This window comes from Glycomyces sp. NPDC048151 (assembly GCF_043202775.1).
Lineage (GTDB): Bacteria > Actinomycetota > Actinomycetes > Mycobacteriales > Micromonosporaceae > Glycomyces.
In genome coordinates this window covers 56,838-114,508 of the sequence record NZ_JBIDBB010000010.1, presented here as the reverse complement: position 1 = coordinate 114,508, position 57,671 = coordinate 56,838, and the positions used below count along the sequence as shown (strand labels likewise).

General features: G+C 69.1%; 48 protein-coding genes and 1 pseudogene (2 of these 49 cut by a window edge). 35 read left to right on the top strand and 14 right to left on the bottom strand.

All coding sequences use genetic code 11. The features are described from left to right. Positions 1 to 1,311: the 5' portion of a menaquinone biosynthesis decarboxylase gene (locus ACGGCP_RS23310; RefSeq protein ID WP_392969841.1), read on the bottom strand. 150 nt of this gene lie to the left of the window's left edge; the window shows 1,311 of its 1,461 coding nt (coding positions 1-1,311); its start codon is at positions 1,309 to 1,311; its stop codon lies beyond the left edge, outside the window. 297 nt (positions 1,312 to 1,608) lie between these two features. Here ACGGCP_RS23310 and ACGGCP_RS23305 point away from each other — a divergent pair, with 297 nt between their 5' ends. Together ACGGCP_RS23305 and ACGGCP_RS23300 are read left to right on the top strand one after the other, a co-directional pair. Beyond that, positions 1,609 to 3,198, top strand: a complete 1,590-nt coding sequence (locus ACGGCP_RS23305; RefSeq protein ID WP_392969838.1) for an MFS transporter — start codon at positions 1,609 to 1,611, stop codon at positions 3,196 to 3,198. 14 nt (positions 3,199 to 3,212) lie between these two features. Then, on the top strand, positions 3,213 to 3,902 hold the full coding sequence (locus ACGGCP_RS23300) for a TetR/AcrR family transcriptional regulator (protein WP_392969836.1): 690 nt from the start codon (positions 3,213 to 3,215) through the stop codon (positions 3,900 to 3,902). A 182-nt stretch (positions 3,903 to 4,084) separates the two neighbouring features. Here ACGGCP_RS23300 and ACGGCP_RS23295 read toward each other — a convergent pair whose 3' ends face one another. From ACGGCP_RS23295 to ACGGCP_RS23285, 3 genes are all read right to left on the bottom strand, one after another. Beyond that, positions 4,085 to 5,857, bottom strand: a complete 1,773-nt coding sequence (locus ACGGCP_RS23295; RefSeq protein ID WP_392969835.1) for a glycoside hydrolase family 6 protein — start codon at positions 5,855 to 5,857, stop codon at positions 4,085 to 4,087. Between the two features lie 510 nt (positions 5,858 to 6,367). Then, positions 6,368 to 7,777 carry a glycoside hydrolase family 6 protein gene (locus tag ACGGCP_RS23290; protein ID WP_392969833.1) on the bottom strand — a complete coding sequence of 470 codons (1,410 nt, stop codon included), beginning with the start codon at positions 7,775 to 7,777 and terminating at the stop codon, positions 6,368 to 6,370. 440 nt (positions 7,778 to 8,217) lie between these two features. Continuing rightward, a complete protein-coding gene (locus tag ACGGCP_RS23285; protein ID WP_392969831.1) occupies positions 8,218 to 8,481 on the bottom strand; it encodes a BldC family transcriptional regulator in 264 nt (87 codons plus the stop codon). A 226-nt stretch (positions 8,482 to 8,707) separates the two neighbouring features. Between ACGGCP_RS23285 and ACGGCP_RS23280 the strand changes: the two genes are divergently transcribed. The 5 genes from ACGGCP_RS23280 (at position 8,708) to ACGGCP_RS23260 (ending at position 17,426) form a co-directional block, all read left to right on the top strand. Continuing rightward, positions 8,708 to 9,169, top strand: coding sequence for an Lrp/AsnC family transcriptional regulator (locus ACGGCP_RS23280; RefSeq protein ID WP_392969829.1), 462 nt, complete (start codon positions 8,708 to 8,710; stop codon positions 9,167 to 9,169). Further along, a complete protein-coding gene (locus ACGGCP_RS23275) occupies positions 9,169 to 10,239 on the top strand; it encodes a PLP-dependent cysteine synthase family protein (protein WP_392969827.1) in 1,071 nt (356 codons plus the stop codon). The genes ACGGCP_RS23280 and ACGGCP_RS23275 overlap by 1 nt, the downstream gene beginning before the upstream one ends. A gap of 177 nt (positions 10,240 to 10,416) precedes the next feature. Beyond that, positions 10,417 to 11,676, top strand: coding sequence for an RICIN domain-containing protein (locus tag ACGGCP_RS23270; RefSeq protein WP_392969825.1), 1,260 nt, complete (start codon positions 10,417 to 10,419; stop codon positions 11,674 to 11,676). Positions 11,677 to 11,900: 224 nt separating this feature from the next. Then, a complete protein-coding gene (locus ACGGCP_RS23265; protein WP_392969823.1) occupies positions 11,901 to 15,635 on the top strand; it encodes a cellulose binding domain-containing protein in 3,735 nt (1,244 codons plus the stop codon). Between the two features lie 195 nt (positions 15,636 to 15,830). Then, complete coding sequence (locus ACGGCP_RS23260) at positions 15,831 to 17,426, top strand: LPXTG cell wall anchor domain-containing protein (RefSeq protein ID WP_392969821.1); 1,596 nt, start codon at positions 15,831 to 15,833, stop codon at positions 17,424 to 17,426. Positions 17,427 to 17,468: 42 nt separating this feature from the next. On the opposite strand, the gene ACGGCP_RS23255 is transcribed toward ACGGCP_RS23260, so the two are convergent. The 3 genes from ACGGCP_RS23255 to ACGGCP_RS23245 form a co-directional block, all read right to left on the bottom strand. Next, positions 17,469 to 18,392 carry a YihY/virulence factor BrkB family protein gene (locus ACGGCP_RS23255; protein ID WP_392969818.1) on the bottom strand — a complete coding sequence of 308 codons (924 nt, stop codon included), beginning with the start codon at positions 18,390 to 18,392 and terminating at the stop codon, positions 17,469 to 17,471. Between the two features lie 45 nt (positions 18,393 to 18,437). Continuing rightward, positions 18,438 to 18,896 carry an RrF2 family transcriptional regulator gene (locus tag ACGGCP_RS23250; protein ID WP_392969815.1) on the bottom strand — a complete coding sequence of 153 codons (459 nt, stop codon included), beginning with the start codon at positions 18,894 to 18,896 and terminating at the stop codon, positions 18,438 to 18,440. Positions 18,897 to 18,990: 94 nt separating this feature from the next. After that, positions 18,991 to 19,659: a FadR/GntR family transcriptional regulator gene (locus ACGGCP_RS23245; RefSeq protein WP_392969812.1), complete on the bottom strand. Its 669-nt coding sequence runs from the start codon at positions 19,657 to 19,659 to the stop codon at positions 18,991 to 18,993. A 250-nt stretch (positions 19,660 to 19,909) separates the two neighbouring features. Between ACGGCP_RS23245 and ACGGCP_RS23240 the strand changes: the two genes are divergently transcribed. The 9 genes from ACGGCP_RS23240 (at position 19,910) to ACGGCP_RS23200 (ending at position 28,830) form a co-directional block, all read left to right on the top strand. Beyond that, positions 19,910 to 21,175: an MFS transporter gene (locus ACGGCP_RS23240; protein ID WP_392969809.1), complete on the top strand. Its 1,266-nt coding sequence runs from the start codon at positions 19,910 to 19,912 to the stop codon at positions 21,173 to 21,175. A gap of 114 nt (positions 21,176 to 21,289) precedes the next feature. Beyond that, positions 21,290 to 23,242, top strand: coding sequence for an acetoacetate--CoA ligase (locus tag ACGGCP_RS23235; RefSeq protein WP_392969806.1), 1,953 nt, complete (start codon positions 21,290 to 21,292; stop codon positions 23,240 to 23,242). A gap of 234 nt (positions 23,243 to 23,476) precedes the next feature. Further along, positions 23,477 to 24,145 carry a TrmH family RNA methyltransferase gene (locus tag ACGGCP_RS23230; protein WP_392969803.1) on the top strand — a complete coding sequence of 223 codons (669 nt, stop codon included), beginning with the start codon at positions 23,477 to 23,479 and terminating at the stop codon, positions 24,143 to 24,145. A 458-nt stretch (positions 24,146 to 24,603) separates the two neighbouring features. Beyond that, positions 24,604 to 24,768: a hypothetical protein gene (locus ACGGCP_RS23225; RefSeq protein ID WP_230601565.1), complete on the top strand. Its 165-nt coding sequence runs from the start codon at positions 24,604 to 24,606 to the stop codon at positions 24,766 to 24,768. Between the two features lie 13 nt (positions 24,769 to 24,781). Next, positions 24,782 to 25,621 carry a PH domain-containing protein gene (locus ACGGCP_RS23220; protein WP_392969800.1) on the top strand — a complete coding sequence of 280 codons (840 nt, stop codon included), beginning with the start codon at positions 24,782 to 24,784 and terminating at the stop codon, positions 25,619 to 25,621. Between the two features lie 236 nt (positions 25,622 to 25,857). Beyond that, positions 25,858 to 26,403: a SigE family RNA polymerase sigma factor gene (locus ACGGCP_RS23215; RefSeq protein WP_392969797.1), complete on the top strand. Its 546-nt coding sequence runs from the start codon at positions 25,858 to 25,860 to the stop codon at positions 26,401 to 26,403. Continuing rightward, a complete protein-coding gene (locus ACGGCP_RS23210) occupies positions 26,400 to 27,578 on the top strand; it encodes a hypothetical protein (RefSeq protein ID WP_392969794.1) in 1,179 nt (392 codons plus the stop codon). The genes ACGGCP_RS23215 and ACGGCP_RS23210 overlap by 4 nt, the downstream gene beginning before the upstream one ends. Before the next feature lie 53 nt (positions 27,579 to 27,631). Then, positions 27,632 to 28,255: a MarC family protein gene (locus ACGGCP_RS23205; protein ID WP_392969792.1), complete on the top strand. Its 624-nt coding sequence runs from the start codon at positions 27,632 to 27,634 to the stop codon at positions 28,253 to 28,255. Between the two features lie 23 nt (positions 28,256 to 28,278). Beyond that, positions 28,279 to 28,830, top strand: coding sequence for a hypothetical protein (locus ACGGCP_RS23200; RefSeq protein ID WP_392969789.1), 552 nt, complete (start codon positions 28,279 to 28,281; stop codon positions 28,828 to 28,830). A 62-nt stretch (positions 28,831 to 28,892) separates the two neighbouring features. Here ACGGCP_RS23200 and ACGGCP_RS23195 read toward each other — a convergent pair whose 3' ends face one another. Continuing rightward, complete coding sequence (locus ACGGCP_RS23195; protein ID WP_392969786.1) at positions 28,893 to 29,120, bottom strand: hypothetical protein; 228 nt, start codon at positions 29,118 to 29,120, stop codon at positions 28,893 to 28,895. Positions 29,121 to 29,351: 231 nt separating this feature from the next. Further along, positions 29,352 to 31,004 carry a DEAD/DEAH box helicase gene (locus ACGGCP_RS23190; RefSeq protein ID WP_392969783.1) on the bottom strand — a complete coding sequence of 551 codons (1,653 nt, stop codon included), beginning with the start codon at positions 31,002 to 31,004 and terminating at the stop codon, positions 29,352 to 29,354. A 463-nt stretch (positions 31,005 to 31,467) separates the two neighbouring features. Here ACGGCP_RS23190 and ACGGCP_RS23185 point away from each other — a divergent pair, with 463 nt between their 5' ends. The 5 genes from ACGGCP_RS23185 to hpf all read left to right on the top strand — a co-directional run bounded on the left by ACGGCP_RS23185 (position 31,468) and on the right by hpf (position 36,716). Next, positions 31,468 to 32,160: a ferritin-like fold-containing protein gene (locus tag ACGGCP_RS23185; protein WP_392969780.1), complete on the top strand. Its 693-nt coding sequence runs from the start codon at positions 31,468 to 31,470 to the stop codon at positions 32,158 to 32,160. Between the two features lie 162 nt (positions 32,161 to 32,322). Further along, the gene (locus ACGGCP_RS23180) at positions 32,323 to 33,615 is read left to right on the top strand and encodes a hypothetical protein (protein WP_392969777.1); all 1,293 of its coding nucleotides are present in this window, start codon (positions 32,323 to 32,325) and stop codon (positions 33,613 to 33,615) included. Continuing rightward, entirely contained in the window at positions 33,615 to 34,985 is a 1,371-nt protein-coding gene (locus ACGGCP_RS23175; protein ID WP_392969774.1) for an ABC transporter permease, read from the top strand. Before ACGGCP_RS23180 ends, ACGGCP_RS23175 begins: the two co-directional genes overlap by 1 nt. A 16-nt stretch (positions 34,986 to 35,001) precedes the next feature. After that, positions 35,002 to 35,643, top strand: a complete 642-nt coding sequence (locus ACGGCP_RS23170) for a ComF family protein (RefSeq protein ID WP_392969771.1) — start codon at positions 35,002 to 35,004, stop codon at positions 35,641 to 35,643. 410 nt (positions 35,644 to 36,053) lie between these two features. Then, positions 36,054 to 36,716, top strand: a complete 663-nt coding sequence (gene hpf, locus ACGGCP_RS23165) for a ribosome hibernation-promoting factor, HPF/YfiA family (RefSeq protein ID WP_392969768.1) — start codon at positions 36,054 to 36,056, stop codon at positions 36,714 to 36,716. 147 nt (positions 36,717 to 36,863) lie between these two features. On the opposite strand, the gene ACGGCP_RS23160 is transcribed toward hpf, so the two are convergent. The 3 genes from ACGGCP_RS23160 to ACGGCP_RS23150 form a co-directional block, all read right to left on the bottom strand. Beyond that, the gene (locus ACGGCP_RS23160) at positions 36,864 to 38,012 is read right to left on the bottom strand and encodes an Ig-like domain-containing protein (RefSeq protein WP_392970143.1); all 1,149 of its coding nucleotides are present in this window, start codon (positions 38,010 to 38,012) and stop codon (positions 36,864 to 36,866) included. 84 nt (positions 38,013 to 38,096) lie between these two features. Further along, positions 38,097 to 39,068: a GNAT family N-acetyltransferase gene (locus ACGGCP_RS23155; protein WP_392969766.1), complete on the bottom strand. Its 972-nt coding sequence runs from the start codon at positions 39,066 to 39,068 to the stop codon at positions 38,097 to 38,099. A gap of 80 nt (positions 39,069 to 39,148) precedes the next feature. Beyond that, the gene (locus ACGGCP_RS23150; RefSeq protein ID WP_392969763.1) at positions 39,149 to 40,270 is read right to left on the bottom strand and encodes a GNAT family N-acetyltransferase; all 1,122 of its coding nucleotides are present in this window, start codon (positions 40,268 to 40,270) and stop codon (positions 39,149 to 39,151) included. 114 nt (positions 40,271 to 40,384) lie between these two features. Here ACGGCP_RS23150 and secA point away from each other — a divergent pair, with 114 nt between their 5' ends. Both secA and ACGGCP_RS23140 read left to right on the top strand, forming a co-directional pair. Beyond that, on the top strand, positions 40,385 to 43,282 hold the full coding sequence (gene secA / locus ACGGCP_RS23145) for a preprotein translocase subunit SecA (RefSeq protein WP_392969761.1): 2,898 nt from the start codon (positions 40,385 to 40,387) through the stop codon (positions 43,280 to 43,282). 4 nt (positions 43,283 to 43,286) lie between these two features. Next, positions 43,287 to 43,667: pseudogene (locus tag ACGGCP_RS23140) on the top strand (DUF6912 family protein); the annotation flags it as partial. Between the two features lie 47 nt (positions 43,668 to 43,714). Here the strand turns inward: ACGGCP_RS23140 and ACGGCP_RS23135 are convergent. Further along, positions 43,715 to 44,632, bottom strand: a complete 918-nt coding sequence (locus ACGGCP_RS23135) for a hypothetical protein (RefSeq protein ID WP_392969758.1) — start codon at positions 44,630 to 44,632, stop codon at positions 43,715 to 43,717. Between the two features lie 180 nt (positions 44,633 to 44,812). On the opposite strand from ACGGCP_RS23135, the gene pruA reads away from it, so the two are divergent. The 8 genes from pruA to ACGGCP_RS23095 all read left to right on the top strand — a co-directional run bounded on the left by pruA (position 44,813) and on the right by ACGGCP_RS23095 (position 54,115). Next, entirely contained in the window at positions 44,813 to 46,438 is a 1,626-nt protein-coding gene (gene pruA / locus ACGGCP_RS23130) for an L-glutamate gamma-semialdehyde dehydrogenase (RefSeq protein ID WP_392969754.1), read from the top strand. 56 nt (positions 46,439 to 46,494) lie between these two features. Continuing rightward, positions 46,495 to 46,791, top strand: coding sequence for a DUF397 domain-containing protein (locus ACGGCP_RS23125; protein WP_392969752.1), 297 nt, complete (start codon positions 46,495 to 46,497; stop codon positions 46,789 to 46,791). A 327-nt stretch (positions 46,792 to 47,118) separates the two neighbouring features. Next, on the top strand, positions 47,119 to 48,660 hold the full coding sequence (locus ACGGCP_RS23120; protein WP_392969749.1) for a S8 family serine peptidase: 1,542 nt from the start codon (positions 47,119 to 47,121) through the stop codon (positions 48,658 to 48,660). A gap of 9 nt (positions 48,661 to 48,669) precedes the next feature. After that, positions 48,670 to 49,287, top strand: a complete 618-nt coding sequence (locus ACGGCP_RS23115; protein ID WP_392969746.1) for an RNA polymerase sigma factor — start codon at positions 48,670 to 48,672, stop codon at positions 49,285 to 49,287. Then, positions 49,271 to 49,807, top strand: coding sequence for a carboxypeptidase regulatory-like domain-containing protein (locus ACGGCP_RS23110; protein ID WP_392969743.1), 537 nt, complete (start codon positions 49,271 to 49,273; stop codon positions 49,805 to 49,807). The genes ACGGCP_RS23115 and ACGGCP_RS23110 overlap by 17 nt, the downstream gene beginning before the upstream one ends. Before the next feature lie 10 nt (positions 49,808 to 49,817). Next, positions 49,818 to 52,331 carry a CHAT domain-containing protein gene (locus ACGGCP_RS23105; RefSeq protein WP_392969740.1) on the top strand — a complete coding sequence of 838 codons (2,514 nt, stop codon included), beginning with the start codon at positions 49,818 to 49,820 and terminating at the stop codon, positions 52,329 to 52,331. 35 nt (positions 52,332 to 52,366) lie between these two features. Next, positions 52,367 to 53,635: an MFS transporter gene (locus ACGGCP_RS23100; protein ID WP_392969737.1), complete on the top strand. Its 1,269-nt coding sequence runs from the start codon at positions 52,367 to 52,369 to the stop codon at positions 53,633 to 53,635. Between the two features lie 51 nt (positions 53,636 to 53,686). Then, positions 53,687 to 54,115, top strand: coding sequence for a protein phosphatase (locus ACGGCP_RS23095; protein ID WP_392969734.1), 429 nt, complete (start codon positions 53,687 to 53,689; stop codon positions 54,113 to 54,115). Between the two features lie 183 nt (positions 54,116 to 54,298). Here ACGGCP_RS23095 and ACGGCP_RS23090 read toward each other — a convergent pair whose 3' ends face one another. Beyond that, the gene (locus ACGGCP_RS23090) at positions 54,299 to 54,757 is read right to left on the bottom strand and encodes a helix-turn-helix domain-containing protein (RefSeq protein ID WP_392969731.1); all 459 of its coding nucleotides are present in this window, start codon (positions 54,755 to 54,757) and stop codon (positions 54,299 to 54,301) included. 190 nt (positions 54,758 to 54,947) lie between these two features. Here ACGGCP_RS23090 and ACGGCP_RS23085 point away from each other — a divergent pair, with 190 nt between their 5' ends. The 4 genes in view from ACGGCP_RS23085 to ACGGCP_RS23070 are tightly spaced (each overlapping or abutting the next) and all read left to right on the top strand, a layout consistent with a single transcriptional unit that may run on beyond the window. After that, a complete protein-coding gene (locus tag ACGGCP_RS23085) occupies positions 54,948 to 55,658 on the top strand; it encodes a DUF4129 domain-containing protein (RefSeq protein WP_392969728.1) in 711 nt (236 codons plus the stop codon). Further along, the gene (locus ACGGCP_RS23080) at positions 55,655 to 56,164 is read left to right on the top strand and encodes a hypothetical protein (RefSeq protein ID WP_392969725.1); all 510 of its coding nucleotides are present in this window, start codon (positions 55,655 to 55,657) and stop codon (positions 56,162 to 56,164) included. Before ACGGCP_RS23085 ends, ACGGCP_RS23080 begins: the two co-directional genes overlap by 4 nt. Then, a complete protein-coding gene (locus ACGGCP_RS23075) occupies positions 56,164 to 57,159 on the top strand; it encodes an AAA family ATPase (RefSeq protein ID WP_392969722.1) in 996 nt (331 codons plus the stop codon). The genes ACGGCP_RS23080 and ACGGCP_RS23075 overlap by 1 nt, the downstream gene beginning before the upstream one ends. Further along, positions 57,156 to 57,671, top strand: partial view of a DUF58 domain-containing protein gene (locus ACGGCP_RS23070; protein WP_392969719.1) — the 5' end (the start) only. The gene runs 843 nt beyond the window's last position; 516 of the gene's 1,359 nt are visible here — the first part of the coding sequence; it begins with the start codon at positions 57,156 to 57,158; its stop codon lies off the right edge, out of view. The genes ACGGCP_RS23075 and ACGGCP_RS23070 overlap by 4 nt, the downstream gene beginning before the upstream one ends.

The following is a 57,671-nucleotide window of genomic DNA, read 5'->3' as shown; positions in this document are numbered from 1 at the left end:
GTAGGAGGCGTGGTCGAGGTGGTCGACCGGGCCCTCGGTGAGGAGCAGGTCCCGGGAGTAGTCGACGTTGCCGAGGGCGCGCCAGGCGACCTCGCGGTAGTCGTGCACGTCGCAGTCGGCGTCGACGACGACGATGAGCTTGGTCAGGCTCATCATCTGCAGGCCCCAGATGGCGCTCATCACCTTCTGCGCCTGCTTCGGGAACTTCTTGTCGATCGAGACGATCACGCAGTTGTGGAAGACCCCGGCCGCGGGCATGTCGTAGTCCACGATCTCGGGGATCATGATCTTCACCAGCGGCAGGAACGTCCGCTCGGTCGCCTTGCCGAGCCCGTGGTCCTCCTGGGGCGGAGCCGAGGTGATGATCGTGTGGTAGATCGGGTTCTGGCGCATGGTCATCGCCTCGATGTGCATGACCGGGAACGGCTCCACGGGCGTGTAGAACCCGGTGTGGTCGCCGAACGGCCCCTCGTCCACGCGCTCGCCGGGCTCGGCCCAGCCTTCGAGGACGATCTGCGAGTTCGCCGGGACCTGGAGCGGGACGGTCAGGCAGTCGACCATCTCGACGCGTTCGCCGCGCAGGAACCCCGCGAACAGGTATTCGTCGATGTCCGGGGGGAGCGGGGCGGTCGCGGCGTAGGCCATGACCGGGTCCGGGCCGATCGCGATCGCGACGGGCAGCCGCTCGCCGCGCTTCTCGGCCTCGGCGTAGTGCGAGGTCGAGTTCTTGTGGATCTGCCAGTGCAGGCCGATCGAGCGCTCGGTGTGCTGTTGGAGCCGGTAGAGGCCGACGTTGCGCTTGCCGGTCTCGGGGTGCTTGGTGTGGGTGAGCCCGAAGTTGTGGAAGACCCCGCCGTCGCCGGGCCAGACCTGGAGGCCCGGGAGGATGTTCAGGTCGACGTCGTCGCCGGTGAAGACCACTTCCTGGCACGGGGCTTTGCGGATCTTCTTGGGCGGCACGGATTTGAGCTGCATGAGCTTGCCGAGGCCGTCGCGGATGCCGGCCCAGCCGACGGGCAGCTCGGGCTTGGCGAGCTCGCCGATGCGCTCGCCGATCTCGTTCAGCGACTTCACGCCCAGGGCCTTGGCCATGCGCGCCTCGGTGCCGAAGAGGTTGATCGCGACGGGGATGGTGCTCCCGGAGGGGTTCTCGAAGAGCAGCGCGGGGCCGTCCTCGCGGATCACCCGCTGGGTGACCTCGGAGATCTCCAGGTGCGGGTCGACCTCGGCTCTGATGCGCTTGAGGTCGCCGTCCGCTTCGAGGGCGGCGAGGAACGCCTGTAGGTCTTCGTACGGGAACTTGGGTGCCACGGAGTTCATTCAACCACCCGCCCGCGGTCACATTCCCGGGCTCTACTTCGTCGTAGTGGTGCGAACCGCTTGCGGAACCGCCGTCTGTGAGCTACATTACGATACGGTACCGTATCGTTTCGTATAGGCGTAGGCTCGAGCCAACACCACGATAGGCCCGGGGTACGACACCCCCCGCCGATCGGACTTCCGCGCCCCGGGCCGGCACACCGCCCGCCGCGCGACCGCCGCGGTCGGCGCCGCGGCCCGCACAGACACATGCACTCCCAACTCGCACTGCACAGAAACGGAAACCCTGTGAGCGACACCCGTTCCGAACCGACCCCCGAGGTCGAGGACAAGGGCCACCCCCGCCGGTGGGCCATCCTCGGCGTCCTGGTCATCAGCCTCATCGTCGTCGTCCTCGACAACACCGTCCTGAACGTCGCCATGAAGACCCTCGCCGACCCGAAGGACGGCGTCGGCGCCAGCCAGTCCGACCTGGCCTGGATGATCAACTCCTACACGCTCGTCTTCGCGGGCCTCCTGTTCGCCTTCGGCATCTTCGGCGACCGCTTCGGCCGCAAGAAGATGCTCATCGGCGGCCTCGTCGTCTTCGGCGCCGCCTCGCTGCTCTCGGCCTACGCCGAGACGCCCGACCAGCTCATCTGGTACCGCGCCCTCATGGGCTTCGGCGCCGCCATGATGATGCCCTCCACCCTCTCCATGCTCCGGAACCTGTTCCCCGCCAAGGAGTTCCCCAAGGCCCTCGGCATCTGGACCGGCGCGGTCGGCATCGGCGGGGCCATCGGCCCGATCGTCGGCGGCGCGCTCCTCGAGCAGTTCTGGTGGGGCTCGGTCTTCCTCATCAACGTCCCGATCGTCGTCTTCGGCATCGTCGCGCTCATGATCATGGCCCCCGAGTCCAAGGGCCGCCAGGCCAAGCCCGACCTCGTCGGCATGTTCCTGTCCGTCATCGGCCTCGTCAGCCTCACCTACGGCATCATCGAAGCCGGCGACACCGGCTCCTGGGCAGGCATCGAAGTGTGGGGCACCGTCGCCTTCGGCGTCCTCGTCCTCATCGCCTTCGTCCTGTGGGAGAAGCGCATCCCGCACGCCTCCCTCGACATGAAGTTCTTCAAAAACCCGCGCTTCTCGGCCTCCTCGGCCATCATCGTGCTCACCTTCTTCGGCATGATGGGCCTGTTCTTCTTCATGACGTTCTACATCCAGATCGTCCGCGGCTACTCGCCGCTGGAGACCGGCCTGCTGTTCCTGCCCATGGGCGCCGCGATGCTCATCTTCGCGCCCATGTCGAACGCGATGGTGCAGCGCTTCGGCGCCAAGATCGTCGGCTCCGTCGCGATGCTCCTGGTCATCGCCAACTTCGCGATCTCCGCGTTCGTCCTCGACCTCGACAGCTCCGTGTGGCTGCTCATCGCCCAGTTCGCGATCACCGGCATCGGCATGTCGAACCTCATGCCCCCGGCCATGAACACGCTCATGCAGAACGTGCCCAAGGAGCAGGCCGGGGTCGGCTCGGCCCTCGCCAACACGCTCCGGCAGGTCGGCGGCGCCCTCGGCGTCGCGGTCCTCGGCACCGTCATGGCCCAGGCCTACCGCTCCGAGATCTCCGACGCCGCCCCCCAACTGGACGACCAGGCCCGCGAATCCATCGCGACCACCTACGGCGCGGTCGAGACCGGCCAGGTCCCGGCGCAGAACGCCCCGCAGGTCCTGGACGCGGCCAACGTCTCGTTCCTGGACGCCCTGCACACCACCGCACTCAGCGCGATCGGCGTCGCCCTCGTCGGCCTCATCGTCATCGCGGTCTTCTTCCCCGGGAAGCAGCGCCGCGAGACCGGGACCCCCGAACGGGCCGCCGAGCCCGCCCTGGTCGAGGCCTAGGGGAGAATCAGGCCATGCCTCCCGAGCTCAGCGAGACGCCGACCATCCCGGACCATGCCGCCGAAGCCGACGCCCGCGCCGGCCGAGGCGCCGACGACGGCGCTGCGGCGCCGGCCCCCGCCAAGGGCCGGCCCCGCAGCGAGGCGGTCAGCCACGCGATCCTGGAGGCCGCCCTCGACCTCATCGCCGAGCACGAGAACACGACCGACGTGAGCGTGGAGGCCATCGCGGAGCGCTCCGGCGTCTCCAAGGCCTCCATCTACCGGCGGTGGTCCTCGAAGGAGGAGATCCTCGCCGCCGCGATGGAGAGCATCAAGGCGCCGCTGCCGGAGTCGATGCCGCGCACGTCCTTCCGCGACGACCTCATCCACCTGGGCCACAGCATGACCCGGACCTTCGGGCCGCGCGACATGAAGGTCGTCAAGTGCATGATGCTCGCGGTCAAGGACAACCCCGAGTACCAGCGCCACCACAAGCGCCTCATCGAGTACCGCCGCAAGTTCGTGCGCGACACCTTCGCGTACTGGGTCGAACGCGGCGAGGCCAGGCCGGACCTCGACCTCCACCTCGCCGTCGCCATGTTCATCAGCCCCCTGCTGACGATCTACGTCTACGGCCAGTACGCGGACGTCCAGCAGCCCGACACCGTCGAGCGGCTGGTCGACAACCTGCTCGCGGGCATCGGCACCGCGCTCGCCGAATAGCGCCCGAACGCCTCGCGGCCTTCGCGATCCACTGGATCGCGAAGGCCGCGTTCGTTCCCCCTGACCGGATATGACCGGGCCCCGCCGTCCCGCGGGGCCCGGTCACCGGAAGGAACCGAGGATCTGGTCTGGAGGGCCCGGCTCACCGCCTCCCGGTGAGCCGGGCCTGTACGTCGTCGGCCTTAGTTGACCGGCGGGTACGCGTTCTCGAGGAGCTCCGCGAACTGCTCGGAGGACCAGTGGCCCGAGAGCGGCATGTTGTCGCGGGCGCCCGAGGGGTTGTTGCCGTTGCGGATGTTGCCCTGGTAGTCGGGGTCGCACATCTCGTCGAAGCCCTTGCCCTCGTTGTTCGGGATCTCCTCCGAAGCGCCGTCGGACTCGCCCGGGGGCTTGATCCAGACGTAGGCGTCGATCCAGGGCTCGGGGTCGGCCTGCGGCCGCTCGCCGAGGCCGGCACCGGCCTGGTTGCACCAGTTGCCCTTCTGGAAGCGCTGGTCGATGCGGGAGTCGTCGACGAAGGTGATCGGGTCCGTCGAGGTCGACGGGCCGGTGGGCCGGTAGTCGCCGCCCCAGCCGTTGCGGCTGGTGTCGATCAGCATGCCGATGTCGTCGTTGAAGCCGTTCTCGATCAACTCCTGGCGGAAGGCCTCGGTGAAGTCCTTCTCGTTGTTGAAGTCGTTCCAGTCGACCCACTTGACGTTCGGGTTCTGGTTGATCGGCTGGCCGCCGACGTTCTGGTTCACGGCCCAGTAGGGCTCCTCGAGCACCGAGTAGTTCGCGGTGTTCGAGATGAACCCGTGCACGTCGTCAGCCGTCATCCCGTTCTCGCCGATGAGCGAGCCGAACATCGCCGCCGAGGCATTGAAGTTGTCGTACTGCGGGTTGGTGTCGGCCCAGCCGATCCAGCCGTGGTGACCGGCGTCGATGTAGTTGTAGGTGTTCGGCAGCGAGCCCAGCTGGTGGGTCGCGTACGAGATGCCGTCGATGTAGTTGCCGTTGTTCTTCATCGTGTCGCAGTTGGCGGTCGCAGTCGCCCTCGGCGTCACGTTGGTGACCAGGTTCGGCAGGGAGTCGATCTCGATGACGTTGACGATCTTGAGGTCGGCGTACTTGGCCTGCCCCTGGATCTCGACGATCGGGTCGATGTAGTCGTTCTTGTACTTGTCGATCTCGCCGGCGGCGAGCTCGCCGTTCGAGGCGAGCGCGGCGCAGTCGCGACCCGGCAGGTTGTAGATCACGATCTGGATGACGTCCGCGCCCTGGGCGACGGCCTCGTCGAGGTGGTCCTCGAGGCCCATCGTGCCCGTGGTGGGGGAGTCGTTGCCGTAGATCGCGCTCGTGCGGTCGAGCCACACGCCCGTGGGCTGGTCGGCGATCGCGTCGCCGCCCGGCTCGGCCGCGGCCCGCTCGGACCACTGCGGGTTGACATAGACCTGCGCGCCCCGGTACGGGTTGTCGACCTTGTCGCCGCCGCCCGGGTTCCCGGTGGTGGGGCCGTCGGTCGGCGTCGTCGAGGTGGGCGGCGTGGTCGGGTTGCTCGGCCCGTTGCACACGTCGCCGTTCACCGTGAACGTGCCCGGAGCGGTGGAGGAGCCGCTGCCGATGAACCCGAAGACCTCACGGCTCTGACCGGAGGCGATGCTGGCGTTCCAGCCCACGTCCTTGCCGGTGAAGCCGGTGCCGGACTGGGTCCAGCCGACGTTCCACGCGCTGGAGACGGTGGTCCCGGCCGGGAAGTTCCACTTGATCTCCCAGCCGTTGATCGGCTCGTCGGCGGTGATGACGACGTTGGCCTGGAAGCCGCCGCCCCACGAGCTGACGACGTTGTAGTCGACTTCGCAGCCTTCTTCGGCGAGTGCCTGGTTCGCCGAAGCGAAGGTCAGACCGGTCGCCGCGAGCGCGCCCACGGCGACGCTCGTGAGCGCGAGTCTCCTTCTCCTTCGAGAGAGTTGCATGTTTCGATGTCCTTCGGGGTTGATTGGCCACGTCACGCGGCCCGGAACGGGTGCCCATCCAGGGAAGCGCTCCCAAGATGTGCATTGATAATCTCCGATATATTGATGGACTGTCAAGAGGTCCACCAGGAAATTTCGCTCCTGCGTCCGTTTTGGCCAACGCTTTCGAAGGTGCTCCGGCGATCGGCAAGCGCTTGACTCAGTGAAAACGCTCCCGCGCCAACCGAGAAGTTCCCTTAGAAAAACTTCGCCGCGCAACCCTGTCGCACCCCTGCGGGATCATGGATTCGGGGGCGCCCGCGAATGTCCGTTTTGCAGGCAAGCGCCCGCCTCGATCCGTTTCACATTCACCGCAGCGCACAAGACGGCGGGGCCGCGCGATGCGCGGCCCCGCCGTCTTCTCGTGCGGGCGAAGTGCCGGTTCGCCCATGCCCTGCCAGCTCGCCGCCGCCTGCGGCGGCGGCCGAGAGCTCGGCGATGTGCGTGCTCATTCGCCGAGCTGCGAGGCCGCTAGCTCACCGGCGGGTAGGCGTTCGCCAGCAGCTCCGCGAACTGCTCGCTCGACCAGTGGCCGGAGAGCGGCATCTCGCCGCGCGCCCCGCTCATGTTGAACCCGTTGCGGATGTTGCCCTCGTAAGCCGGGTCGCACATCTCGTCGAAGCCCTTGCCCTCGTCGTTGTCGATCGGCTCCGAAGCGCCGTCCGACTCCCCCGGGGGCTTGATCCACACGTAGGCGTCGATGCCCGGCTCGGGCGCGACCTGCGGCCGCTCGCCGAGGCCCGCGCCGGCCTGGTTGCACCAGTTGCCCTTCTGGAAGCGCTGGTCGATGCGCGACTCGTCGACGAACTGGACCGGATCGGTCGAAGTGGACGCGCCCGCCGGGCGGTCCGGACCGCCCCAGCCGTTGCGGCTGGTGTCGATGAGCATGCCGATGTTCTCGTTGAAGCCGTTCGCGACCAGCTCGTCCCGGAACGCCGTCGAGAAGTCGATCTCGCCGTTGAAGTCGTTCCAGTCGACCCATTTGACGTTCGGGTTCTGGTTGATCGCCTGGCCGCCCACGTTCTGGTCGACCTCCCAGTACGGCTCCTCGAGCACCGAGTAGTTCGCGGTGTTCGTGATGAAGCCGTTCACGTGGTCGGCGGTCATCCCGTTCTCCCCGATGAGCGAGCCGAACAGCGCCGCCGAGGCGTGGAAGTTGTCGTACTCGGGGTTCGAGTCGCCCCAGCCGATCCAGCCGTGGTGGCCCGCGTCCAGGTACTGGTACGTGTTCGGCAGCGCGCCCAGCTCCGCCGCCGCGTACGAGACGCCGTCGACGTAGTTGCCGTTGGCCTTCATCGTGTCGCAGTTCGCGGTCGCGGTCGGCCGCGGCGAGACGTTCGTGACCAGGTTCGGCAGCGAGTCGATCTCGATCACGTTGACGATCCGGAGGCCCGCGTAGGCCGGGTCGCTCTGGATCTCCACGATCGGGTCGATGTACTCGCTCTTGTACCGGCCGATCTCGTCGGCCTTGAGCTCGCCGTTCGAGGCGAGCGCGGCGCAGTCGCGGCCCGGCAGGTTGTAGATGACGAACTGGATGACGTCCGCGCCCTGGGACACCGCCTCGTCCAGGTGGTCGCGCAGCCCCATGCTGCCGGTCGTGGGGGAGTCGTTGCCCTCGATCGCGCTGATCCGGTCGAGCCACACGCCCGTGGCCTGGTCGGCGATGGCCTCGCCGCCCGGTTCGGCCGCGGCGTTGGCCGACCACTGCGGGTTGACGTAGACCTGCGCGCCCTCGTACGGGTTGTCGACCTTCGCCTGGGCGACGCCCGCTTCCTGCTCTTCGGCTCCAGCGCTCTGGAGCGCGACGGTGCTGACCGTGGCGGCGGCGAGCGTCGCCGCCGCTAGCGCCCCGAGGCGCTGTTTCCTTCGAGTGAGTGTCATGTGCCTTCCCTTGGTCGGGCTTTTGACGTCTTCGGGAACGGCTCCGCGGGTACCGGGTGGACACGGAAGCGCTCCCAAACTTTCACATCGAAGTTTGCCTATGTCTCACTGTGATGTCAAGGGCCTCGATACCGGAGAATCCAGAATTTTCCCATTGGCGGCAAGTATCACGACTCACGGTATTGGTCCGACTTCGAAAAGTGAACAAATGCCCTTAATGGAACAAATGAACTCCACTTTGGACCAGGAGGCGTCCGGGCGGCGAAAAAGCCGGCGCCGCCGCCCTCTCGGGACGGCGGCGCCGGCTTCGGTGATCCGCGGAGTCGCGGTCCGTGCTCGCCGCGGACATGCGAAAAGCCGGTACCGGGCGCGTCCTTCCTCGGCCGTGTGCGGACGTGGGGCGCTGCGCGGGACCGGCTTGTGCCGGACGGTCGTTCAGTTCACGGAATCGCGGTCGCTGAGGCGGCCGCTCGATACGGCTGTGCGAGCGCTAACTGGGCGCTGCCGGTCTCAAAGGTGGTCTGGGCGCCTGCGTCGCCTTCGAGCAGCGCGCGGACTTCCGATTCGCGGAACCGACGGTGCCCGCCAGGCGTGCGTATGCTCCCGATCCGGCCAGCGGCGGCCCAGCGCGTCACGGTCTTGGGATCGACCCGAAACAGCGTGGCCACTTCGCCAGGTGTGAGTAGGCGGTCCTCGGTCTCCATGATTTCTTCCTCCCCGTGATGAAGACTCACTTCGTGCGTTAAACCCATTACACCACTATTCAGTCAAACCTGCCATGAGTTCTTGGACATACTTTCGGCTGGTAGGTATTGCCTGAAAGTACCACGCGTATGTCAACGGCGCTCTGAGCTGAATCTGACGCTCTAGGACTACGCGGGTATGAGGTAGGCACAGGGCGCAAGTGGCAACTCTGGTTATCCTCGACAAGTGGACGAGATCGACCAGACCATCGTGAACCTCTTGCGCACCGACGGGCGTACCTCCTACGCCGAACTGGCGCGGCGGGTCGGTCTCACCGCGCCCTCCGTGCAGGACCGCGTCACCAAACTGGAGAAGAACGGCGTCATCACCGGCTACAAGGCCGTGATCGACTCCGAGACCGTCGGACTCGGGATCACCGCGCTCATCGGGATCATCCCCGACAACGCGGCCGACCATCACGACATCTGCGAACGGCTCCGCGCCATTCCGCAGATCGAATCGTGCTATTTCCTCGCCGGCGTCGAGTGCTATCAACTCAAGGTGCGGGTGCCCAAGATGGGCGATCTGGAACGGCTCATCCACCGCGTGGGCGCGATTCCCGGCGTCGCCCAGACGCGCACCACCATCACCCTCTCGACCAAGTGGGAGGACCGCCCGCAGCCCGTCCCCTATGAAGGGGAGGCCTGATGCGATCCGTCGACCGCTCGCGCGACAGGCTCTGGACGAACTGGGCCATCACCACTGTGGAGTCCGACGCGAACCGCTCGGCCGACACGCACCTGCTGCCGTTCCCGCTCCCGGCCGAATGGGGCGTCGACCTGTACCTGAAGGACGAGTCGACGCACCCGACCGGCTCGCTCAAGCACCGGCTCGCGCGCTCGCTGTTCCTGTACGCGATCTGCAACGGCTGGATCGACGAGGGCACGCCCGTCATCGAGGCCTCCAGCGGCTCGACCGCGGTGAGCGAGGCGTACTTCGCGCGGATGCTCGGGCTGCCGTTCACCGCCGTGATGCCCGAGTCGACGAGTGCGGCGAAGATCGCGCTCATCGAGGCGTACGGCGGGAAGGCGCACCTCGTGCGCGAGGCGGGCGAGGTGTGCGCCGAGGCCGAGCGGCTGGCCGCCGACACCGGCGGGCACTTCATGGACCAGTTCACGTACGCCGAACGGGCCACCGACTGGCGCGGGAACAACAACATCGCCGAGAGCGTGTTCGAGCAGATGCGGCTCGAGCGGCACCCCGTCCCGGCGTGGATCGTGGTCGGCGCGGGGACGGGCGGGACCTCGGCGACCATCGGGCGGTACGTGCGGTACCGCAGGCACGCCACGAACCTGTGCGTGGTCGACCCCGAGTTCTCGGCGTTCTTCGACGGCTGGCGTGAGCGCGACCCGGAGGCGTCGAGCGAGCGCGGGTCGCGGATCGAGGGGATCGGGCGGCCTGCCGTGGAGCCCTCGTTCATCCCCGACCTGGTGGACCGGATGGCGAAAGTGGACGACGCCGAGTCGATCGCGTGCGTGCGCTGGGCCTCCGAGCGGCTCGGGCGGCGCCTCGGCGGCTCGACGGGCACGAACCTCGTCGCGGCGCTCGGGATCATCGCGGAGATGCGCGAGGCCGGGCGCGGCGGCAGCATCGTGACGCTGCTGTGCGACTCCGGGCAGCGCTACGGCAGCACCTACTTCGACGACGACTGGGTCGCGGCCCAGGGCATCGACCTCGAAGCGGCCGCTGAGCGCCTCGCGCCGCTGCTCCCCGTGTAGCCCAGGTCTTGTGCGAACGTTTGCCTCGGGGTTACGATGCTCCAAAACACATCGAAATGTATGACTATGTAAAACCTTTGGCGCACCCGGCACCGCTCGAGGTCCTTCACCGGGCCAGCGATTCGCGAGAATGTTGAATCGTTTCACTGCCGTGTGCCCGTCCTCGAAGGAGCGCACATGACACACCCCGCAGACCATCCGAACCCCTTCGGCGCCAAGCTCTCCCGCCGCTCCCTCGGCCTCCTCGCCGGGCTCGGCGCGGGCGCCGCCGCGGGCGGCCTCCTCGGCCAGGGCGCCGCGGGCGCGGCCTTCACCCCGGGCACCTGGTACGTCCTCCAGTCCCGCTTCAACGGCCTCGCCCTCGAGATCGACGGCGCCTCGACCGCCAACGGCGCCAAGCTCGTCCAGCGCCAGCGCAGCTACGCCACCAGCCAGCAGTTCCGCTTCGTCGACGCCGGGAGCGGCTACTACCGCATCGAGGCCCGGCACTCCGGGCTCGCCCTCGACGTCTACGCCAAGTCCACCGCCAACGGCGCCGACATCGTCCAGTGGACCGGCAACGGCGGCACCAACCAGCAGTGGCAGATCATCGACGACGGCACCTGGCTGCGCTTCGTCAACCGCAACTCCGGCAAGGCCCTCGACGTCTGGGAGTGGAGCATCGCCCTGGGCTCGCGCCTGTCCCAGTACGACAACGCGGGCGGCCAGAACCAGCAGTGGAAACTCGTCCCCGCCGACGCCGCGCCCGCCTCCGGCAACCCGACGATCTACATCGCCTCCGACTCCACCGCCCAGACCTACAACTCCACGGCGTACCCGATGACCGGCTGGGGCCAGAAGCTCGGCGTCTTCATGGACGCCAACACCCGCATCGCCAACCACGCCATCGGCGGGCGCTCCTCGCGCTCGTTCATCGAACAGGGCCGCCTCACCACGATCCTCAACGCGATCCAGCCCGGCGACTACCTCTTCGTCCAGTTCGGGCACAACGACGCCAGCACCGGCAACCCCGAGCGCTACACCTCGCCCGACGACTACAAGATGTACCTGCGCGACCACTACATGGCCGGGGCGACCGCCAAGGGCGCGATCCCCGTGCTGCTCACCCCGGTCAACCGGCTCGACTACAACACTTCGACCGGCCAGTTCAACGAGTCGTTCGCGACCTACGGCGCGAAGGTCCGCGAGCTCGTGAACGAGACCGGCGTGCGGTTCATCGACCTCGGCGCGCGCTCGCGCGCCTACCTCAACCTGATCACCCCCGCCAAGGCCCAGGCCGAGGTCTTCATGCACCTCGCGGTCGGGGAGTACCCGAACTACCCGAACGGCCTCGCCGACTCCACGCACTTCCACGAGTACGGCGCGACCCAGATGGCCCGCCTGGTGTCCGAGGGCGCGAAGGCCCTCGGCGGCACGATCGGCCCCCACGTCCGCTGACCGGACGGCGGGTCCGCGGCGCCTCCCTCACGGCGGCGCGGGCCCGCAACCCGACGGAACCCCGCCCCGGTCCCAACACGTATCGACATGTATTGACTTTTCAAGTTCCACTCGGTACGGTCCCCTTGGTAGTAAACGCTTGCCCCGCAAACCGCCGCTGTATTGAAACGATTCAGTCGCGCTTGCCCGGTTCGCACCCTCCTCCTCTCACTACGGAAGTGACCATGAGGCCCACAGCTCCTCCTCCGGGCCCCCGGTGGCGCCGCACCCTAGCGGTGCTGGCGGCCGGGGCCACCGCGCTCGCGAGCGTCCTCTCCGCGGGCGCCCCCTCCCAGGCCCAGGACGACGGGATCACCGTCTACCTCGCCTCCGACTCCACCGTCCAGACCTACGACCCCTACTGGGAGCCGCAGGCCGGGTGGGGCCAGGTGATCGACCGGTACTTCGACGAGAACGTCACGATCAAGAACCACGCGATCGGCGGCCGCTCCTCCCGCTCCTTCATCGAGCAGGGCCGCCTCGACGCGATCCTGAACGAGATCCAGCCGGGCGACTACCTGTTCGTCCAGTTCGGGCACAACGACGCCACCGCCTCCGTCCCCGAGCGGTACACGTCCCCCGACGACTACAAGATGTACCTGCGCGACCGCTACATCGCGGGCGCGATCGAGAAGGGCGCGATCCCCGTCCTCGTCACCCCCGTCTCGCGCCGCAGCTTCAACGCCGAGACCGGCAAGTTCAACGTGTCCTTCGGCGACTACGTGAACAAGGTCTACGAGCTCCACGAGGAGACCGGCGTCGCCATGGTCGACCTCTCGGCCTCCTCCCGCGCCTACCTCGACGAGATCGGCCCCGAGGAAGCGAAGTCGGTGTTCCTGCACGTCCCTGCGGGCGTCTACCCGAACCGCCCCAACGGCACCGCCGACGACACGCACTTCCAGGAGTACGGCGCGATCCAGATGGCCCGCCTCGTCGCCGAGGAGACCGCCACGCTCGGCCTCCCGCTCTCCGAGCACGTCGTCGACGTCGCGCCCCCGGCGAACGCGCCCGCCGCGCCCACCGGCCTGAAGGCGGCCACTGTGGCCAACGCGAGCGTGACGCTCAACTGGGACACGGCTGAAGACGCGGACATCTATCGCGTCTTCGTCCGCGAGCCCGGCGGTGAGTGGCGCCTCGGCTCCACCGCCACCGTCGGCGTCGGCCGCGTCTCCGGCCTCGCCGAGGACACCGCCTACGAGTTCGCCGTCGCGGGCGTCAACGGCAAGGGCGAAGGCGAGAAGTCGTCGACCCTCACCGTCACCACCGCGACCGCCGGATTCAAGTACGACTTCGGCCCCGCCTCGCAGACCGTGGCCCCCGGCTACACCGAGGTCAACCGCGGCACCGCCTACACCGCCGAGCGCGGCTACGGCTTCACCACCGACATGACCAGCGCGATCGACCGCGACCGCGGCGTCACGACCGACCCGCTCGGCAGCGACTTCGTGGCCTGGTTCGGCGGCTCGTACGACTTCGCCGTCGACGTGGCGGACGGCCTCTACACCGCCCGCGTCATCACCGGCGACTACGTCGGCTCGGCCCGCGTGAACGTCAAGTTCGAAGGCGTCGACTACGGCGCGGCCAACGCCGCCTCGAAGGCGATCCTCACCAAGGACTTCGAGGGCATCACCGTCGAGGACGGCCAGCTGAACGTCACCATCTCGGGCCAGACCGGGCACCTGAACGGCCTGGAGCTCACCCGCATCGGCGACGTCCCCGGCGGGGGCAGCGAAGGCCCCGACGAGCCGTGCGCCGAGTGCGCCGAGCAGATCGAGAGCCTCGACCGCGCCCCCGTAGCCGTCAGTACCGAGGGCGGGAACTTCCTGTCCTGGCGCAGCCTCGCGCTCGACCCCGAGGGCCTGGCGTTCAACGTCTACCGCGACGGCCGGCTCATCACGCCCGAGCCGACGCAGCTGACCAACCTCACCGACCAGGGCGGCACCGCGAACGCCACCTACTGGATCGCCACCGTCGCCGAAGGCGTCGAGACCGGCTACACCAAGGCCTTCGAGGTCTGGGACGAGCAGTACATCGACATCGACATGGACCGCCCCGAAGGCGGCACCACCCCCGACGGCGTCGCCTACACGTATGCGCCGAACGACGCCACCGTGGCCGACCTCGACGGCGACGGCGTCTACGAGATCGTCCAGAAGTGGGACCCGTCCAACTCCAAGGACAACTCGAAGAGCGGCTACACCGGCAACGTCTACGTCGACGCGTACACCCTCGCCGGGGAACGCCTGTGGCGCATCGACCTCGGCAGGAACATCCGCGCCGGGGCGCACTACACGCAGCTCGTCGCCTACGACCTCGACTCCGACGGCAAGGCCGAAGTGGCCCTCAAGACCGCCGACGGCACCGTGGACGGCGAAGGCAACGTCATCGGCGACGCCGCCGCGGACTACCGCGGCACCGACGGCCGCATCCTGCAGGGCCCGGAGTTCCTCACCGTGTTCAACGGCCAGACCGGCGCCGCGATGGAGACGACCGACTGGGCGCCCGCGCGCGGCGACGTCTGCTCGTGGGGCGACTGCTACGGCAACCGGGGCGACCGCCTCATGCTCGCCGTGGCCTACCTCGACGGCGTGCACCCGTCGCTGATCACCAACCGCGGCATCTACGCCAAGAGCGAGATCACCGCCTGGAACTGGGACGGCGACAACCTGCCGCAGCTGTGGAGCTTCAGCTCCGACCGCTGGGGCGGGAAGTACCAGGGCCAGGGCAACCACCAGATGTCCATCGCCGATGTGGACGGCGACGGGCGCGACGAGATCGTGTTCGGCGCGATGACCATCAATGACGACGGGACTCCGCTGTACTCGACGGGCCTGGGCCACGGCGACGCGCTGCACGTCTCCGACTTCGACCCGTCCAATGAGGGCCTGGAGATCTTCAGCCCCTTCGAGTGCATGTCCTGCTCCGGCAGCAAGGCCGCCGCGTTCCGCGACGCCGACACCGCCGAAGTGCTCTGGTCGATCCCGGGCACCCGCGACACCGGCCGCGGCACCTGCGGCGACATCGACCCGAACTACGCGGGCGCCGAATGCTGGGCCGTGTCGACCACCGGCGCCTGGAACTCGCGTGAGGGCCAGCTGATCGCCGCCGACGGCACCCTGATCGGCAACAGCATCCCGTCGGCGAACTCGATGCTCTGGTGGGACGGCGACCTCGGCCGCGAGATCTTCGACCACGAGTTCAACGAGCCCGACTACGTCCCGATCCGCCCGTTCATCGCCGACTGGAACTACGAGACCGGGCAGCAGGAGGAGATCTTCTCCCCTGAAGGCGTGCACACCAGCAACGGCACCAAGGGCAACGCGGCGCTCACCGGCGACCTGCTCGGCGACTGGCGCGAGGAGGTGATCCTGCGCAAGGAGTCCAACGACGGCGTGCGCCTGTTCACCACCACGATCGCCTCGGACCACGCGCTGCCGACGCTGATGAACGACCCGCAGTACCGCCTCGCCGTGTCGTGGCAGAACGTCTCGTACAACCAGCCGCCGTGGCCGAGCTTCTTCCTCGGCTACGACATGGCCGCCCCCGAATGGGAGACCGTGGTGTCCGGCCCGTCCCGCGACGCCGCCGCCGCGCCGTACGCGTCCGCGTCCTGCGAGGTCGACTACCGCGTGGCCGCCGACTGGGGCGACGGCTTCGTCGTCCAGATTAAGGTCACCAACACCGGCGACACCGAGATCCCCACGTGGGACCTCGTCTGGAAGTCCGGCGGCGTCGAGTCCGTCCTGTACGACTGGGGCGGGACGATCGAGGTGGACGGCGAGTCCATGGTCGCCGACCCGGCCTTCTGGAACGACCCGCTGAAGCCCGGCCACACCAAGCAGATCGGCTACCAGGGCACCGGCGACCCGGCCGACCCCGGCATGTTCCTCATGAACGGCCAGGTCTGCGCGACCGCCTAGTACGACCGCAAGCACGACGGCCCCGGGAATCCGCTCCCGGGGCCGCTCGCGTGCGGGGGCCCGGACTATCGGTAACACTTCGATAAAGAGTCCTAAATCGATGACACCGGTGGGGCGGTTGAGGCGTGTAGCCCAAGCCGGGACGGAGGATGCCCGGCGCTCTCACCCCGAGAAGCACATTCAGCAAGGAGTCCTATGACCTCCCCCCGACCGCGTCCCGGACGCGTCGCGGCAGCGGCCCTCACCGCCGCCGCGGCCCTGGCCGCCTCCGCACTCGGCGTCGCCATCGCGGCCCCGGCACACGCCGAAGAGGCCCCTTACGATTTCCAGGCGAGCGCGTTCCCCAACGATGCCGACTACTGGCTCGCGGGCGCCGCCGCAGGAGAGCCGCAGTCCGGCTACTTCTATGCGAACCCCCTGCTCGACGGCGACGAGCCGGTCGCCGACTTCCGGGCCACGCTCTCGGTCCCGGGCGACCTCGGCATCACCTTGACGACCGAGGACGAGCACTGCGTCTCCGACGGTAGCGCCCTCATCTGCGACTACGCCGACACGACGACGGGAGCCGAGGTCGAGTTCGACCTGGTGCACGACGGCGCCATCTCGGTGGGCCAGGAAGTCGAGTACACGATCAGCATCACCGCCGACGAGTACGACACCGTCTACATCTCCGACGTCTGGTACTTCTCCAGCGAAGACAGCGAGACCCCGGAGTACGACGTCGAAGCGACGAGCTACACGGATGTCGAGCCCGGCGCCGAGCTCGACCCCGAGGTCGCCTTCGCCAACTACACCACGGACTCCTACCAGGGTCTGTACTTCTCCTTCAGTGGTGACGACGACTTCATCTCGTTCGCCGCTGACTACAGCAACTGCGGCACCGTCGAGTGGGGCGAGATCGTCTGCCAGCTGCCGGACTTCACGGCCGAGCCCGGCGTCGTCTACGAGCTGGACCCGTCCACCCCGGTGACCGTCACCCTCGGTGAGGACGCCCCCGGCCCGATGACCTACCGCGCCTGGTTCTCGGCGATGCCCGACGTCTACTACGCCGAAGAGATCGAGTTCTTCGACGCGGACGAGGAGATCGCGTTCGTCGAGTCCGACCGCGAGAGCGTCGACGGCTGGGGCCTGATGGAGATCGACGCGGTCGAGCACCTCTACGACCTCGCCGTCACCGACCAGACCGTCGCGTCCTCCACCCTCGCCATCCCCGTCGGCAACAACGGCCCGGCGTCCGCCTTCGCGCGTCAGCACCCCGGCAGCGGCGAGGGCGACTTCGCCGTGAGCGTCCAGCTGCCGACCGGCGTCACCATCGGTGCGACCGACGAGGGCATGATCGACGGCGGCTCGTACTTCTGCGCGGTCGCGGACGAGTTCGAGTGGTTCGACGAGATCGACCCGGCCGTCTACGGCGTCGAGCGCCTCGACGTCCAGTGCTGGATCTACGACACGATCGCCGCCGACGGCGCCGTGGAGATCGAGCTTCCCGTCGTCATCGCCGACAACGCCAAGGCCGACGACGGCCTGGTCGTCGCCAACCTCGACACCGCAGGCTGGGACTTCTCCGAGTTCGAGGAGAACTGGGACCTGAGCGAAGAGGACTACCCGGTCCTCGACGCCGACCTCGAGAACAACTCCGCCAAGCTGAGCGTCGGCACCGGCAGCGGCTCCGGCCAGCTCCCGGTCACCGGCTCCGCGCTGACGATCACCCTCAGCGCGGCCGCCGCGGCCCTGATCGCCGGTGCGGTCCTGTTCGTGCTGCGCCGCCGCAAGGCCGCCGCGAACTGGTAGCGCCACTGCGTGAATGACGGCCCGGGCGATGCGCCCGGGCCGTCATTGCTTCGTCTGGGGTTTGTGGAGGCGGCCCGGCTCGTACGGGATGGAGACGCGCTCGTACAGGTCGATGGCCTTGCCGCGCAGTGAGGTCGCCGTCCAGGACGCGGCCAGGAGCATCATGACGTTGAAGAGGTAGAGGAACACGAGGAGACCGACGGCGGTGGTCACCGCCTGGTAGGCGGGCCGGTCGGAGACGTGGAGGACGTAGATGCGGCCGACGGTCTTCAGGACCTCCATGCCGATCGCGACCGCCACGGACGCCCACACGACCCGCCGCACCGGCATGACGACCCGGGGGAGGGCCTGGAGAAGGACCATCGCCAGCAGCGCGTTCGCGATGAGGCCCACCAGGACCGAGATGCCGCGCACGACGAGCGCGAGGTTCCCGGTGGCCTTGTCGAGGTCGAGCGCCGCGAGCACCCACTCGGCGCCGGCGGTCGCGCCGATCGTGATGAGCAGCAGCACCGAGATGCCGATGAGGATCAGCAGGTCGATCGCCCACCGCAGGAACGGGTTCCCCGGCTGCGCGTCCAGGCCCCAGATCTGCCGGATCGCCGCCCGCACCGACTGCACCCACGCCACCCCGGCGACGACGAGCGCCACCGAGGCGAAGATCGTGACGGACTTGCGGGACTGCTCCAGCACGCCGATGTCGATCACGGGCAGGTTGGTCGACAGCCACGACTCGACCGAGTCGTAGATGTCGGGGAAGTTCAGCAGGTACCCGAAGATCGCCAGCGCCAGGAGCGACATCGAGAACGCCGCGAAGAACGCGTAGTAGGAGATCGCGGCGGCCAGCTGCCCGCCGTGGACCTCGCCGTACCGCTCGCCGGTGCGCCACGAGTGGTCCACCAGGTTGGACCGCTTCCGGGCCCCGAGGAGCACGCGGTCCCACCAGGCCCCCAAGTCAGGGAATTTCACGAACCGATTCTGGCAGAGCCGGGCCTGTCGCGGCGGTCCGACGCGTCAGGGGCGGATGACCCAGGCGTCGGGGTCTTCGAGGAGTTTGGTGACGGAGGTGGGGAGGTCGTCGGCGGCGACGGCGGCGAGGGACACCGATTCGAGGATGTTGCGCTCGGAGACGCGCAGGGCGATCCACACGTTGGTCATGGCCGCGGCGGTGCCGGTGTAGGGGACCTGCTCGGGGCGTTCGCCGCGGACGCCGACGAGGGGCCCGTCGACGGCGCGGATGACGTCGGCGAGGCTGATCTCGCCGCCGGGCCGGGCGAGCTGGTGGCCGCCTTCGGAGCCGCGCTTGGAGGTGGCGATGCCGCCGCGCCGCAGCTGGAGCAGGATCGACTCCAGGAACTTGCGGGGGATGCCCTGGTCCTCGGCGATCTGCTCGGCCGAGACCCACCGCTCGCCGTATCCGGCGAGGGCCACGGCGGCCCGCAATGCGTAGTCGACGCGGGCGGACAGGCGCATGGGGACTCCTTCGGACGCAGTGGCAGTACCGACTCTATCTCCCGGAGCCGTGTTTCCCAGCGGCTCACGGGCGGTCTGTGAGGCGTGCGGGCGTTCAGTCGTCGATGAGCAGCCGCAGGTACGCGGCGGTCTCGGCGGCGGCGAGGTCGGCGTCCCCGGCGATGATCGCCTCGATGGCGCGCGAGTGGTCTATGTGCGGCTCTTCGGCGAGGTTGGGGCCGAGTCCGGCGCGGACGGTCTCGCGCAGCGACTCGGCGAGCTCGGAGTACAGCTCGGCGAGGAGCTTGTTGTGGCTGGCTTCGGCGACGGCCTGGTGGAGGGCGATGTCGGCCGCTATGAACGACTCGGTGTCGTTGACCTCGTGCGTGGCCTCGCGTTCGGAGAGGAGGATGCGCAGGCGGGTGATGTCGGCTTCGTCGCGGCGGTGGGCGGCCAGGCGCGCGGCTTCGACCTCGAGGCCGCGGCGGACCTCCATGGCGTCGGAGGCGGGGCTGGCGGCGATGCGGCGGCGGACGGCGGCGGTCACTTCGGAGCGGCCGACGACGAAGGTCCCGGCGCCCTGGCGGATCTCGAGGAGTCCGGCGTGGGCGAGGGCGCGGACGCCTTCGCGGATGGTGTTGCGGCCGACGCCGAGGAGCTCGGCGAGTTCGCTCTCGGTGGGGATGCGCGAGCCGAGGCCCCACTCGCCGTCGCTGATCTGCTGGCGCAGCTGCTCGATCACCTGATCGACGAGGGCGGACTTGCGTGTCGACTGCAGTGCCACTGACGGACCTGACCTCTCCGGAGCGTCCATGGCTTGCGGGGGCCCGCCATGGGGGGTGCGTGTTTCCCAACACTAGAAGGATTAAAGCAGACACCCGTCGCGATACCGTTGACAGGCCGTCAATTCATCCCATGAATTGATTCCATCCTATCCCAGCTGCTCAGGGCACATCACGAGTGCGCCCAACAGCTGGACGGTTCCCCCTCACCGGACCCCGCCCGCCCTCCCGCACCCGGAAGGAGCCGTCCGCGTGACGACGACCGAGACGCCCGCCCACGACCTGGAGCACCCCGCTCCCACCCCGCACGCCGAGATCGCCGACCCGCCGAAGCGGGCCGCGGTCGCCATGGGCTGGATGCTGGTCGCCGGGGTCGTCCTCGCGGCGTTCAACTTCCGCACCGCCGTCACCAGCGTGGGCGCGATCCTCGCCGAGCTGCGCACCGGCCTCGGCATGTCGGAGGCCGTCGCCGGGCTCCTCACCACCCTTCCCGTCCTCGCCTTCGCGGGCCTGGGCGCCCTCGCCCCGCGCCTGGCCCGCCGCTTCGGCCCCCGCGCCCTGCTCACCGGCGCGCTCCTGGCCATGAGCGTCGGCATGATCGCCCGCGCCTGGGCCCCGAACACCGCGCTCTTCCTGCTCTTCAGCCTCCTCGCGCTCGCGGCCGGCGCGGTCGGGAACGTGGCCGTGCCGGTCATCGTCAAGCGCTACTTCCCGAACCGCATCGGGCTCATGACCACCGCGTACTCGACGACGCTCGCGGCCGGGGCCGCCGTCGCGGCCGCCGCCACCGCGCCGATCGACCACCTCGCCGGGGACTGGCGCGTCGCGATGGCCGTCTGGGCGCTCCCGGCGCTGGTCGCAGTCGTCCCGTGGCTGCTGTGGCGGCCCGCGCCCGCCGCGGCCGGGGCCGCGCCGATCGGCCGCCTCGACGGCGTCCGCCGCTCGCGCCTGGCGTGGACGATGCTGCTGCTCTTCGGCTGCCAGTCGGCCATCGCGTACATCCTCATGGGCTGGACGACGACGATCCTGGTCGCCGACGGCATGACGGCCGCCGCCGCGGGCTCGATGCTCGGCCTGCTCACGGTCGTCCAGATCCCCGTCTCGGTGGTCGTCCCGATCCTCACCGTCCGCTGGGGCCCGCGCCCGGTCTTCCTCGTCCTCATGGCCTGCTACCCGCCCGCGATCGCCGGGCTCTGGCTCGCCGGAGGCGGCGGCCTCACCTGGCTGTGGATGATGCTGTTCGGCATCGGCACCTCGGTGTTCCCGCTGGTCCTCACCCTGTTCGGGCTGCGCGCCCGCACTCCGGCCGGGACGAGCGCGCTGTCCTCGTTCGCGCAGTCCGGCGGCTACCTCATCGCCGGAGTCGGGCCGCTCGCGGTGGGCTGGGTCTACGGCCTCACCGGCTCGTGGTCGGTCCCGTTCGGCTTCGTCGCGGCGCTCACGATCGTGTTGTTCTTCTCCGGCCTCTACGTGACCCGCGAGCGCTACATCGAGGACGAGCTCGCTCCCATTCCCTGAATAGGGGACGAATCCCCTGAAACGGGCAGCCCCGCAAGGCCGGCCGAAGCTTCCTCGTGACACGATAGTGCTGTGGACCACAGTGCTGAATTTACGGCTGGCAAAGCGGGCGCCGTGGGTGAAGTGGAATTCGGGGAGGCGAACGTGACCAGCGAGGTGCTGTGGCTGCCGCGGCCGGACGCGGTGGAGACGACGAACATCGGGCGGTTCGGCCAGTGGCTGTCCCGCCGGGAGGAGCGCGACCTCACCGGCTATCCGGCCCTCTGGCAGTACTCCGTGGAGCACCTGCGCCCGTTCTGGGGCGCGGTCTGGGAGTACTTCGGCCTCGGCAAGACCGTGCCCGAGCACCGGGTCCTCGCCGACGAGACCATGCCCGACACCGTCTGGTTCCCCGACGAGACCTTCAACTACGCGCGCGCCGTCCTCACCGCCCCCGGCGTCGACGAGGACGACGTGCTCGTGCGCGCCTACTCCGACACCCGCGAACCGGTCGAGTGGACCCTCGGCGAGCTGCGCGAGGCCGTCGCCCGCGCCCGCGCCGGGCTCGTCGCCCACGGCGTGCGCCGCGGCGACCGCGTCGCCGCGTGGATGCCGAACATCCCCGAGACCTACGCGCTCATGCTCGCCACCGCGAGCCTCGGCGCGGTCTTCTCCTCGTGCGCCCCCGAGTTCGGGGCCAAGGCCGTGCTCGACCGCTTCGCGCAGATCGAGCCGAAGGTCCTCGTCGCCGTCGACGGCTACAAGTACGGGCCCAAGACCGTCGACCGCTCCGCCGACCTCAAGCGCGTCGTGCGCGGCCTCGACGGCCTCGGCTCGGTCGTCACCCTCCCGTACATAGGTTCGGACGTCGAGGGCGAGACCTGGGACCGCTTCTGCGCCTACGACGAAGGGGTCGCGTTCGAGCCGCTCACCTTCGACCACCCGCTGTACATCCTGTACTCCTCGGGCACGACGGGCCTGCCGAAGGCGATCGTCCACTCCCACGGCGGCATGGCGCTCGAGCACGCCAAGATGCACTCGCTCCACCACGACCTCGGCGTCGGCGACCGCTTCTTCTGGTACTCCACCACGGGGTGGATGATGTGGAACTACCTGGTCTCAGCTCCGATCGTCGGCGCGGGGATCGTCATGTTCGACGGCGCGCCCGACCCGGCCGGGATGTGGCGCCTCGCCGAGGAGTCCGGCACCACCTACTTCGGCACGAGCGCGCCGTTCCTCATGGCCTGCCGCTCGCGCGGCATCAAGCCGATGGAGGAGGCCGACCTCTCGCTCCTGCGCGGCATCGGCTCCACAGGCGCACCGCTCCCGGCGGTCGGCTTCGACTACGTCTATGAGCAGATCAGCCAGACCGCGCAGCTCCAGTCCCTGTCGGGCGGCACCGACCTGTGCACGGGCTTCATCGGCGGCGCACCCACCGTGCCCGTCTGGCGCGGCGAGCTCTCGTGCCGGTGCCTCGGCGCCGACGTGCAGTCCTTCGACCCCGAAGGGCGCCCCGGGATCGGACGCGAAGGCGAGCTCGTCATCGCCTCGCCGATGCCCTCGATGCCGGTGGGGCTGTGGGGCGACCCGCTCAAGCACCGCTACCGCGACACCTACCTCACCGACTTCCCCGGGATCTGGCGCCACGGCGACTGGATCACCATCACCGAGCGGGGCTCGGCCGTGATCTCCGGCCGCAGCGACGCCACGCTCAACCGCGGCGGCGTCCGCATGGGCACCGCCGAGTTCTACGCGGTGGTCGAGGCGATCGAGGGCGTCGCCGACTCCCTGGTCGTCCACCTCGACGACCCCGGCCAGGACCGGCTCCTGCTCTACATCGCCTGCTCCGAAGGCGTCGAGCTCGACGACGACCTGCGCCGCCGCGTCAACGCCGCCCTGCGCGAGCAGCTCTCGCCCCGCCACATCCCCGACGAGATACGGCAGGTCCCGTCCGTCCCCCGCACGCTCAGCGGCAAGAAAGTCGAGGTCCCCGTCAAGAAGATCCTCAAAGGCGTGCCCGCCGAGGAGGCGATCGCGCGCGACGCCCTCGCCAATCCCGACGCGCTCAAGGCCTTCGTGCGACGCTGACCGAGACCTGAGTGACAAGGGACGCTCAATAGCCCAATTTCCTTACGCGGCAAGGGAATTCAGCGGAGTGTGTGCCCGATCGCAGGCAACCGGCCGATAGTATGCATCGCGTCGCCCCGGTCGGTTTCCCCCGTAGCCGCCGGGGCGGCGTTCTGCTTCCGGCCGGTGTGCGCCCTCCTGCCGCGAGCGCCCGTCCGGGCCCCGCGCCGGGCCGCCTGTGCTCCAATAGGCGGCGTGACCGACCCGACCGTCCCCGCCGAGCAGCCCGACACCGACGACCTCGCCGCCGACGAGGTCGGCGTCGGCCCCTGGGAGGGCCCGCTGCCCGAGGGCGACCGGTACGACCCCGACCTGCTGCGCCTGGGCGACCGCCGCAACGTCGTCGACGGCTACCGGTACTGGACCCGCGAGGCGATCGTGGCCGACCTCGACGAGCGCCGCCACGACTTCCACGTCGCCATCGAGAACTGGCAGCACGACTTCAACATCGGCACCGTCGTGCGCAACGCCAACGCGTTCCTCGCCAAGACCGTCCACATCGTCGGCAAACGCCGCTGGAACCGGCGCGGCGCGATGGTCACCGATCGCTACCAGCACGTCGAGCACCACGCCACCGTCGAGGCGTTCGTCGCGTGGGCCCGCGCCGAGGGCCTGGCCGTCGTCGGCATCGACAACCTCCCCGGCTCGGTCCCGATCGAGACGACCCCCCTGCCGCGCAACGCGGTCCTCGTCTTCGGCCAGGAGGGCCCCGGCCTGTCCGAGCCGGTCCGCGAGGTCTGCTCGATGGTCTGCTCGATCACCCAGTTCGGATCGACCCGCTCCATCAACGCCGGCGTCGCCAGCGGCATCGCCATGCACGCCTGGGTCAGGGAACACGTGTTCGATCAGCGTCCCGCCGCCTGAACCGGCCTCGTCGGGAATCCGACCGCTCCCGAGTACACACGATGTCGCACCCCGGTGGCACTCTGGAGTGGAGCACTCCGGTGCTCGGGAGGTCCGAAGGCGACGGCACTCCGGTACGCGGCGTCGCCGCACCGCTCCCCGTGGGGGCGTATGCGAACGCGCGGTGTCGGATACCTGACGCTTCCATGGGGTCGAGGGGGGTGATGCGCCTACATTGAGCCAATGGCAGGTTACTTGGGGTAAGCTCCCGGTGGTACAAGCGAATAGGTTGAATCCGCTGGTAGATAGGCGGAGTCGGGCAAAAGTGGAACCATCGCGTTACGCTGTTCCCGGCACTCGGCCGCTCGGTTCACACCGTTGGGGCCCAGAACAAAACTGAAAGCCGAGTCATGCTCGTACGGTAGACTCGTGCCAGCCTGCGCCAGACGAACGATCGGCCAGGACCCTTGACGGGAGGGGTGAGGAAGTTGAAGAAGTTTCTGACTTGGGGCGGACTTGCGTTCCTGGTGTTCTTTGTAGCCTTCAGGCCAGGCGAAGCCAGTGACGTGGTCGGGAACCTCGCAGGCGGAATCCTCGATGCCGCAAACGGTTTCGCGGCGTTCTTCACGAACCTCGTGACCTGATCGAGACGGCACTATGACCGATTCCGGTGCAGGCGGCTCGGGGGACAACAAGGACACCGAGCCGCTGGAACCCCCCAGCCCCCGCGCCCCCTCCGACAGTCCCGCCCCGGGCGCGGAATCGCCCACGCGTGAGTTCAGCTTCCCTCCGGGAACCGCCGGATCCGCGCCCGCGACCGCCGCGAGCGACATCGACGGCGTCCGCTTCGACGACGGCCTGGCCGGCGGCATGAGCGGCGGCCTCCTCGGCGGCGTCCGCGCCCCGTCCGTGCCCGACGTCCCCTCGCCGATCTCCGCCCGCTACCTCTTCCCGACCGAGAAGTACCGCGGCGAATGGCGCCGGCACTGGATCCACCTCATGCCCTGGTACGTCGTCGGCACGCTCGCGACCTTCATCATGGGCCTCGCCTCCGGCATGCTCACGAAGTCGGACTACGACAGCCGCAGCACCGCCGTCATGGTCACCGTCCTCGTCTGGCTGGCCATCCTCGGCTTCGTCGGCTGGAAGATCCTCGACTGGTACATGGACCGCTTCATCCTGACCAACAAGCGGATCATGCTCATCCAAGGCGTCATCACCCGCTCGGTCGCCATGATGCCGCTCGGCCGCGTCACCGACATGAAGTACTCCCAGACGCCCATGGGCCGCATGCTCAACTACGGCGAGTTCATCATCGAGTCCGCCGGTCAGGACCAGGCGCTGCGGAACGTCCCGCACCTGCCGAACCCCAACGAGCTCTACCTCCAGATGTGCGAGGAGATGTACGAGCCCGAGGCCGTCGACGAACGCGAGGCCGAACCCGAGGAGGACCTCATCCCCGAGGGCGAGCCCGCGCCGAAATCAGCGGACGCCTGACGCGATCACTGAGCGAACACCCGTCGACACCGTCGGCGGGTGTTCGCTTGTCCTGGTCATGACCCGTTTCTCCGGGAAGGATGCCGGGACCCAGGGGGTTGCACCTACTTCGTATACTCAGTTTGTATCCGACCCTCGGTTGCCAGGAACACCCATCTCTTGGCAGAATTCCGCCCGGTGGCGCAACCGCCCGCCGGGGTAAGGTCGTCTGTTCTTCGACCCCCCCAGGGAGACTCGTGAGCGAGACCAAATCGTCCCAGGACGAGGAGTTCCGCGAGTACGTGGCGGCACGTTCCGCCGCGCTGCACCGTGCGGCGTATCTCCTCACGGGGAACTGGGCGACAGCGGAGGACCTGGTGCAGACGACCTTGACGAAGACCTACCTGGCGTGGAGCCGGATCAGGACGACTGATTCGGTCGACGCCTACGCCCGCCGCATCCTCTACAACACCAACGCCTCCTGGTGGCGCAAGCGGTCCAACCGCGAGAAGCCCACCGAGGTCTTCGAAGACAAGGTCGACCACTCCCGCGACTTCACCGAGCACTCCGCGGTGCGCGACGCCATGTGGCGCCACATCGCCGTCCTCCCCAAGCGCCAGCGCGCGGTCCTCGTCCTCCGCTACTACGAGAACCGCACCGACCAGCAGATCGCCGACATCCTCGGGATCTCCGTAGGTACCGTCAAGAGCCAGGCCTCCCGCGCGCTCGCGGGCATGCGCAAGCGGCTCGGCACGCCTTCCGAAGCGCTCGGCCTGGCGATGGAACCGAGGAAAGCGGCATGAGCGACGACATCGAGGCCCTCCTGCGCAGCGGGCTGGCCGAACGGGCCGCTGCCGCGCCCGCGTACGACGACCCCGGCCTCGCCGAAGCCGCCATCGCCGGCGCCGGCCGCATCCGCCGCCGCAGGCGCGTCGCCTCGGCCGCGGGCGGCGCGGGCCTGCTCGTCCTCGGCGCGGCGGCGTTCGTGTGGCAGCCGTGGACCGCACCGGACCAGGGCGGCGACGGCGTGATCGCCGCCGACACGAGCACCGCCGAGGCGCAGAGCGAACTCGGGATGGAGTTCCTCATCGAGGAGCCGGACGGTTCCTACACCGTGCTCGACGCCGAGGGCAACGGCCTCACCTTCGACATGGAGACCCCGGTCGGCTACGTCTACAAGCTCGCCACCTCTTACATGTCCGAAGGCGAATCGGAGGTGACGACCTTCACCATCGAAGGGGACGTCACCGGGATCGTGAAGCCCTCGGCGACGGACACCATGACCAGGGTCAACAGCGTCGGAGACGGCTTCGCGATGGTCACGCCGAACGCCGACCTCACGGCGGAGGCGTACGAGCTGGTCGACGTCTCCCTCCAAGGGGGGTCCGAGATCGTCGACTTCACGACCAACTACGTCGTCACCCTGGAGGACTGGGACGCGACCACGGCCGTGTTCTCGACCGATCTGTACTCGAGCACCGCGGGGGAGCCCGGCTCCTTCTACTTCAACGAGGAATTCGATCTCGGGCTGGAATCGGTGAGCGCCGCCGGGTTCCAGTCCGCGGTCCTGGTCGACCAGACCGACGTGAACCACGTCTGCGTCGCCGACCTCGACGGCGCGGGCGCCGTGGGCACCCAGGAGCAGTGCGGATCCTTCGACAGCGACGAGATTCAAGCGCAGCTCGCCGGGGCGGCCGGGGAGAACGCCGAGGACCCGAGCGACCTCGTCGCACGCGAGATCGAGGAGATGTCGGGCGAGTCGTACTTCGACCCGACGCTCGAGATGGACCTCGGCGAGTACCAGTCCCAGTACGACAACGCGTCGAATATCTGGGACGACCCGCTGGGCCGCTGGCAGATTGTCGGCGACCCGGGCGACGACGCCTGGCTGCTCTTCGACAGGACCGGCGACGAGCCGGTGCTGTCGGAACTCGAGCCGCCCGAGGGCGCCCTGATGCCGATCCTGAGCTACAGCTAACAAGCACGTTCGAATCCGGGGCTGTGACCGAGCGGACTTGACATACTCGCAGCGTGGAATACTTGCTGACCGTCATGGTGACCCTCTTCGTCATCATGGACCCTCCGGGGATCGTGCCGATCTACCTGGCCCTGACCGGGACCATGGATCAGCGCGAGCGCAACCGGGCCGCGCTTCAGGCGACGCTCTTGTCCCTGGGCGTCATCTCGCTGTTCGCGCTGCTCGGCCAGCAGATCATCAGCTATCTCCACATCGACCTGGAGGCGCTGCAGGGCGCGGGCGGGCTCCTGCTGCTCCTGGTCGCGCTGCAGCTGCTCACCGGCCAGGCCGACGAGCCCTCGGGCACGGCCACGTCGAACATCGCGCTGGTGCCGCTGGGCACGCCGCTGCTCGCCGGGCCCGGCGCGATCGTCGCGGTGATCCTGTTCGTGCAGCAGGCACCGTCCCGAACGGACTATCTGTGGATCGCGCTGGCGATCCTCGTCATCCACATCGCGATCTACCTGGTGATGCGCTTCTCGGGCTTCCTGGTGAAGATCCTGCGGCGCGGCGGCATCGAGGTGCTGACGCGGATCGCGGGCGTGCTGCTGGCGGCGATCGCGGTGCAGCTCATAGCGGATGCCGTGATGGGCTACGTCGAACTCTTCGAAAGTTCTGCTGGAGCTTCCGGCTGGTGATTGTTTAGGGTTCAATAAACCCTATGCCTACGATTCTCGACCTCCCGTTGCACCCGTTGGTGGTGCACGCGCCGATCATCCTGGTCGGACTGCTCGTTCTGGGCGGCATCGCCTACCTCCTGATTCCGCCGCTGCGCCAGCGCATCGGCTGGGCCGTCGCGGCCCTCGTGCTCGTCACGCCCGCATCGGTGTTCGGCGGGATCATGACCGGCCGCCAGCTCGCCGACTACAACGAGCCGAACGGCTGGTCCGAGCCGGTCTCGCAGCACCACGACTACGCGTTCTGGCTCTTGTGGACGCTCGTGGCCCTGGTCCCGGTGTGGTTCCTGTTCGCCGGTCTCGACCGCGGCCGCCGCGCGGCGATCGCCCGTGACGGCGACAAGCCCGCGCCCGCGGCGAGCGAGGACGGCGAGGCGGCCCCGGCGGGCTCGTCCGACCCGGCCGCCGCCGGGCGCAAGGTCGTCATGTTCATCGTCGGGCTCGTGGCGCTGGCGCTGCTGCTGCTGGCGGCCTGGTGGGTGTTCAAGACCGGGCACGCGGGCGCGGAGATGACCTGGGGCGGCCTGGTGCGGTAGCGGCCGCGCGGAACACGACGGCCCCGGCCGGGCATCGCCCGGCCGGGGCCGCTTGCTTGTACTCAGTCCGCGACGAGGCCGACGATGAGGACGGTGAACATGAGCGCCACGCTGATGAGCGTGATCCAGTGGGTCACGAGGCGGGCGCGCTGCTCGGCCGCGTCGATCGCGGCGTGGTCCTGGGGCGGCAGCCGCCGGGGCTCGCTCGGCAGCGCCACGGCCTCGACCCGCCACCCGGGCGGCGGAGGGACGTTGACGGGCGGGCCGTCGTACTCGGCGTGGTCGCTCATGGAGGAAGCCTAACGCCGGAACGGGGACGCGCGCCGGGCTGCTCGATGCGGCGTTGGCGCGCGGGGTGCGTGTCGCGGTTCCGGCGGGTCGGCTGACCTCCGGCCCCCGGGGTCGGGTGTGGCGGTCTCGTGGGCCCCCAGCGCATATGGTCTCGCGCGGGTACGACAGAACGGCTCGGGCCGGTGGATCCGACTGGATCCACCGGCCCGAGCCGTTGTCACTTGCGTCGCTTACTCGGCGCTGGCCTGGCGGTCGTTGCCGCCCGTGGGGCGGCGGCGACGGCGTCGGCGGCGGGCCGGGGCGTCGCCGTCGGCGGCGGGGGCCGCGTCGGCGGGCTTGGACTCGCGGGGGGCCTTCGCTTCGGCCCCTTCTCCTTCGGTGCGGATGCGGCGGCGCTGGCGGCTGCGGGGGGCCGGAGCCTCGCCGTCCGCGGCCGGGCCGCTGACGGTGCCGTTGTCGTCCACGGTGATCCGCTCGCCCGAAGCGGCCGGACGCTCGGAGCGCCCGCCCGAGCGGCCGCCGCCGCGGCGGTCGGAGCCGCCTCGGCCCCGGTCGCGGTCGCCGCGTCCGCGGCCGCGACCGGACTTGCGGCTGTCGCCCTCGACGTTCTCCTCGCGCTCGGCGCTGAGGCCGTCGCGCTTGCGGAGCTCGCTCGGGAGCGCCGACGGCGCCCCTTCGGGGATGTCCAGGTCCGTGTACAGGTGGTCGGACGTGTGGTACGTCTCGACCGGCTCGCCGAGGTCGAGGTTGTTGGCCTTGACGATGATCTTCCAGCGCGGCAGGTCCTCCCACGTGAGGAAGGTGATCGCCGTGCCGGTGGCGCCCGCGCGGCCGGTGCGGCCGATGCGGTGCACGTACGTCTCGGCCTCTTCGGGCGCGTCGTAGTTGATCACGTGCGTGACGTCCTGGACGTCGATGCCGCGCGCGGCCACGTCCGTCGCCACGAGCACGTCGATCTTCCCGGAGCGGAAGGCCCGCAGGGCCCGCTCGCGGGCGTTCTGGCCCAGGTCGCCGTGGACGGATCCGACGGCGAAGCCGCGGAAGTCGAGCTCGTCGGAGAGCTTCTGCGCGGCGCGCTTGGTGCGGCAGAACATGATCGTCAGGCCGCGCTCGCGCGCCTGCAGGATGCGGGCGGCGACCTCGACCTTGTTGAGCGCGTGGGTCATGTAGACCAGCTGGCGGGTGTTGTTCGCCGCCTCCTGGTCGGGCCCGGTCACGTCGGCCGCGACGGTCATCGGACGGTGCATGTGGCGGCGCGAGAGCGACATGATCGTGTCGGGCATCGTCGCCGAGAACAGCATCGTCTGGCGCTCCTCGGGGAGGAGCTTGAGGATCTTCTCGACGTCCTCGGAGAATCCGAGGTCGAGCATGCGGTCGGCCTCGTCGAGCACGCAGTGCGCGATGGCGTCGAGCTTGATGTGCTTGGACTTGTACAGGTCCAGGAGCCGCCCGGGGGTGCCGACGATGATGTCGACGCCCGCCTTGAGCGCCTCGACCTGCGGCTCGTACGCACGGCCGCCGTAGATCGGGAGGACCCGGATGCCGCGGGTCTTGCCCGCGTCCTCGAGGTCGCGTGCGACCTGGAGGCCCAGTTCGCGGGTCGGGACGAGGATCAGCGCCTGCGGCTTGCCGCTCGCGCCCTCTTCGGCGGAGACGATCCTGTCGATGATCGGCAGGCCGAACCCGAAGGTCTTGCCGGTGCCGGTGGGGGCGCGGCCGATGATGTCGGAACCGCGGAGCGCGATGGGGATCGCGTACTCCTGGATGGCGAAGGCCCGTTCGATGCCAAGCGCCGCAAGCGCTTCGACGGTCTCTGCCCGGACGCCCAGCTGGGCGAAGGTCGGCCCCTCGTTCTTGGGCCGGTCGTTGTTCACTTCGTTCACTCTGTTCACCTCGTGGCGGAGGACGTCACCAGATCCGGGGAACTCGGCGCCACATTCAGTCTCGTCATACAGCGGCGACGACCGCCGGATTCGGGAAGTCGCCGCTTCGCAGGAGCGGCCCGGCGCCTGGCGCCGGTACCGCGTTCGAGGACCGCTCTCGCATCGCCGCGCCCGCATGGGTGAACCGGAGTCCAGAACCGTGGTTCGCGAGCTTCGTCGAGGGGACTGCCACCAGATGGCCGCGGTCGCTCCCGTCCATCGTACGCCCCGGACGCACCTCCGTCTCGATGCGACGCTGCGGTCACGCCCCGGGCGACCCTCGCGAGTCGGGCATTTCACACTGCCGTGGACCGTGCCGCCCGTTCGGGGGACCCTGCCGACCTGCGAAGACGCGTGCGAAGGTCCTGTTCCCGACAGCCCCGCGAAGGCGAAGGCCCTTCCGGGCCAGTGGTAACCTGCCCCCGTGTCCGAGACAACTGATCCCGCCGCGCAAAACGACGACCCGGCCTCCGCCCCGGCGGCCCCCAGCCGCGAGGCCGTCATCGATCTCCTTGGGCTGCTTGCCCTCGGCGAGCTGCTCGCGTTCGAGCGGATGGTCTACGACGCTCGGCTCGCCCCTGACCTCGGACGCCGCGCCGCCCTCTCCGAGGCGGCCGTGGGTGAGATTCGCAACTACCGGCTCCTCGCCGACCGGCTCGGCGAGCTCGGGGCCGACCCGGGCGAGGCCATGGCCCCGTTCAAGGAGGCCTTCCGCTCCTTCGACGCCTCCACCGCGCCGCGCGACTGGCTCGAGGCGCTCGTGAAGGTCTACCTCGGCGACGCGGTCGCCGACGACTTCTTCCGCGTCGTCTCCGCCGGGCTCGACGACAAGGACCGCACCCTCATCGAGACCGTCCTCGGCGAGACCGGCGCGTCCGACCTGGCCGCCGCGGAGATCCGCGCCGCCGTCGAGGCCGACCCGGCCGTCACCGGCCGCCTCTCGCTGTGGGCCCGCCGCCTCGTCGGCGAGGGCATCAACCGCGCCCAGGGCGTGGCCGCCGCGAACGACCGCCTCACCGGCATCATCGTGGGCGACGGCGGCACCCTCGACGCGCTGCTGCGCCGGCTCACCCGCGCGCACCAGGACCGCATGAAGTCCGTGGGCCTGAACAACTGAGCCGCTTCGGATCCGCGGCCCGCGAGCTTCGCCGAGGCCGCGGATCCGCGGCCCGCAAGCACCACCGGGGCCGCCCCGCAAGGGGCGTTACCGAATCGAGATGATTCGGCCGCAACTGGACCCTTCTCCCCACGCGTCTTGGCGGAGGAGGAGGACACAAACATGCGGCTCAAGAAAAGCCATGTCGTCAGCGGGGTGCTCGCCCTGGCGCTGCTCGGCGCGACCGGCACGGCCTGGTACTTCGCGCTCCAAGCGCGCACCCCGGCGCAGCGCGCCGAGGAGACGGCCGAACCCGAGGACAGTGTGATCACCGTCCGGGTCGACCAGGAACAGCTGATCAGCACGCTCGAGTTCGAGGCGGCGTTCAACCGCACCGGCGACTTCGAGGTGCCGGCCCCGAAGGCGCCCGACGGGATCGAGACCGCGCTGGCCTCGAAGATCCCGCTCAAGGTCGGCGACGAGGTCAAGGCCGGGACGGTCCTGTTGGAGGTCTCCGGCCGCCCGATGATCGCCCTCGAAGGCGCCGTCCCCGCGTACCGCGACCTCACCGAAGGCGACACCGGGCCCGACGTCGAGCAGCTGCAGCTCGCGCTCCAGCAGCTCTACGGCACCCCGAAGACCGGCACGTTCGACGCGCGCACCATCGCCGACGTCAAGAAGCTCTACGACAACCTCGGCTACGACCACGCCACGACCTCGGAGGAGATCCCCGACGAGACCGGCGGCGAGGAAGACACCACCGGAGGCGAAGAGGACACCGCCGGCGACGGCGGCACCGAGAACACCGGCGGCGGCCAGACCACCACCGTCGAGCGCGTGACCGTGCCGGCCTCGGAGGTCGTGTTCCTGCCCGACCTGCCCATGCAGGTCAGCAAGATCAACGCCCAGCAGTCCGCGCCCATCCCCGCCGAAGGCGGCGTCATGGTCCTCGCCTCCGGCGACTGGAAGCTGGAGGCCAAGCTCGACGAGGAGACCGCCTCCGAGCTCACGAAGCTCGGCGACGAGGCCGAGCTCGAGTTCGGCGACGGCCCCATGGAGGGCCAGGAGGTCGGCGCGTTCGAGCTCGAGGTCCGCGAAGAGGCCGCCGAGAGCGACGAAGGCATGTACCCCGAAGAGGGCGAGGAGCAGACCCAGGAGGTCACCTACGCCGTCTTCGCGTTCGAGGCCGACAAGGTCGAAGGGCTCGACGAGCTCGCGCCCGGCGAGGAGCAGGAGGTCCTGCTCGTCCTCGCCCGCTCGGCCGAGGACGCGCTCATCGTCCCGCTCTCCGCACTGTGGACGGACGCTGAGGACCGCACCATGCTCACCGTCGTCGACGACGAGGGCAAGGAGCGCCAGGTCGAGGTCGACGTGACCCTGCGCCACGACGGCCGCGGCGTCGTCCAGCCCGTCGAAGGCGAGCTCGCCGAGGGCGACGAGGTCGTGATCGCCTGGCGCGACCGGGAAAACGCCTGATGGCCCGCAAGCGCCGCACCCCTGAGACCGACACCGAGCTCCTGGAGTACGTCAGCCCCGCAGGCGGCGAGTCGGCCGCGGCCGAACCCGTCGGACGCAAGGGCCGCCGCGCCGCCAAGAAGGCCGACAAGGCCGAACGCAAGGCCGCACGGCAGGCCTCCAAGGCCGCCGTGGGCAAACGCCAGGGCCGCTTCGGGGTCCGCAGCATGGGCATCGCCTACGAGGCGTTCCAGTCGCTGCGCGGGCGCTCCATGCGCACCTGGATGACCGCGATCGGCATCGCCCTCGGCATCGCCGCCACCGTCGCCACCGTGGGCCTCTCGTCCACCTCCGCCGCCGCCATCGCCGAGCGCTTCAACGAGACCGAGGCCACCCAGGTCACCGTCTCGTTCTCCAACAACATGCGCAACGCCGGGTTCCTCCCCACACTCGAGTCCAGCGAGCGGGTCCGCGAGATCATCGGCGTCCAGGACGCCGGGATCTTCTGCGCCTCCAGCGAAGAGCGCCAGGCCTCCCGCACCGAGCAGCAGGACTACGTGCGCGACGTCCCGGTCTTCGGCATGGAGCCCGGCGCCATGGAGGCCTTCGGGTTCACGTTCGTCCAGGGCGCGGCCTTCGACGACGGGCACGTCGCCCGCGACGACAAGGTCGCGATCGTCGACGAGTCCGCCGCCCGCGACCTCGGCTACGCCTCGCTCGAAGGCGGCCCGATGATCTACCTCAACGGCGAGGAGTACGCCCTGGTAGGCGTCTACACCGCGCCCGAGGGCGAAGCCAAGCTCACCGGCGCCGTCATCATCCCGCCCACCCCCTGCACCGCAGGCGACAAGGAGTTCGGAGCCGCGGAGGTCTTCATCCGCACCGACCTCGGCGCCGCCGACAAGGTCGCCAAGACCGCCCCGACCGCCGTGTTCCCCGAAGGCGCCGAGAACCTCTCGGTCACCAAGCCTTCGGACCTGCGGAACTTCCGCAAGGGCGTGGAGAACGAGATGCAGGCCCTCCTGCTCGGCCTCGCGGGCGTCTCGCTCGTCATCGGCGCCGTCTCGGTCTCCAACACCGCGCTCGTCTCGGTCATGGAGCGCCGCTCCGAGATCGGCCTGCGCCGCGCCGTCGGCGCCGCCCGCCGGGCCGTCGCCATGCAGTTCGTGTGGGAGTCCACCCTCATCGGACTCATCGGCGGGCTCTTCGGTACCGTCCTCGGCGTCAACGTCACCGCGATCGTCTCGCTCTACCGCGACTGGCAGATCGTGTTCGACCCGATGCTGTTCGCCGCCGGACCCGTCATCGGCGCGGTCGTCGGCGTCGTCGCGGGCGTCTACCCCGCCTGGCGCGCCAGCCGCATCCCGCCCGCGGTCACCTTGCGGGCCTGACCCTCGTTAGTCCCCGGTGAGACTCACCGAGGACGCACGGGAACTGTTCCTGCCCGCCGCCTGCGCCTCCTGCCGGAGCGCGCCGGCGGCGGGCAGCGGCCTGTGCGCCGACTGCGCCGCCGACCTCCACGCCCTCAGACCCGTCCTCGCCACGCCAGCCGTGCGCACCGCCCCGCCCGTCGTCGCGGGCGGGCCCTACGCCGGGGCGCTCGCCGAAGCGCTCAACGAGTACAAGGAGCGCGCCCGCCGCGAACTCGCCCCCGCCCTCGGAACCCTCCTGGGCCGAGCCCTGGCGGTCGTCGCCGCCGAGGTCCCCGGCGCCGTGCTCGTCCCGGTCCCGCCCACCCGCGCCGCCCGCCGCGCCCGCGGCTTCGACCACGTCGCGCGCGCCTGCGCGGGCCTGGGCGACCTCCGCCCGGTGCTGCGGGCCCGCCCCCGGCCCGACTCGGTGGGCCTGACGCCCGCGCAGCGCGCCGCGGCGGCCGCCGCGAGCCTCCACGCCGTCCCGCGCCGCCTCGCGGCCCTCGCCGGGGAGGGACGCCCGGTCGTCCTCGTCGACGACGTCGTGACGACCGGCGCGACACTGGACGCCGCCGCGCGGGTCCTGCGCGCCGGCGGCCTCCGCGTGCCCGCCGCGGTCGCCGTCGCCGCCGCATGAGTGCGACGGAAGTGGTTCATGTGGCGATACCGGCGGGTACCCCTCCAGGTGTCGGCAACGTGACAGGCCCGAAGGAGGCCTTCGAGCGCGAATGCGAAGAGTTATCTCCAGTCCGCCGAATTTCGCGCGCACGTGCCCGTTCGCATTGGAGAATTCCGGTAGCCGAAGGGTCGACTTTCGGTGACCGAGGAGTTAGTCTCGAAATCTCAGATCGGTAACGAGACGACAGAGGTCAGATGGCCCAAAGGTGAACGCCCCCAGAAACAGAGGCGCGGAAACCCAGGTCGTACCACCCGTGAGAGGAGGTCGCTCCTTCCGCCGTACCGGATCTTCGGCTCCGGACCCAGCATGCACAACTTCGTTCGCATCGCAGCCGCAAGCCGCGCGCGATGCACCTGGGAGGTTCAGAGGTGGACATCGTCGTCAAGGGCCGCAACGTGGAGGTTCCCGACCACTACCGCGAGCTCGTCGAGGAGAAGATCGAATCCAAGATCGCGAAGTACCTCGCCCGTTACGACGGGGAAGCGATCGCAATCGACGTCGAGCTCTATCACGAGCCCAATCCCCGCCAGGCCGACCACGCCCAGCGAGTGGAGATCACCTGCCGTCCCAAAGGGACGGTCATGCGCGCCGAGGCCTGCGCCGGGGACTTCCGGTCCGCCTTCGAGCTCGCCGTGACCAAGCTCGGGCACCAGCTCCGCAAGAACACCGACCGCAAGCGCGTCTCGCGCGGCGGGTCCAAGACCCCGATGTCGGTGTCCCAGGCGACCGCGAACGGCAACGGCCAGAACGGCACCCTGCTCGCCGAGCCCGAGGTCAAGGACCTCGCAGCGGCGCACTTCATCTCCGAGGACGTCGACCACTTCGACGGCCTCGTCGAAGACCACCTGCCGGGCCGGATCGTCCGCGAGAAGATCCACCCCGGCGAGCCGATGACCGTCGACGACGCCCTCCAGAACATGGAGCTGGTCGGCCACGACTTCTACCTGTTCCACGACAAGGAGAGCGGCCGCCCGTCGGTCGTCTACCGCCGCAGGGCCTTCGACTACGGCCTCCTGCGGCTCGACCTCTGACCGAGACCCGGCGCCGCGCACACCGGCGCCGCTGAAGAGGGGGGACTTTCCTCTTCGGTCCGGATGTTGTTGAGGGGTGGCATCCGGACCCGACGAGGCCCCGGGCATTCGCCCGGGGCCTCGTTCCATGCGCTGTTCAGGCCTGCCCTAGAGGGCCGAGCCTTCCTTCCACTCGTCGTAGGACATCACCCAGTAGCCCCAGCCGTTGTCCCAGGGCATCGGGCGCGGCGAGGACTCGCCCACGACCTCGACCGGGTCGCCGCGCTGCGCCATGTGGTAGAACCACTCGGCGTCGGCCTCGCTGGCGTTCAGGCACCCGTGCGAGAGGTTCGCCTCGCCCAGGCTGCCGTTCCACGGCGCGCCGTGCACGAACTCGCCCGTCGCGTTGATGCGGGTGGCCCAGTTGACGTCCGTCGAGTAGTAGCCCTCGTCGCCCTCCTCCTTGCCGGGGGAGACCATCGTCTTCTGCGCGAACTTCTCCATGACCAGGTGCGTGCCCGTGGCGGTGTAGTACTCGTACTCGGCGCCGGAGCCGCCGCTGATGAGCATCTCCTTCGCCACTTCGCCGTCCACGGTGACGGTCATGGTCTTGGAGTCCAGGTCGGCGACCGAGACCTGCGACTCGCCGATGACCATCTCCGCGGTGTAGTCCTCGCCGCCCCAGGTGTCGTCGCCGAGGAACTCGCCCGCGAAGTTCGCGGTGAAGGTCACCGTCTGGTGGCCCTCCCAGTACTCCTTGGTCCGGTAGATCACCGTGTCGTCGTCGATCCAGCGCCAGGCGCCCTCGTGGCCCTTCTCGGACTCGACGACCAGCAGGTTCTCGACGGCGGCCCGGTCGGGGGCGTCCTCGGTGAAGGTGACGATGATCGGCGCCCCCACGCCGACCTCCTCGCCCTCGGCGACCGGTGTGACGTCGGCGACCGCGAAGCCCGAGCTCTCACGGGCCTCGGTCGTGAACTGCTGCTCGAACTCGGTGACGGTGCCGTCCGAGCTCACGGCCTTCGCGACCACGGTGTGGGTGGACCCGGCGTCGAGGATGCCCTCGGAGGTCCAGGTGGTGAGGTCCTCGGAGAACGCGCCCTCGATGGTCTCGGACCGGTCGGACGTGACGTTGACCTCTTCGAGGATGCCGTCCACTACGGACAGGGTGAACGGGGCGGTCGGGTCCTGCTCCTCGACGGCGTCCATCGCCACCACCGGGACGATCGGCGCCGGAGTGAACGTCCCCGTCTGGGGCGCAGCGCAGGCCCCGGCCATGAGCAGCAGGGACAGCACCGCCAAGGCGCGCGCGGGCATGAGCTTCAAAGGGGGTTCCTCCACAAGGCGAAGTGACGGGATCACTATATCCTCGACGCCTGTCCCCACCTCTTGGGTTGCATGTCAATCGCTACTGAGTGAAGCCCACAACAATGTGTCGCGCCGCCGCCCCGACAGGGTCGGCAGACCGCCGCGCTCGACCCCCTCCAGACGGAACCCGGCGCGGCGCAGCACGGCCTGCGACGCGGTGTTGTGGACGTCGGTCCCGGCCCACACCCGGTCGAGCCCGACCTCCTTGAACGCCCACTTCCGCACGAGCCGCACCGCGCGCGTCGCGTACCCGCGCCCGCGCGTCTCCGGGCTCAGGTCGTACCCGATCATCGCGGTCCCGGCGACGCGCGCCACGTCGTACAGCCCGATCGTGCCCCGGTAGCCCGTGCCGTCGTCGATGACCATGAGCGCGGCCTGCCCGCGCAGCCACTGCACGGCCGCCCGCCACTCGCAGACCTCGCGGGCCTCCTCGGCGCTCGGCGGCAGCGGCAGGACCGCGCCCGAGTACACCTCCGGGCGCGAACGGTGCCGCAGGTGCTCCTCGAAGTCCTCGGGAACCAAGGGCCGCAACGCGATCACGTCGTCCCGCAGCGTCCCGCCCGGCAGGTCCGGGAGCGCCCTCGGGAACGGGCCCGGCCCGTCCCCGGGCAGCAGCCCCAGCGTCAGCGCCTCCGTGCCGTCCCACGCCGCGCCGCGCGCGACGCCGCCGTCGGGCCGGAACCCGGCCCGCATGGCCGCCCTGATCGCGGCCTGGTCGCGCACCGGCGGGCGCGCCTCGATCCGCTGCGCGCCCCGGTCGAACACGCCCGGGGCGGCCGCCCGCAGCATGGCCGCCGCGAGGTGCTTGCCGCGCCGCTCGGGCGCGACCCAGTACCGCACGCCCACCGTGCCGCCGTACCGCTCGAAGCCCAGCGTGCCCCAGACCGCCTCGCCTTCGGGGCCGTACGCGACCGCGTCGGGCGCGAACCCGCAGTCCGGCCCCGGGCCCTCGCGCGCGGGGCGCAGCGAGAACGCCGCCGACTCGACGGGCTCGAAGTCATACACGCCCTCAGCCAAGCAGGGGCGGCACCGTCCCGTCAACCATTCGCGGAACGGAATTCACGTATCGTCGAGGTCGTCGGCCCTCAGCTCAGGTCCTCGCGGAGGCGGCTCCCGATCCAGGAGTCGACCCGGCCGTCCGCCCCGTGACTCACCCGCCTGCGTGTGCCCTCGATTGCGAACCCGGCCTTCTCGGCGACCCGCCGCGACGCCTCGTTCCCGACCACCGCGCGCCAGTCGATCCGCTCCAGGCCCAGCTCCTCGAAGCCCAACCGGCACAGCCGCCGCACGGCCGCCGTCATCCAGCCCCGGCCTCGCGCCCACGGCGAGCAGTAGTAGCCGATCTCGGCCTCGCCGGTCGCGCGCAGCCCCAGCTCGACCGCGCCGCTGAACCGGTCGTTCGCGTCGGCGAGCACGAACATCGCCGACGTGCCGCGGTCCCAGCGCCGTGCGCTCTCGGCGAACCACTCGTCGCCCGTCGCCCTCGTGTACGGGCCGGGGACCGTGGTCCAACGCTGCACGGCCTCGTCCTGGCAGCTCGCGACCAGGTCGTTCAGGTCCGACTTCCGCAGCGGCCGCAGTTTCAGCCCGGCCGCGCCGGTCTCCAGCTCCCGCCGTTCGGCGAGGAAGAACGCGGCCTGCCGCTTGAGGACCGGGTAGTCCCCGGGCGGGTCGTCGGGCCCGCGCACCTCGCCGGGGAGGATCCCGCCGACCCAGCAGTCCTTCGAGACGCCGCGCTGGTGGACGCCGTTGCGGGCGATGCCCTCGACTGTGAACCCGGTGCGGATCGCGGCCAGGCGCGACGCGTGGTTGCCCACGATCGCGTCCCACGCGATGCGCTTGGCGCCGAGGTTGTCGAACCCGAACTTGACGGCCGCGCGGATCGCCCGCTGCGCCACGCCGCGCCCGCGCGCCCACGGCGCGGTGACGTACGTGATGGTCAGCTCGTACGGGAACGACTTCGTGAGCGCCATCGAGCCGACGAGCTTCCCGTCCTCGTCCACGACCGCCCAGCGCGGGTTCCCGCTCTGCCAGTGCCGCTCCTGGAGCCACACGAACCGCTCGCGCGCGGTGCCCGCCCACGGCAGGGGCATGACGAGGAACCGCTCGATGAGCGGGTCGGCGTAGATCCTCGCGAGATCGGCCATGTGCCGCTGCTCCCACGCGACGAGTCGCAGGCCGTCGGCGGTGAGGGTGACGGGTTCCATAGGGACCGATTGTGCCCCACTGGCGGCGGTCGGGACCAGTCACCGGCTGCGCGTACTATTGACCGGGAAATCCACCCGATTTGGCCGAGACGTTGCTGTGGGAGCTGATCTTCCGTGTCGTTGTTCGAGAAGGTACTGCGAGCCGGCGAGGGCCGTGCGCTCAAGCGACTCAATGCGATCGCCGATGCGGTCGACTCCTTGGAGGACGAGTACGCGGAGATGACCGACGCGCAGCTGCGCGCGTGCACCGACGAGTACAAGGAGCGCCTGAAGGACGGCGAGTCCACCGACGACCTCATGCCCGAGGCGTTCGCCACGGTGCGCGAGGCCGCCAAGCGCGTCCGCGGGATGCGGCACTACCACGTGCAGCTCATGGGCGGCGCGGCCCTGCACCAGGGCAACATCGCCGAGATGAAGACCGGTGAGGGCAAGACGCTCGTCTCCACGCTCCCGGTCTACCTCAACGGCCTCACCGGCAAGGGCGTGCACCAGGTCACCGTCAACGACTACCTGGTACGGCGCGACGCGGAGTGGATGGGCGAGATCCACCGCTTCCTCGGCCTCACCGTCGGCGTCGTGCTCCCGGGCGAGGGCTCGGAGAAGCACCGCGAGGCGTACGCGTGCGACATCACGTACTCGACGAACAACGAACTCGCGTTCGACTACCTGCGCGACAACATGGCCTCTTCGGCCGACAGCCTCGTGCAGCGCGGCCACAACTTCGCGCTCGTCGACGAAGTGGACTCGATCCTCGTCGACGAAGCCCGCACGCCGATCATCATCTCCGGACCGGCCGAGCACACGCCGCGCTGGTACAAGGAGTTCGCGGCCATCGTCGGCACGATGAAGCGCGACGAGCACTACGAGGTCGACGAGGGCAAGCGCACCATCGCGATCACCGAGCGCGGCGTCGCCCGCGTCGAGGACCGCCTGGGCATCGAGAACCTCTACGACTCGGTGAACACCCCGCTCGTCGGCTACCTGAACAACGCGATCAAGGCGCACGAGCTGTTCGAGCGCAACCGCGAGTACATCGTCTCCGAATCGGGCGAAGTCCTCATCGTCGACGAGTTCACCGGCCGCGTCCTGCCCGGCCGCCGCTTCAACGAGGGCATCCACCAGGCCATCGAGGCCAAGGAGAAGGTGGAGATCAAGCAGGAGAACCAGACGTTCGCGACGACGACCCTGCAGAACTACTTCCGCATGTACGACAAGATCGGCGGCATCACCGGTACGGCCCAGACCGAGGCCGCCGAGTTCAACAACGTCTACGGCATGGGCGTCATCCCGATCCCCACGAACAAGCCGATGATCCGCAAGGACCAGTCCGACGTCATCTACAAGACCGAGGAGGCGAAGTTCCAGGCGGTCGTCGACGACATCGCCGAGCGCCACGAGACCGGGCAGCCGATCCTCGTGGGCACCACCTCGGTCGAGAAGTCCGAGATGCTCGGCCAGTTCCTGCGCAAGCGCGGCATCCCGCACAACGTCCTCAACGCGAAGAACCACGCGAAGGAAGCGGACATCATCGCGCAGGCGGGCCAGCGCGGAGCGGTCACGGTGGCCACCAACATGGCCGGCCGCGGTACCGACATCATGCTCGGCGGCAATCCCGAGTACCTGGCCGCCGCCGACCTGCGCTCGCGCGGGATCGACGAGGCCGACGAGGAGACCTACGCGGCCGCCTGGGAAGAGGCCCTCGCCAAGTTCGAGGAGACCACCAAGGCCGAGGCGGAGGACGTGAAGGACGCGGGCGGCCTGTACGTCCTCGGCACCGAGCGCCACGAGTCCCGCCGCATCGACAACCAGCTGCGCGGTCGCGCCGGACGCCAGGGCGACCCGGGCGAGTCGCGGTTCTACCTCTCGCTCTCCGACGACCTCATGAAGCGGTTCAACGCCGACGCGGTGCGCGCCATGATGAACCGGCTGCGCGTGCCCGACGACGTCCCGATCATCTCCAAGATGGTCTCGCGCCAGATCGAGTCGGCCCAGTCGCAGATCGAGGGCCACAACGGCGAGATCCGCAAGAACGTCCTCAAGTACGACGAGGTCATGAACAACCAGCGCACCGTCATCTACGACGAGCGGCGCAAGGTGCTCAACGGCGAGGACGTCTCCGAGCAGATCGGGCACTTCATCGACGACACCCTCGAGGCCTACGTCGCGGGCGCGACGAGCGAGGGCTACGCCGAGGACTGGGACCTCGACGAGTTGTGGTCGGCGTTCAAGCAGCTCTACCCGATCCAGATCACGCACAAGGAGCTCGTGAAGAAGGTCGGCGGTCTCTCCGAGCTCGACGCCGAGACGCTGCTGTCCGCCGTGAAGGAGGACGCGCACGAGGTCTACGCCTCGCGCGAGGAGGAGTTCGGCGAGGAGATCCTGCGCAAGCTCGAGCGCCGCGTCCTGCTGCAGACGATCGACCGCAAGTGGCGCGAGCACCTGTACGAGGTGGACTACCTCAAGCAGGGCATCAGCCTGCGGGCGTACGCCCAGCGCGACCCGGTCATCGAGTACCAGCGCGAGGCCTTCGACATGTTCCAGACCATGCTCGACGGCATCAAGGAGGAGTCGGTCCGGTTCCTCATGAACGCCGAGCTGAAGCAGAAGACCGAGGGCGCGGCCGAGCCCGAGGCCCAGATCCGGGGCCTGGAGCCGCTGAAGAAGCCCGAGATGCTGATGCAGTCGGCGCCGTCGATGGACACCGCGAGCGGTGTGGAGCAGCAGGCCACGACCGAGGACGGCTCGGTGTTCAAGCGCCCGCCGAAGCCGGTCCCCGGCCAGAAGCGCGCCGTCAAGCGCACCCCGGGCGCAGGCTCGAAGGGCGCCGCCAAGGTCGCCCCGAAGTCCGCCCGCTCCGCGGGCCCGCGCAAGGCCTCGACCGCGCCTCCGGCGAAGCAGGCCAACCCGCAGCAGCGCCAGTCCGAGAAGGTCGGGCCGAACGAGCCGTGCCCGTGCGGTTCGGGCAAGAAGTACAAGCGCTGCCACGGCGCTCCCGGCGGTGCCGCAAACTAACGGCATGACCCGGATCTACATACCCGCGAACGCGGAGATACTGGCTCACCTCGCCTCCAAGGGCGAGGTGAGTCCGGCTTCGGCCGTCCACACGGTGACCGCCTGGCTCAAGCGCGAGGCGCCGAAGGCCGACCTCGAGGACCTGGAGTACACGGCGTTCGCCGACGCGGCGCTGGCGTCGGTGGCGCTCCTGCAGGGGCAGCCGCCGCGCCGCGTGGTCATCTCCGCCGACGTCCCCGACGACCAGGTCGCGGAACAGCCCGAAGGCACCGCCGCCGTGTTCGATGGCAGTGTGCGGTTGAAGAAGGTGGCGGCGATCCATATGGACGACGCCGCCGCTGCCGCCGAGATCGCGGCCGAGCTCGCCTCGGACGAGCCCGACCTGGACCTGATCGAGTCGAACGTGCTCGACTGGTATTCCCCGGCGGAGCTTCAGGACCTCTTGGCGGCCTTGGCCTTAGGGGCCTTCGGCAGCAGCAGGCCGAACGCGAGCACGGCGCAGAACGCGCCGGCGAACATCGCGGTCATCGACCCGTTGTACTGCCACTGGAAGCTGAGCGACAGGAACGCCTCGTCGAGCGGCGCGACCTCGTCGAGGCCGACGTTGAGGAGTACTTCGACGCCGATCTGGGCGATGATCGTGGACACCATCCAGATCGCGCCGGGGGTCGCCCCCGCCACGAGGTGCCCGAGGAGCTTGACGCCCGCCTTCTTCTGGCGCAGGTACAGGAACGCGCAGATGCCGCAGGCGAGCCCGGCGACGAACGGCAGGATCTGGCCGAGCGCGCCGTACTGGTCGAGCGGGTCGGAGAACAGGCTCACCGACGTGGCCGACTCGAACAGGCCGCGGGCGAACATGGAGACCAGCAGCAGCAGGGTCGCGCTCAGGCCTGCGGCGACGGTGACGCTGCGCCTGGGCAGCGCGAAGAGCCCGCCGATGACCCCGGACCCGAGCAGGACGAGCGCGAGGACCAGCGCGATCGACGCGTCGGGGGCGAAGCTCGCGTAGCCGGTGGCGGCGGCGATGAGCCCGACGACGAGCGACCCGAGCACGGTCAGGGCCCGCTTTGGGCCCTTGACGAGCCGCGGGACGACGACGCCCGCGACCGCGCCCGCGAAGGCGGTGACGATGATGGGGCTGAACAGGCTGTTCGCCAGGAGCATGACGCCGGTGTCGTCGAGCCCGTCGGCCATCCCGGTCAACTGGTAGAGCGAGAAGACGACCCCGCCCAGCGAGAGCGCCGCGGCGGCGCCGAGCACCCAGAGCGCGACGCGTCCCGGCTCGACCTCGGGGGCCGCCGCCCGCTCGGTCTCCTGCTCCTGCGCCTGTGCTTCCTGCGTTTCAGTCACCAGCCCAGAGTACGTATCCCCGTTCGGGCGGCTGCATCACACCGCTTCCTCCGCTTTGTTGGCTTCGCACCAGGTCGCGGGGCCCGAACTGTGCGAGGATGGCGGCAGGACCAAGAGTCTTGTAGCCTACTGATCAAAGACATGAAACCGCAGTAGCCATCGATTCGACGGGAGGGCGCGATGGACGCCTTGTTTACGGTTCCCACTCCGGAGAATGAACCGGTCAATTCGTACGCACCGGGCACTCCTGAGCGCGAAAGCCTCCAGAAGACGCTCGCCGAACTCGCGAGCACCCAGCTCGACCTCGACCACAACATCTCCGGCGAGTGGCGCCGCGGCTCCGGCCCTGAGATCAAGGTCGTCCAGCCCCACAACCGCGCCCACGTCCTCGGCGTCACCCGCGAGGCCACCGCCGCCGAATGGGCCGACGCGGTCGCCGCCGCCAAGGCCGCCCGCCACGACTGGATCCGCATGGACTTCGCCGACCGCGCGGCGATCTTCCTGCGCGCCGCCGAGCTCATCGCCGGGCCCTACCGCGACGTCCTCAACGGCGCCACCATGCTCGGCCAGTCCAAGACCGCCGCGCAGGCCGAGATCGACGCCGCGTGCGAGCTCATCGACTTCCTGCGCTTCAACGTCAGCTTCGCCGAAGGCATCTACCGGCAGCAGCCGAACTCCTCCAAGGGCCTGTGGAACCGCACCGACCACCGGCCGCTCGACGGGTTCGTCCTCGCGATCACCCCGTTCAACTTCACCGCCATCGCGGGCAACCTCCCCACGGCCCCGGCCCTCATGGGCAACACCGTCGTGTGGAAGCCCTCGCCGACCCAGCAGTTCGCGGCGCACTTCGTCATGAAGGTGCTCCTCGAAGCGGGCCTGCCGCACGGCGTCATCAACATGGTCACCGGCGTCGGCGAGCACAGCGAGACCGCCCTCCTCGACCCCGACCTGGGCGGCATCCACTTCACCGGCTCCACCAAGACCTTCCAGCACCTGTGGGCCACGGTGGGGCAGAACATCGCCGGGTACCGCACCTACCCGCGGCTCGTCGGCGAGACCGGCGGCAAGGACTTCATCGTCGCCCACCCGAGCGCCGACCTCCAGTCCCTCGCGGTCGCGATGGTCCGCGGCGCGTACGAGTACCAGGGCCAGAAGTGCTCGGCCCTCTCGCGCACCTACGTGCCCGCGTCCCTGTGGCGCGCGGGCCTCAAGGACGCCGTGGTCGGCATGACCGAGGACATCACGTACGGCGACGTCACCGACTTCGCCAACTTCGGCGGCGCCGTCATCGACGACCGCGCGTTCGCCAAGCACGCCGCGCTCTTCGAACGCCTCCGAGACGACGCGAAGGCCACCGTCGTCACCGGCGGCTCGGCCGACGACTCGCAGGGCTTCTTCGTGCAGCCCACGCTCATCGAGTCCACCGACCCGGCACACGAGCTGTTCACCGACGAGTACTTCGGGCCGATCAACGGCGTCTACGTCTACGACGACGCCGACTTCGACGCCGTCGTCCGCCAGGCCGCCGACATCGCCCCGTACGCGCTCACCGGCGCGGTCTTCGCCAACGACCGGGCCGCGATCGCCCGCGCGAGTGAAGAACTGCGCTTCGCCGCGGGCAACTACTACATCAACGACAAGCCCACCGGCGCCGTCGTCGGCCAGCAGCCCTTCGGCGGCGCCCGCGGCTCGGGCACCAACGACAAGGCCGGGTCCTGGCAGAACCTCGTCCGCTGGGTCAGCCCGCGCTCCATCAAGGAGAACTTCCTGCCGCCCACCGACTACCGCTACCCCCACCAGGGCTAGCGCGTCCCGCGCAGGGGGCCCGGACCGCGAGGTCCGGGCCCTTTTATGCTTGGCCCATGACGAAGCGTGAGCACCCGCTCAAGGGCGAGTTCGACACTGCCACGGCCCGTTGGGAACGCACCACCCACGAGGACGGCACGCCCGCCGCGCTCGAGATCGGCTACGCCGACAACGGCCTCGTGGCGCTGCGCATGGCCGAGGACCCCGAGGGCGACGTCCTCATCTACACCCCGTCCGAGTGGGAGGCCTTCGTCGAAGGCGTCCGCGACGGCGAGTTCGACCTCGAGACCTGGGAAGACGAGCCCATCGTCGAGATCATCGAAGACGACGAGGACGAACCCGCCGACAAGTAAGCCCCGCAAGCACTCACGGCCGCGCCGACTCCTGTCGGCGCGGCCGTCCGCGTTCCCCGCATCGCCGGAAAGTGCCAACCTGAATTTCTCGGGAATCTCTTGTATCCGATCGGACTCGGCGGTCTCTTCCCTGGTGAAAGTCGCGATACCCGCCCAGCCCGTGGCGTTCGCGGCATTCCGGGCTTGAGTGCCTCCCGACCTATCGGCGCCGCGCACGGACCTTCGCGGACCCCGTGCGTGGCGGCAGGCGGGGAGAATGGATCACGAAGAGATCCCCCTCCTCACCGAACAACCGCATAGACCCCCGAGCCAAGTAGAGGAGCCCCCATGCGATTGGTGTTCGCCGATCACGAACCCCATCTGAAGCCCAACCCCCGCCGCGACCACATGAGCGGCGTCCCCGAACTCGCCTACGCGACGCTGGACCGCCACGGCGGCCGCGTCCTCGCCCCGGGACAGGTCATGCGCACTGCGGGCCACTCGGCCCCGATCGGCACGATCTACCGGTACGACCGCCTGCTCGTCGACGAGTCGGTCATCCACGACACCGATACTCGCGAGAAGCTCGAGGAAGCCATCCGTCCGACCGGAATGTGGATGGAGAGCCAGGCGGCGAGTTCGATCGTCTCGGGTCAGGGCTCCTACCGAGTCCCGGTCCTGAGCGCCCACGGAGATCAGGCCGCGGTCGACGCTTGGTCGCTGCTGCAGCGGCTGCGCACTGTGAACGACGAATCCAGCCTTCCCAATGAACTGCTTGACAAGGTCCGCCTCGAGCACTTGATGATCTGCTCGAAGAGCGGATCCGGTGTCGGCGGCAGTGAGCCGCCCCCCGGAGAAGGGCGCTCCTTCTCGCTTGGCCGAATCCCGGTGGACATGGTGAATCCGATGCCGGAGCGGCGGCAGCTGGACCGCCGTCTGCGGGTGGCCATCCTGGACACCGGCGTGCCTTCCAAGCACCCCGCGTTCGACGTCTCGGACCGGACCGAGAACGAGGACACGTTCGTCGTCGTCGACCACGCCTTCCAGACCAAGATCGGCGAGCACTCCGATTCGCCCGCGATCCCGCTCGACGACCCGTGGGAAGGACCGGTGCACGAGCCGACCCTCATCGGCGAGGTTGCCAGCCACTTCGGCCACGGGACCTTCATGACCGGCCTGCTCCGGCAGATGGCTCCGGACGTCCAGATCTACTCGCTCAAGGTCGTCCACAACGACGGACTGGCCTACGAGCACGAGGTCATCGGCGCACTCCACCACGTCGCCGACCAGGTCGAAGCCGCTCGAGGCGGTGACGCCGATGCACTCGGCGTGGATGTGGTCGTCCTGGCGATGGGTTACGTCGACGAGAGCCCCGAGGATCAGCCTGGGGGATGGATCGGCAACGCGGTTCAGCGCCTCGCGGAGCTGGGCATCCCGGTCGTCGCCGCGGCGGGGAACCAGTCATCGGACCGGCCGTTCTACCCGGCGGCATTCGCCGCGCATCCGCAGCCGGAGACCGCGGCGCCGATCCTGAGCGTCGGAGCCCTGAACCCCAACCGCCACATCGCGATGTTCTCCAATGAAGGCCCCTGGGTCTCGTGCTACGCCACCGGGGCCGGTTTGGTGAGCACGTACCCGTGCGAGGCGAAGGGTTCGCGGATGCCCGATCGCCGGGCCAAGTCGACGATTCTCAACCGTCACCGTGAGAGCCACGACCCCGACGACTTCTCCTCCGGCTTCGCGGTCTGGAGCGGCACGTCGTTCGCCGCACCGCTTGCCGCGGCGTTCCTCGTGAACGCGATGGCCGAATCGGAGATGACCAAAGTCGAAGATGCCATCCAAGCGTCAGCGCGTGCGCACGAAGCGTTGAAGCACTTGAAGAGCCGCTAGCCTGAAGTCATGAACGCGACTTCGGCTCACTCGGTGGCCGCCGTGGATTACGACCGGCGCGCGCAGCTCTACCTGGCTGCGCGCGCCGGGGACGGCATGGCGCAGCAAACCCTGGTCAGGGAGCTCAACGAGCTTCTGTGGCGGGCGGCTCGCCGCACCGGTCTCGACCGGGAGAGTGCTTCGGACGTTGTCCAGACGGCATGGCTTCGACTGTGGCACATCGAGAAAGAGCTTGAGCAGCCTCGAGCGCTGACCAAGTGGTTGCTCACCACGGTCAGTCGCGAGGCCTGGAAGCAGATCGGGCACATGCGGCGCGAAGTCGTCGCCGATCCGATCGACATCCAGGACCAAGCGACCATCGAAGACATCGAGGACAGTCTCGTTCGCGATGTCGAACGAGAGGCCGTGCGTCGTGCCTTTCTGGCTCAACCGGAACGGTGCCGGCGACTGCTCGCCTTCGTGGCGACGGTCGCCCGACCCGACTACGACGTCATCGCCGAGGCACTCGGGATGAAGCGGGGGAGCATCGGACCCACTCGGGGCCGCTGCTTGGACAAACTGAGGAGGACGCTCCTGGACGATCCGTCCTGGAGCGGAGGTGAGGAGCGGGATGAACACGCAGCCTGAATATGAGAATCAGGGTGAATTCGAGCCATTGGACTCCTGCGACGAACGAATTCTCTCGGTGATCAACGAACTGCACCATCGGGACGACCCGATCCCAGACGATCTCAACGAGCGCGTGCAATTCGTACTCGAACTTGAATCTGAGCTCGACGCTCGCGTAGCAAGAATCTCGCGTTCAAGCGAGTTGGTACTGACACGGGGCGATGCAGAACTCGCGGTAAGCCAGGGTGATCCGGCGACTGTCACCTTCGACTGCGAGACCGTGACCGTGATGGTCACCCCGCGGCCTTCAGCGTTGCGGGAACTGCGACTCGACGGATGGATAGGCCCTGAGGGAACCTACGAAGTCGAGCTCAGAAGTCCAGATGGCTCGAAACTCGCGTCGACCGATGACACCGGTCGGTTCGTTCTCGAAGGCCTGCCCGACGGTCAGATGTTCCAACTGGTGATCCGGCCGAGTGAGGCACTTCAGCGCGATGGACTACCGGCGGTGGTCGTCACGCCTGCGGTCCGGCTGTAGCATGTGAAGAATGCTTCAACGCGCGTGGCGCTTGTTCAAAAGAGGTCAGCGCCTGCACCGCCGCGGCCGAATACGAGATGCTGAACAGATCCTCGTGGAGGCGCTTTCGCATCTCGACTGGGATCCGGAGCGGCCGCCGGCGGCGGGCACCGCACGCGCGCGGTTGACGGCTCAGGTACTCATGATTCGATCGACCAACTTGGCGCAGATGGGCGAGCCCGCAGCTGGAATGCGCCTCCTCGACAGCGCGGAAGCGTTCGTGTTTCCGCAGGACCGCGGCATGCTCCTTCATCAGCGAGCTTTCAACCTTTGGCAGAGCGGACGTCTAGCGGATGCACTGCGGTGGTTTGAGGAAGCAGAACCGCACTTGGCCGAGAACGGGCCCGAGAACCTCTACGCAGGGCTGTTCATCAATCGCGCCCTGGTCTGGCGAGACCTTGGCGAGTTGCGAAAGGGAATGGAGAGCATCCAGCGTGCGATCGAGCTTTACGATCGCATCGATGTTCCCGCGAACAGGGCCAAGGCGATCCATCTCCAAGTGATGCTCTGGCTCGACCTCGGCGAGGTGACCAAGGCGTTGGCTGCATTCGACAGCGTGCGCGAGCAATTTCGCACGTATGCACCGGAGCTCGAAGCATTCGTCGACGCGTCGTACGGTGACGCGCTTCTCTATGTGGGCATGTACCGGCAGGCGACCGAACACTGGACGCAGGCCATCGTCGCCCATCAGAGGGCAGGCGAGCGCAGAAATGCGGCTATCTGCGAATTCTGGCGTGCTGTCACGGCATTTGAAGAGCGGCAGTTCGAACAGGCCGAGCAGTGGGCTGAACAGGCCATGCAGTCACTGTACGAGCAGGGTAATGAGCCGGTTGCATTTCTGGCCCGATTGCTGATCCTGCAGGGGCAGTTCGACTCTGAGCAAGAGGGTCCAGATTTCGCTGACCGAGTGCTGCGGCTTTGTGACGCGCTTGAGAATCGAGGCTGGGCCTTGCGACTCAATCAGGCGAGGATTCTCGCCGCCCGAGCGCGAATCAGGTCGGGCGATCTGGAGGGCGTCGAGGCGATCCTCCAGGACGATCATGGTGGCCCTGGATACGAGGCGTTGGCGGAGGGTCTGGCGCGGCACCTCGCGAAGGCCGAGTTGGTAATCGCCCGAGGTGCGGATCCCATGCCGGAGTTGAAGGCCGGACTGGATCAACTCGACGAATACCGAATGAGATTCGGTTCGGTTGAATTTCAGGCCGGTGTCTCAGCGCTCGGAGTGCAGCTGGCCGGCCGAGGCCTCGTATATACGACCAACAACGGCACCCCATCGGAGATGCTGTGGTGGGTCGAGCGAAGCCGAGCGCAGGGATTGCGTATTCCTCCTGTCAAGTCGGCGACCGAACCCGACGCCCGGGAGTCGCTAGGTCGGCTTCGGCAGGCACGCCAGGAATTGTGGAACCTCCAGGTCGAGGGCAAGGATGCCTCCCGTGCGCTTCAGCGTGTGCGCGAACTCGAGGAGAACATTCGAAACTACGACCGCACGACTCCCGGTCCTGGTCAGCAAGCCGAACGGATTGCTCCTGAGGACCTTCACCAACTCGCGCAAGCGCGCGAGACCGTGGTGGTCAACCTCTACGAGGTCGGCGGAGACATCCGGGCGATCTTGGCCGGGGGCGACGGGCTTCGGCACTCCCGGCTGATGCCACTGGAAGCGGCCTCCGAACTCGAGCGTCGACTCGGTGCCGACCTCGATGCCCTCGGTAGGCCTTTCAAACTTCCGCCTCGTCTGCAGACGAGTGTCGAAGGCTCTTTGCGTCGCAATGCCGCCGCCCTCGCTGAGGGTATCTGGGAGCCGATCGACGATTATGTCGGCGACCGCCAAGTCGTCATCGTGCCGCACAGCCGTCTCGCATGGGTCCCTTGGCCTTTGCTTCCGCAACTGCGTGGTCGGCCCATGACCGTTTCCCCCTCTGCCGAAGCCTGGTGGCGGGCGGTGCGCCGCGAGCGAGCGACCGGTCCGGCCCTGGTGGCCGCCGGGCCCGCGCTGTCCCGTGCTGGCGGTGAGATTGAAACGATTGCAGGTCTTTATCCGGGCGCCAACTTGATCACCGCCGATGAGTCGGATCCTGAGATGGTCTTGAAGGCGCTCGACGGTGCTTCTGTCGCCCACATTGCGGCGCATGGGCATCACGAGCCTGACAACGTGCTCTTCTCCCGGCTCGACTTCGGTCTAGGTCCGCTCAACGCGTACGAACTCCTCGGCCTCGACCAACCGCCCGGCCATGTCGTGCTCTCTTCCTGCGACCTCGGTCGGTCGACCGTAGCTGTCGGAAACGAGACACTCGGCTTCACCGCCGCGCTCCTGCACGCCGGAACCTCGACCGTCGTCTCCAGCCTCGGCCGCGTCCCCGACGACATGGCGGCCGAGATGATGATCGAGTACCACAAGCGCTGCGTCGCCGGAGCCACCCCGGCCGAAGCCCTTGCGGCCGTGGGCGAACACCGGCCGTGGCATCCGTTCGTCGCGTTCGGCGCGTGACCGCCCCGCCCACTCCTGAGTGAGGTCCACCCCTGATGACCGAAGCCCCGCCCGAATCCCGATCCATGTTCCGCAATCCCGACTACCGGAAGATCTTCACCTCGGTGGGGGCGAGCCAGATCGGTCTGCAGGTCGCGTACTTCTCGATCTCGATCATCGCGGTGGTCGTGCTCGACCTGAGCGAGTCGCAGATCGGCGTCCTGTACGCGATGGACCAGATCGCGCTGGTCATGTTCGGCCTGCTCGTCGGCGTATGGGTGGACCGGCTGCGGGACAAGCCGATCATCGTCGCGAGCGAGATCCTACGGGCTGCGGTGATGGCGAGCGTCCCTATTGCGTGGGCGTTCGACGCGCTCACGACGGCGCACGTCTTCGCGGCGATGTTCCTGCTCGGCCTGACTTCGGTCTTCTTCGATGTGGCTCAGTCGAGCTACGTCCCGCGCCTGATCGACAACAAGAGCCTCGCCAGCGGCAACTCCCGCATCCAAGGGATCCGGTCGGCCTCCGACACCGGCGGGCCTCTCGCCGCAGGCCCGCTCGTCGCGCTGCTCACGGCACCCGTGGCGATGCTCGTTGCAGTCGCGTCGTTCGCGATCTCGGCGTTCTCGGTGGCCCGCATCGAATACCGTGAGGAAGAACCCGAGAAGCCCGAGAAGCCGCACCTCGGCTCTGAAATCGTCCAGGGCGTCAAGTTCATCTTCCGCGATCCGACACTCCGCAGCATCCTGCTGGTGAGCACCTGGTGCAACCTCTCGGTCGGCGCGTTCCAGGCGATGCTGATGGTGTTCCTGATCCGCGAAGCCGGCCAGTCGAGCGAGGTCGCCGGGTTCGTGCTCGCGGGCTCGGGGATCGGCGGGATTCTCGGGGCGATGCTCGTCGGCCGGATCTCCAAGAAAGCAGGCATCGGCCCGACTGCGATTGCGGCCCTTGCCCTCTCGGGCCCGGGCATGGCGATCGTGGCGTCGTCCGGACCCGGCTGGGGCGCGGCGGTGGCCTTCTTCGGACAGATCGTCTACGTCGCGGCGATCGTCGTGTTCAACGTGAACGTCATCAGCTACCGGCAAGCGGTGACCCCGGACGACATGCAGGGCCGCGTCGGCGCGACGCAACGCGTGATCTGCTGGGCGGGGCTCGCGGTCGGTTCGATCGTCGGCGGGTTCACCGGTGACCTGCTGAGCGCCCGCGCCGCTCTCCTGATCGCGGCCGCGATGCTCTTCGCAGGGACGCTCCCGCTCCTGTGGACGCCGCTGCGGAAGCTCCGCGAGATCCCCGACGAGGACGCGCTCGACGCGAAGCCCGCCTGATCGGCATCCCGGCCGATGTCCGAGCCGTTGCCGCGCAGTAGATTCCAGGGGATGAAGGAAACCTGGGATCCGGAAGCCCCCGGCGTGATGCGCCTGCCGTCCGGCCGACTCGTGCGCGGACGCGGCCTCGCCCGGCCGCTACCTGAAGGCCCGACACCGGACTTCGCCCTCTACCTCCTCGGCAAGGAACCGCCCGCCGTCGCATGGGAGGCCGAGTGGGTCCGCTGGCCCGACTTCCGGCTCCCCAGCGATAAGCCCGATTTCGCCGCGAAGCTCCGCACCGCCTGGACCCGCGCCGAGTCCGAACGCGTCGAGTTCGCCTGCCACGGCGGCCACGGCCGCACCGGCACCGCCCTCGCCTGCCTCGCGATCCTCGACGGCGTCCCCGCCCCCGAAGCGGTCGCCTACGTCCGCGCCCACTATGCCGCCAAAGCAGTAGAGACCCCCTGGCAATCCCGCTTCGTCGCCCGCTTCGCCTGAACCGCTTGAAGCTTCAGCCAGAGCGCAACGCGGCGATCGATTCGATCAGACCAGATCGCTCAAGTTGCGCGAGTACATCGTCGATAGTCTCGGGCGGCTTCCTCCGTGAGTCCGCAATGCGCTGCAAGCACGTCCATACCCGCTAGAGGACGTTCGCGTCGTAGAGGACTCGAAGCGGCACTGTCAGCCCCCCAGTTCCTGACCGAGGTCACCGAGCTCGTCCGCGGCCTTCCGGCGCTGGTCGTCGTCGGTTCGCTTGTAGGCCAGAAGATCCGTGAGCAGGATGCGGCGGTGGCGGCCGACCTTGCGGTGGGGGATCGCGCCGTCCTCGAGGAGCCCGACGACATAGGGCCGGGAGACGCCGAGCAGGTCGGCGGCCTGTTGGGTGGTGACCTCGGCCTGCGAGGGGATCACTGAGACCCCGCGGCCTTCGGCGAGCTGAGCCAGGATCTGCGCGAACAAGGTGACCGCGGGCCGCGGTAGCACCAGCGAGGGCTCCCCGTGCTCGACCATCACCTCGATCATTTCCGGCTCGACGGGGTGTTTCGCGAGGTAGTCCTTGATGCGCCGCAGCGCGCGCTGCGCGACCTCCGCATCGACGTCGCCGGGTTGCACCGAGCTGACCGATCCGATTCCAGTCATGTTCAACGACCTCCTCATCGCATCATATGAAATATTCGAAATAAACGCAACCAGTGAATGTTCGGTTCGATTGAATCGGGGCTCGCGGACATTCGTGGGAGCGCGAGTGGGGTGGTAGGCGGTTGCAGCGGAATTGGCATAGGGTGGGGCGCGTAACCCCCGTGAAGACGAGCACCCCTTGAGGTTCGGAATGGCGCAACCCGGAACGCAGCGGCGGCGCTGGCTGCCCGTGCTCGTCGTGGTCGCCGCGCTCCTGGTGGTCGGGCTGGCCGCGCAGGGCGCCGGGCTGCAGTGGCAGGAAGCCGAGATCCCGGACGCCACCGGGGAGGGGGACCCGCCGCCACCGCCGCCACAGGAGTCGGTCGAGATCCCCAGCCTGCCGCCGGAGGGCGAGCCCCGCGATGGGTTCACGCTGCCCGGGTGGGTCTCCTGGGTCGTGCTCCTCATCCTCGTGGGCATCCCCGTCGGGCTTATCCTGATCTTCTTGACGCGCAAGCTCATCGAATGGATCGTCGACGCCCCGCCCAGCAGCGGCGTCGCCGAACCCGAACCCGACTACCTGCACCGGGACTTCACGCTCGTCGAGAACGCCGTCAACGCCGCGCTCGCCGAGATGGACCTCGGCGACGACCCGCGCGCGGCCATCATGGCCTGCTGGCTCCACTTCGAACACGCCTCCGAAGCCGTCGGGATCGAACGCGAATCCTCCGACACCCCGGCCGACCTCGTCCGCAAACTGCTCGTCAGGCACGAACTCGACGGCAGCGCGCTGCGCCGCCTCTCCGCGGCCTACCTCCGCGCCCGCTACTCGCCGCACCAGGTCGTCGAGGCCGACCGCGACCAGGCCCGCGACGCGCTCGTCGCGCTCCAGGCCCAGCTCGGCGTGAGGACCGGCCGATGAAGGAGTTCCTCTCGCCGTTCGGGCGGCTCAAGCTGTGGCCCGCCGTCGGTGCCGTCGCCCTAGCGTTCGTGTTCTGGGCCGCCGCCCGCATCACCGGCGTCGACTTCGCGATCTGGCAGCTCGTACTCCTCTCTCTTGCGGCCCTGCTCGCCAACTCCGTCGTGAACGGCATGCGCGCCGACACCGAGAAGGCCCCGCCGCTCGTCACCTCCACCGTGAACGAACCGAGCTGGCGGCCCTTCACCGAGGTCAACCGCTGGGAGGACCGGCTCATCTTCGCCGAGGCCAAACCCGGCCGCTTCGAAGGCACGAACGCGAAGCGGCAGCTCGCCGAGGTCGCCTCCGAACGCCTGCGCCTGCGCCGCGGCCTCTCGCTCTCCAACCAGCCCGACCAGTGCCGGGCCCTCCTCGGCGACCCGACGTTCCTGTTCCTGACCGAACCCGCGCCCGACTGCCCGACCCCTCGGCAGCTCGGCGAATACCTGCAAGCCATCGAGGAGATCTAATGTCAGACACCCCGGGCGTCAGCCTCGACCAGGTCGCCCACCACGCGAGCGCGGTCCTCAAGTCCGTCCAGTCCGTCATCGTCGGCAAGGACGAGCCGCTGAAACTCGTCCTCGCCGGCATCCTCGCGGGCGGCCACATCCTCCTCGAAGACCTTCCGGGCCTTGGCAAGACGCTCACCGCCCGCTGCTTCGCCCAGAGCCTCGGCCTGGACTTCCGGCGCCTCCAGTTCACCCCCGACCTGCTCCCCGCCGACGTCACCGGGTCCCTCCTCTACAACCAGAAGTCCGGCGAGTTCGTCTACCGCAAGGGCCCCGTCCACACGAACCTGCTGCTCGCCGACGAGATCAACCGGACGCCCCCGAAGACGCAGTCGGCGCTCCTGGAGGCCATGCAGGAACGCCAGGTCTCCGTCGAAGGCGAGACCCACCTGCTCCCCGAGCCATTCACCGTCCTCGCCACCTCCAACCCCGTCGAGTTCGAGGGCACCTACCAGCTCCCCGAAGCCCAGCTCGACCGCTTCCTGCTCCGCGTCTCCTTCGGCTACCCGACCCCGGACGAGGAGTGGGAGGTCCTGCAGCGCCGCATCTCCCGCCGCGCCGAGACCGTCGACCTCGCCCCCGTCATCGACGCGAAGACCCTCGTCGGCATGCAGAAGGCCCTCGAGAACGTCACCGTCGAGGACTCGGTCGGGCGCTACATGGTCGCCATCACCGCCGCCACCCGCGGCCACGCCCAGGTCCAGGTCGGCGCCTCGCCGCGCGGGTCGCTCGCGCTGCTGCTCGCCTCCCGCGCGCTGGCCGTGCTCTCCGGGCGCGACTTCGTGACGCCGGACGACGTGAAGGGCGTCGCGGGCGCGGCCCTCGCGCACCGCATCACGCTCAAGCCCGAGCTGTGGATGCGCCGCATCGACCCGGCCTCGGTGGTCGCCGACATCTGCCACGGCGTCGCGGCCCCGCAGACCGCGCAGGCCCCCACTTACTCCGTCCAGCAATGACGCTCGCAGGCGATCCCGCGCTGAGCCTGCGCACCGACAGCGCCCGGCCGCATCGCGGGGCGCAGACGGAGCCGCCCGTGACGTGGCGGCGCACTCCTGCGCTGACGCGGGCGGTCGCGCTCGTCGCCGTCTGCCTGCTCGTCTCGGTCGCGTTCGGCCGGATCGACCTGGTGCTCATCGCCGCGCCGTTCGCGATCGGCACGGCGGTGCTGCTCCAGCACCGCCCGACCCGCCCGCCCGTCGCCCGGCTCACCGCGCACGACGATGCGACCACCGCCGAAGGCGCGACCGCTTCGGCCAGCCTCGCAGTGTTCAACCCCGAGCCGGTCCCGGTCACCACCCTGGTCACGGCCGGAGCCGACCCCTGGATCGACCTGCACACCGGCAAGGGCGACTTCGCCGAGCGCCTCGCGCCCGCGACCGGCCGCGACATGGTCGTCGCCGGACGCGCCCGCCGCTGGGGCGGGCACCATATCGGGCCGATCCACGTCCGCTCGATCGCGTGCGGGGGC

Bases quoted from the DNA above. Each gene is read 5' to 3' on its own strand.
- ACGGCP_RS23300 (WP_392969836.1), top strand. From the start codon at position 3,213: ATGCCTCCCGAGCTCAGCGAGACGCCGACCATCCCGGACCATGCCGCC.
- ACGGCP_RS23295 (WP_392969835.1), bottom strand. From the start codon at position 5,857: ATGCAACTCTCTCGAAGGAGAAGGAGACTCGCGCTCACGAGCGTCGCC.
- ACGGCP_RS23290 (WP_392969833.1), bottom strand. From the start codon at position 7,777: ATGACACTCACTCGAAGGAAACAGCGCCTCGGGGCGCTAGCGGCGGCG.
- ACGGCP_RS23285 (WP_392969831.1), bottom strand. From the start codon at position 8,481: ATGGAGACCGAGGACCGCCTACTCACACCTGGCGAAGTGGCCACGCTG.
- ACGGCP_RS23275 (WP_392969827.1), top strand. From the start codon at position 9,169: ATGCGATCCGTCGACCGCTCGCGCGACAGGCTCTGGACGAACTGGGCC.
- ACGGCP_RS23270 (WP_392969825.1), top strand. From the start codon at position 10,417: ATGACACACCCCGCAGACCATCCGAACCCCTTCGGCGCCAAGCTCTCC.
- ACGGCP_RS23265 (WP_392969823.1), top strand. From the start codon at position 11,901: ATGAGGCCCACAGCTCCTCCTCCGGGCCCCCGGTGGCGCCGCACCCTA.
- ACGGCP_RS23260 (WP_392969821.1), top strand. From the start codon at position 15,831: ATGACCTCCCCCCGACCGCGTCCCGGACGCGTCGCGGCAGCGGCCCTC.
- ACGGCP_RS23250 (WP_392969815.1), bottom strand. From the start codon at position 18,896: ATGCGCCTGTCCGCCCGCGTCGACTACGCATTGCGGGCCGCCGTGGCC.
- ACGGCP_RS23220 (WP_392969800.1), top strand. From the start codon at position 24,782: ATGACCGATTCCGGTGCAGGCGGCTCGGGGGACAACAAGGACACCGAG.
- ACGGCP_RS23210 (WP_392969794.1), top strand. From the start codon at position 26,400: ATGAGCGACGACATCGAGGCCCTCCTGCGCAGCGGGCTGGCCGAACGG.
- ACGGCP_RS23200 (WP_392969789.1), top strand. From the start codon at position 28,279: ATGCCTACGATTCTCGACCTCCCGTTGCACCCGTTGGTGGTGCACGCG.
- ACGGCP_RS23195 (WP_392969786.1), bottom strand. From the start codon at position 29,120: ATGAGCGACCACGCCGAGTACGACGGCCCGCCCGTCAACGTCCCTCCG.
- ACGGCP_RS23180 (WP_392969777.1), top strand. From the start codon at position 32,323: ATGCGGCTCAAGAAAAGCCATGTCGTCAGCGGGGTGCTCGCCCTGGCG.
- ACGGCP_RS23175 (WP_392969774.1), top strand. From the start codon at position 33,615: ATGGCCCGCAAGCGCCGCACCCCTGAGACCGACACCGAGCTCCTGGAG.
- ACGGCP_RS23160 (WP_392970143.1), bottom strand. From the start codon at position 38,012: ATGCCCGCGCGCGCCTTGGCGGTGCTGTCCCTGCTGCTCATGGCCGGG.
- ACGGCP_RS23150 (WP_392969763.1), bottom strand. From the start codon at position 40,270: ATGGAACCCGTCACCCTCACCGCCGACGGCCTGCGACTCGTCGCGTGG.
- pruA (WP_392969754.1), top strand. From the start codon at position 44,813: ATGGACGCCTTGTTTACGGTTCCCACTCCGGAGAATGAACCGGTCAAT.
- ACGGCP_RS23125 (WP_392969752.1), top strand. From the start codon at position 46,495: ATGACGAAGCGTGAGCACCCGCTCAAGGGCGAGTTCGACACTGCCACG.
- ACGGCP_RS23120 (WP_392969749.1), top strand. From the start codon at position 47,119: ATGCGATTGGTGTTCGCCGATCACGAACCCCATCTGAAGCCCAACCCC.
- ACGGCP_RS23115 (WP_392969746.1), top strand. From the start codon at position 48,670: ATGAACGCGACTTCGGCTCACTCGGTGGCCGCCGTGGATTACGACCGG.
- ACGGCP_RS23110 (WP_392969743.1), top strand. From the start codon at position 49,271: ATGAACACGCAGCCTGAATATGAGAATCAGGGTGAATTCGAGCCATTG.
- ACGGCP_RS23105 (WP_392969740.1), top strand. From the start codon at position 49,818: ATGCTTCAACGCGCGTGGCGCTTGTTCAAAAGAGGTCAGCGCCTGCAC.
- ACGGCP_RS23100 (WP_392969737.1), top strand. From the start codon at position 52,367: ATGACCGAAGCCCCGCCCGAATCCCGATCCATGTTCCGCAATCCCGAC.
- ACGGCP_RS23095 (WP_392969734.1), top strand. From the start codon at position 53,687: ATGAAGGAAACCTGGGATCCGGAAGCCCCCGGCGTGATGCGCCTGCCG.
- ACGGCP_RS23090 (WP_392969731.1), bottom strand. From the start codon at position 54,757: ATGACTGGAATCGGATCGGTCAGCTCGGTGCAACCCGGCGACGTCGAT.
- ACGGCP_RS23085 (WP_392969728.1), top strand. From the start codon at position 54,948: ATGGCGCAACCCGGAACGCAGCGGCGGCGCTGGCTGCCCGTGCTCGTC.
- ACGGCP_RS23080 (WP_392969725.1), top strand. From the start codon at position 55,655: ATGAAGGAGTTCCTCTCGCCGTTCGGGCGGCTCAAGCTGTGGCCCGCC.
- ACGGCP_RS23075 (WP_392969722.1), top strand. From the start codon at position 56,164: ATGTCAGACACCCCGGGCGTCAGCCTCGACCAGGTCGCCCACCACGCG.